A 48,573-nucleotide genomic window follows, 5' to 3' on the forward strand; every position below is an offset into this window, starting at 1 on the left:
CTCGCGCTTGGCAGATTAGTATTTCGCGTTAATCGTGATCAATCGCACAAACGCGTGCCTCTATCAGCCTGCAGTTGGGAGTTAACATGCAAGAGCAACCGAAATTAAAAGATCTGTTGGAGTTTCCTTGCCAATTCACCTACAAGGTGGTGGGCCAGGCAAAACCTGAGCTACCCGATCATGTGCTGACCGTGATCCAGCGTCATGCGCCTGGCGACTACAGCCCAGCCGTCAAACCGAGTGCCAAGGGCAACTATCATTCGGTCTCTATTACTATTAAGGCGACATCTATTGAGCAAGTAGAAACCTTATATAAAGAGCTGGGTGAGATTGAAATTGTCCGCATGGTTCTCTAATTCGAATATCCACACGACTGGCGGCTTTAAATCACGCTGCCAGCCTCTATAATATCGCCACTGACAACAACACGGGAAATGGGTTTGCAGCACCAACTCGTTGTAAGGCACCTTGGCCGTCAACCGTACCTACGCGTCTGGGAGCAGATGCGAGACTTTACCGATCGTCGCGACGAAGACACGCGTGATGAAGTCTGGCTGGTTGAGCATGATCCGGTTTTTACCCAAGGACAAGCGGGAAAAACGGAGCATGTATTGGTCCCTGGCGACATCCCCGTCGTACAATCAGATCGTGGCGGACAGGTGACCTATCATGGGCCAGGCCAGCTCGTCGCCTATTTCCTGATAAACCTCAAACGTAAAAAAGTCGGTGTGCGGGCGCTCGTTAGCCATATTGAAGATCTTGTGGTGAGCACATTAGCACACTTCCACGTTGACGCTTACGCTCGCCCAGATGCGCCCGGTGTTTACGTTAACGATGCAAAAATATGTTCTCTTGGGCTCCGTATCCGTCGCGGGTGCTCATTCCATGGACTGGCACTCAACATCAATATGGACTTATCACCGTTTCAGCGTATTAATCCATGTGGTTACGCTGGTATGGCCATGACGCAACTGAGCGATCAGGTTGGCAAAGTCACGCTCGAGGACGTTCAACCTGTGCTGGTAGACACTTTAACTCAACAGCTGATGTATTCTGAGGTTGAGTTTACAACGGAAAGCAGCGATTTATGAGCAAACCTATTCAGATGGAACGCGGTGTTAAGTACCGCGACGCCGACAAAATGGCGCTTATCCCGGTCAAAAATATGCCGACCGAGCAAAAAGAAGTGCTGCGTAAGCCTGATTGGATGAAGATCAAGCTCCCGGCTGAAACCGCACGCATTAAAGAAATCAAAGACGCGATGCGCAAAAACAACCTTCACTCTGTGTGTGAAGAGGCGTCGTGTCCGAACCTTGCCGAGTGCTTCAGCCACGGCACGGCGACCTTTATGATTCTCGGGGCCATTTGTACCCGTCGTTGTCCTTTTTGTGATGTCGCCCATGGTCGTCCTGTTGCCCCTGATAGCGAAGAGCCAAAGCATCTGGCGCAAACGATCAAAGACATGAAACTGCGCTATGTGGTGATCACCTCAGTTGACCGTGATGATTTGCGTGACGGTGGTGCCCAGCACTTTGTCGATTGTACCCGTGAAATCCGCGCGCTCAATCCAGAGATCCAAATTGAGACATTGGTGCCTGACTTCCGTGGCCGTATGGATCGCGCACTCGATATCTTGCAAAACAATCCACCCGATGTGTTCAACCACAACCTGGAAACTGCGCCGCGGTTGTACCGCAAAGCCCGCCCTGGTGCCAATTATCAGTGGTCACTGGATCTGCTGAAAAAGTTTAAAGAGATGCATCCTGAGGTGCCCACCAAGTCAGGCTTGATGATGGGCTTGGGTGAAACCAAAGAAGAGATCATCGAGGTTCTCAAAGACTTGCGTGCACACGGCGTGACTATGCTTACGCTTGGCCAGTACTTGGCACCGAGCCGCCACCACTTACCGGTTGAGCGTTATGTGCCACCTGAAGAGTTTGACGAGCTGAAAGAGATTGCCCTCGATTTGGGCTTTACGCATGCCGCATGCGGCCCGTTTGTTCGCTCTTCCTACCATGCCGATCTACAGGCGAAAGGCGTGGAAATCAAATAAGCGCCCAAGCTGTTGAGACAAAAAAACCGCTAGCCAGACTAGCGGTTTTTTATTATCGATTATCTTGGGTACTCAGTGACGTGATAAATAGTCCGCACGCCCCACCCATTTATAGGTAGTCAGCTCCTCCAGCCCCATCGGACCACGTGCGTGCAGTTTTTGCGTCGAAACTGCCACTTCTGCCCCAAGCCCAAACTGCGCACCATCGGTGAAGCGCGTTGAGGCGTTGACATACACTGCCGCCGAGCCAGCACCATTAATAAAGGTTTCAGCTGCCTGCAAGTCGTTGGTCAAAATGGCATCGGAGTGACTCGCATTGTGCGTGCGCATGTGCGCGAGCGCTTCATCCACACTATCAACCACCACCACACCAAGCGTTGGCCCCAACCACTCGCTATCAAAATCCCCTATCTGCGCCTCACGCAGTTGCTCGACGCCATCAAGATAAGGCAATGCGCTTGAACCAGCGACAATGTGCAAACCGTGCTGATTAAAGAGGGGGGTCAAACGAGCAAATAGTTGTGCTGCGACGTCTTTGTGCACCAGTAAGGTGTCTAAGGCATTACAGGCTGAGGGGCGATCTGTCTTGGCATTGAGGATCACCTCGGGGGCCCTATCAAGATCGGCACAGTGATCCACATACAAGTGGCTAATGCCAAACCCCCCGATAATCACAGGGATGGTGCTGTTTTGTTTACACATTTTATGTAGTCCAGCCCCACCACGTGGAATGATCATGTCGACATATTCATCAAGGGTCAGTAACTCAGAGACCAGCGCACGATCCGGTTTTTCAATATATTGCACCGAGGCATGTGGCAGACCGGCTTTCTCTAACCCTGCTTGAATAACCTTTACCAATACCTGGTTAGTCGCAAAGGTTTCTTTCCCGCCTCGTAAAATGGCGGCATTGCCCGTTTTTAAGCACAACGCCGCGATATCAATCGTGACATTGGGGCGCGCTTCGTAAATCACTCCAATCACCCCTAGCGGTTCACGGCGCTTTGACAAGGACATACCGTTTTCCAGCAGCTTATGATCAAGCATCTGTCCGACGGGATCAGCCAGCGCAATCACTTGCCTCACATCGCTGGCCATATTGGTTAAACGTTCTGGGGTCAGGGTTAGGCGGTCCAACATCGCAGGATCCATGTCTGCCTCACGGGCGGCGGCGAGATCGCTTTGGTTGGCGGCTAAGATCGCCGTTTGCTGCGCATCAAGCTCATCGGCAATAATGGCGAGTGCTTGGTTTTTGATGGCCGTGGATGTCACAGCCAGTTGGTGTGCAGCCTCTTTGGCCGCTTTACCCATGTTTTGTAAGCTCATTGTGTCCCCGTCTTGCTCTTTTTAATTGTCTACTACCACAAGGTCATCACGGTGCATCGCGACAGGCCCGTATTCATAACCAAGAATATCCGTGATTTGCTGGCTATGCGCGCCAGCAATACGGCGCAAATCACTGGCGGTATAGCGGCAAATACCACGCGCAACGCATTTTCCCTCCACTGAGAGAATACGCACTACCTCGCCGCGTGAGAACGCCCCTTTCACCGCAACGATGCCTTTGCTCAACAAGCTGCTACCTTTTTGCGTCACCGCGGTAATCGCACCTGCATCGACGACGATATCACCCGCTGGTGGGGGCCCGGCAAGGATCCAGCGTTTACGACTCTCTAGCGGGCTTTCTAGAGGCAAAAAGCGTGTGCCAGCGTTATCCCCAACGATGACTTTTTGAATCACTTCAGGCTTACTCCCCGCGGCAATGGTCACTTCAACACCCGCTCGACGGCCAATATCAGCCGCTTGAAGCTTGGTCGCCATCCCGCCGGTGCCAAGGCCCCCTACGCTGCCACCTGCTAATTTGCGTAAGGTTTCATCAATGGTATGGACTTCACGAATCAGCTCGGCATCGGGGTTGGAACGCGGATCGGCCGTAAACAAGCCGGGTTGATCTGTTAACAGCAGGAGTTTGTCGGCATCCGCGAGAATCGCGACCAATGCGGATAAGTTATCGTTATCACCGACTTTGATTTCAGAAGTGGCGACCGCATCGTTCTCATTCACAATCGGAATGATGCCATTATCCAGCAAGGCCTGAAGCATATCACGGGCGTTGAGAAAACGTTCTCGGTGCTCTAGATCGGCCCGGGTAAGCAACATTTGACCGACTTGAAAGCCGTACAAAGCAAACAGGTGCTCCCAGGTTTGTATTAAACGACACTGCCCCACCGCGGCCAGCATTTGCTTGTTAGCCACGGTGTCAGCGAGTACCGGATAGCCTAGGTGCTCTCTGCCTGCGGCAATCGCCGCGGATGACACAATGATCACCTGGTGACCTTGCTGGCGTAAACGCGCGCATTGGCGTACCAGCTCGACCATATGTGCTTGGTCTAAACGCGCAGAGCCGCYCGTTAACACACTGGTGCCGAGTTTTACCACCAACGTTTGAGGAGAGACGCTGGCCGCAAGGTCACCGTCTTGGAATACATCTTGAATTGTCATGGTTGCCTGATCCACAAAAGCGTATGTCTCTCTTTTATCAATCCCTCGTGTATTTAACAAGGGGTGGGATCAGGCAAATGGCGGGTTACTCTGAGCAAGCCAGTTCGGGTTCAGTCAGAGCTTGGCTTGGTGAAAGAGCAAGGTTTAATTCATCTTCTAACAAGGCGCACAACTTGTCATAAAAGTGAGTCAGGGTTTTATCCACTGCTGCTTGCGCTTCACGCGGAATCGACTTGGCGACCCAATCCCCTTTTTTATCATACAAACCAAAGCCATAGCGATATTCAAAGCCTTCAGAGTGCGGAGTGAGTTCTAACCACCAGCCCCAGAATTCACGTGCATCGGGATCTTTTTTAGCATCCACACAGACAGATAGACTATCGAAAAAGTAGCGCTCAGTGTCTGACTTTCCTTCGCGAAAGTAAGGGCCCAATGCAGTAAAACGTGTTTTTAATCGTCCATATGAAAGCGGTAATTGCTCGCTCATCGTGTCCTCCAATGGCACAGTGACGTCCTTGTTCATGGTATATCATGGGCTTAGCCATCAGGTGAACGACAATATCCCGCTTTCAGCGGTGGATCACATCTTCATTTTTATCTGTGCCCTCATCATTCGATTAAAGCACATCCTCGAACCACTTAACGGTTTCAGTCAAAGCGCGGTGATAGCCATCATGTAGCGGGGTATTCGGTAAGGTCATGGCTTTGCCACCGCGACTGTATCTGGCGATCATTTGATTGTCTGACTCCGGACAAACAGGATCATCTTTAAGGCTAAGTGCAAGGATAGGCACCTCTGTGCGCCGCCCGGTGAGTAGCCCTTGATTTTTTAATGACCACGCCTGTAAACGGGTTTTCAATGTGTCGATAGGAATGCGACGCCCTAAGCGTGACCCCAGGGTATCGAGGTACATAGGTGGCATTTTTTTCATTAGGGAAGCGTCTGTCAGCAACGCATGAACAATGCCACCCAGTGACGCACTGGCTTTCACCCGATGCGGCTCGAGAAACGCCATTCTGACTGCCGGGTTAGCACCAAAGCGAATCCCCATGGTGCCCACACGGTGATGATCCACCCAGGGTACATCGACCAATTTATCCAACATCGCGGTGTGCAAACGGCTGGTATCTTCATTGAGATGCCAATGACAGCTATGCCCCACGGACGGCATGTCCAGGGTTAATACCGCTATGTCGGCGGGGGCAAAGTAGTCAACGAACAGGCGCCACAAGTCAGTTTGTAAGCTATCCAAGCTGCCGCTTAAGATAACCACCGGCAAAGTAGCGTCGGTGCGGGGTAAATAGAGGTACCCTTTCAGTGACTTTCCATCGAGTCGCGTCTCCACCGTTTTTACTGTGAACGGCAATTGCGCAATCGCACTCTCGAACGCCTTAAATGCCAAGGTTTCCGACTGCAGCGCCAAGCTGTCCCCTTTCAAGTGAGGGTATGCGGCAATACCAAAGTACGTGCAAGCTTGTAACCATTGCTCCCCCGCTTGTTTGGCTTTTCCCTCATCCATCAAGGCTTGGGCGGCTTTTTGATGCTGCATGCCAACCGCTGTCCATTCATAGTTCCAGTTTCCCGAGCGATAGCCTTCTACCGTATCAAGCATTGAATCGACCGAACGTGAATTATCCGAGCGTGCGATGCGGGCAAAAATCGCTTCCATTTCCAATGGGTCGACCCCTTGCCATGTCCATTGACCACGGCGGCGCATTCGATACCAACTCGACTCACTGTCACCATCAAATGCCGAGTAATCTGACTGTTGGATTTGCTGGACGGCCCCGAACAGGGTCGATGTCTCGGTGGCATGCTTGTGTTTAGCAAACAGCTTGACCGATAGGTTTTGTGATTCGTTGTCCGACACACCCACTCCTAGGCTTTTTATGTAACGTGCTGTTAGTTTAAACCATACACATATCAAGACCATGATTTTCCGCACTAATCAGCCACACCCGTACAAACGCAGCCACAGAAACCAAAAACGCCGCGTGATCACGCGGCGTTTAAAGGTGCGAGCATGAATGACTTACTTGGCGATGGGATCAATATAACTGACCGCCATATCCCAAGGCTGTTCAATCCAAGTGTCTTGGGCAATGTCGACCACATAGTCATCAACCAAAGGCTTCCCAGCCGGCTTGGCACTGACAGTGACAAAACGGGCTTTCGGATATAGCTGGCGGACCATTTCTGCGGTCCCACCGGTATCCACCAGATCATCGACCACGATAAAGCCTTCACCATCACCGGGCGCTTGCTTCACCACACGCATATCACGTTGATGATCATGGTCATAACTTGAGATACACACAGTATCGACATGACGAATACCCAGCTCACGCGCCAGTATGGCAGCAGGCACGAGGCCCCCGCGGCTGACGGCAATAATTCCCTTCCATTGCTCTGCGGGCAGCAACTTCTCCGCCAATTGACGGGTGTACATCTGCATATTGTCCCAAGTGATAATAAACTTATTGCTCATGGTGAAAACCTCGTGGCGACTCTCGCCTTGTTATAACATCAAATGCGGACAGCTGTTTTACACCAAGAAAACGAACTTGAGTAAGAACAACCCCGCCAAAATCCAAATACTGACAGGGACTTCTCGCCCTTTGCCCGCAAAGGTTTTTACGGCACAAAATGCAATAAAGCCAAGCCCGATACCGCTTGCAATCGAGTAAGTGAGCGGCATCAGCAAACAAACAACCACCACGGGTGCCGCTTCAGTGAGATCTCGCCAGTTGATGCCAACCAAGCCCGACATCATCAAAATCGCCACATAAAACAATGCGCCGGCGGTCGCATAAGCCGGCACCATACCAGCAAGCGGCGCAAAAAAGAGCGCGAGCAAAAACAAGATACCGACAACGACCGCCGTTAGGCCTGTGCGCCCGCCCGTGGCGACTCCGGAGACACTCTCAATATAAGAGGTCGTGTTTGACGTGCCTAAAAGCGCCCCGACGGAGGTCGCGGTACTGTCTGCCAGTAAAGCACGATTTAAGCGCGGTAGTTTACCATCTTTGTCGAGCAGTTCCGCGCGCTGTGCCACACCCACTAAGGTTCCTGCGGTATCAAAAAGGTCAACAAACAAAAATGCGAACACAATCGAGACCAGACCCACTTCCAATGCACCGGAAAAGTCTAACTGCATAAAGGTTGGTGCTAAGCTGGGTGGAGCTGACATCACGCCACCATAAGACACATCACCGGCCACCACACCAATCACGGTGACCGCTAAAATGGCGATCATCACCGCCCCTTTCAAGCCACGGTGCACAAGGCCAATGGTCAGGAAGAAACCCAATGCCGCCATTGCAGGTGCGAACGCAGTGACATCACCGAGCGCCACGAGGGTGGCGGGATGATCGACCACAATCCCCGCATTTTGTAAGGCGATGAGCGCTAAGAAAAGGCCAATACCGGCAGAAATCCCGGTTCTTAGGGACATGGGAATAGAGTTAATAATCCATTCTCGCACGCGCAATACACTCAGCAAGATAAAACATAGACCCGAGATAAACACCGCCGCTAGCGCAACCTGCCACGAGTGACCCATCTGCAATACCACCGTATAGGTGAAAAAGGCATTCAAGCCCATACCCGGCGCTTGCGCCACTGGGTAATTGGCTACAATCCCCATCACTAAACAACCGATCGCGGCGGCGAGACAGGTGGCGACAAAGACTGCGCCTTTGTCCATGCCTGTTTCGGCCAAAATCGATGGGTTGACGAATATGATGTACGCCATGGTTAAGAAGGTGGTAAACCCAGCAATCACTTCCGTGCGAAGATCCGTGCCATGGGCTTTGAGTTTAAATAAACGCTCTAACATCGGTTTTTGTCCCAAACTAAACGTGGTGTATCGCGAGATACAAAAGGAAAACGTTTGCGTGCTAAAATTTGGCGCAAATCTTACCGATCGGCGGCGGAAATTTCCAGGATAAAAAGCCCGAAATCACCGTAATTATCGCTGATTAGAACGAATAACTATCAAAACTGTCAATATAGTTGGACAGTGGGCGAGCAAGACAAAAAAAACGCCACACATAGTGCGGCGCCAGAATTAAAGCGTTTGCTTCTGGATCAGAAATGACTCTGTAAGAGCGGGGGAATCGTAAAACTTACTTGCGATACCCGAACGATGCCGGATATGTAAAACCTTGTGTATAGACTGACTGCTGGTTCCAGTAGTAGCTTGATACCATGCCTTCCATTTTTAACCTCTCTCAAGTTTAAACCAATGTTGTTCACATTTATCTCGGTTCCTTGGAGGCGAATACTCGGGTTCACTCCATGAACAACTGGCAAGCTTGGTTGCCAATGTCTAGATAATAGCCCAATGGTAATTTATTTACAAGCATTAAGGTGACCATAGTCACAAAAAATTCATATGTGTAATTTTATTACAATAAAAATGCCTAGTAAAGCCGGCATAAGCGGTTTCTATGGGTGACTGTTGTCAATATAGAGACAGTGATATCCTTGGGTTTGTTTTTCCATTCTAGTGAGGCCTGCTACGAAAAAGGCCATAGATAAAATAAAATGGAGTCTACCGTGTCTGAAATCAGCCAATTATCACCTCGCCCCGTTTGGGCATTCTTCGACCAGATCTGTGCTATTCCTCATCCTTCTTATCATGAGTCGCAACTTGCTCAATTTATTATCGACTGGGCCAAAGGACGCGGCCTAGACGTCCGTCAGGATCAAACGGGTAACCTATTGATTCGTAAGCCAGCAACACCCGGAATGGAAAATCGTAAAGGGGTTGTCCTCCAAGCCCACTTGGATATGGTGCCGCAGAAAAACGAGCACACTGTGCACGATTTCACGCGCGATCCTATTCGCCCTTATGTCGATGGTGACTGGGTGACCGCTGATGGCACGACATTAGGCGCAGATAATGGCATTGGCATGGCTTCATGCCTTGCGGTACTGGACGCTGATGACATCGAACATGGTCCGCTAGAGGTGCTACTCACCATCAATGAAGAAGCCGGGATGGATGGCGCGTTTGGCTTGGAAGCAGGATGGCTAAACGGGGACATCTTGCTCAACACGGATTCGGAGCAAGAAGGGGAAGTGTACATGGGCTGTGCCGGTGGCGTCGACGCCAGTATGCACTTTCCAATAGAGCGTCAGGCAGACGATGAAGGACTTGCACGTTTTACGGTGGGAATCAAAGGGCTAAAAGGCGGCCATTCGGGCGTCGATATTCATACGGGTCGCGCCAATGCCAATAAATTACTGGCCCGTTTGCTCAGTCACCACCTTGGTGAAACAGATACTCGCCTACTTGCATTACGCGGCGGCACCTTGCGCAATGCCATCCCACGAGAGGCGTTTGCCGATATCGCCGTCCCTGCCGATCAGCAGCAAGCACTGGCGGCCGCGATCGATGACTTTGCCATGTTGATGAAAGCGGAGCTCGGCCAGCTTGAACCGCAAATCACTGTCATTCTAGAGCCATGTGACAACCCCGTCGCGCCACTGACACGCGCCGTGCAGTCTCGCTTATTAGCAGCGTTAAATGCAGCACCAAACGGCGTCGTAAGAATGAGTGATGATATACCTGGCGTCGTGGAGACGTCACTGAACTTAGGGGTTATCAACACCGAAGAGGATCGTATCACTGTACTATTTCTGATCCGCTCGTTAATCGATTCGGGCAGAGAAATGATGCAAGGAATGCTACAGTCGTTGGCGAGTCTTGCCAATGTCACGGTCGAGTTCTCAGGGGCATACCCAGGCTGGAAGCCCGATCCTGACTCGCAAATCATGCATATCTTCCGTGACACCTATGAGGGCATTTATCAGCGTAAGCCTGATATCATGGTGATTCATGCCGGTCTTGAATGTGGCTTGTTTAAGAAGCCGTACCCAACGATGGATATGATCTCATTCGGCCCAACCATCAAGTTCCCACATTCGCCCGATGAAAAAGTGCATATCGATAGTGTGGGCCATTACTGGCAGCAAATGCAGGCCATTTTAAAGGCAATCCCCGCTAAATCGGCCTAACCCAGTAAACTCAGTTGGGGGGCAGTGTCGTCCCCCAATCCTACCGATAGCCCAATCAGTCGTATACGTCTTCCCTCGCCACGATAAAACGCCTCATGCAGCAAGGTATCAAACAACGCGCGGTCAAGTGACTCACAGCGGTGGGCCACCGTGGTAGTTTGAAAATCATTAAATTTAATTTTGATCCCCTGCCGACAAATTCGGCCATTGGCATCGGCTTTTTCTAAGCGGGCCAATAACGCTTGATAAAGAAGCTCTATCCAGGGTAAACAAGCCTCGAGCTGGTCAATATCCTCAGATAGGGTACGCTCCACCCCCACGGATTTGCGAACTCGCTCAACTTCAACCTCTCGTGGGTCAATACCGTGCGCCCGCTGCCATAGCACGGCTCCAAATTTCCCCATCCGCTGTATCAAGGCTGTTTGGTCGCAAGCCTGGATATCTGCGCAGGTGAAAAGATTCCATTCGTGCAATTTCGTCAGTGTGACTCGCCCCACACCAGGAATCGACTGCAAAGGGAGGTCACGGACAAAGTCATCGACCTGATCTGGCGCCACGACACAAATACCATCGGGTTTGTTTTTGTCTGACGCGACTTTAGCAACAAACTTCACCGGTGCCACGCCCGCGGAGGCAGTTAACGCTAATTCATGCCGAATGTCTCGCCGGATGGCTTCGGCTATTAAGGTCGCAGAATTTTGATAACATTGCGTTTCAGAGACATCGAGATAGGCTTCGTCAAGGGAAAGCGGTTCTATGGTATCAGTGTAGCGGTGAAAGATAGCATGAAGCTGCTGAGACACTCGGCGGTATTTACCCATGTCGCCGCGCATGACGGTTAGCCCAGGGCATAGTTTGAGGGCTTGGGCCGTCGCCATCGCCGAGCGGATCCCAAATCGGCGCGCCGGATAATTACAAGTGGCGATGACACCTCGTCCATTCGCAGACCCACCAATCGCTAAGGGAATGGTTTGCAACGCAGGGTTATCGCGCATTTCGACGGCCGCATAAAAACAGTCCATATCGATATGGATGATTTTCTTGCTCGCACGGCCGGTTATTGAGCTGGTCATTATGCTGCGTCGCTAAAAAGCCCATCGGTGGCGATCACCACGATGGGCATTGTCCCTAGATTATTTGGTTTTTCTTCCATTCACGCGTTTTTTCTGCGCGGTCTTCTCGCTTTTTCCGCGCATCGCATGGCTCTGGGCAGTCACACTCTTTCTCGATACCGACGGCCCCCAAGCCGCCACAGCTACCACTGATGGTTTTCTGCTGCACAATGTAACCAATCGCCATACCGGCAATGACGAGTACAAAGACAGCAAAGGTGATAAGAAAAACTGACATAATTGCTCACCTACTTTTAGTCGTCACGCTCAGCGAGATAACGCTGAGCGCTAGTTCCACGCCTGATGCGTGTAATAAACGCCAGTGCGTGACGCACTAACGGTTTAGATACGGTTTAAAGGCCTCTGACGCCATTTCTTTATACCCGTCATCGGTTTTGACCACCATAAATGCGGGAATATCCGCTTGGTTGGCCAGCGCCATGGCCTTTTCTGGCCCCAACACCATAAAACCCGTCGCTAAGCCATCCGCGGTCATGCAAGACGGATCAAGCACAGTGACGGACACGAGGTGATGATTAATGGGTCGTCCTGTTTTGGGGTCGATAATGTGCGAATAACGTACACCATCTTGCTCAAAATAGTTACGGTAATCGCCAGACGTGGCGACGGCCATATCACCGGGCTGAATGATCTCTTGCACAGATTGCGCGCCAGCACTGGGTTTTTCAATGGCAATCCGCCACGGGTTTTGATCTTGATTGACACCCTTTAATTGTAACTCACCACCAATCTCAACCAAATAATTATCGAGCCCAAGCGACCCTAGATAATTGGCGACCACATCGACGCCATACCCTTTGGCAATGGTCGATAAGTCGACGTATAAATCAGGATGGGTTTTGGTAAGGGTGTTATCCTCAACCTGTAAATGCGACAACCCAACCCTTTCCATGCGAGAGGCGATGTCTTTGTCGCTCGGAATATTCTCGGGGCGTTTCTCTGGCCCAAAGCTCCATAAGTTCACCAATGGGCCGACGGTGACATCTAACGCCCCTTGAGTGAACGTATTCAGCCGTATCGCCTCTTTTACTACCGTTGCGGTTGCGGGTGATACGTCCATTGGTATATCCGCTTTCTGCTGATTGAACTGGCTTAATTCGGAGTCGGTACGATACGTCGACATCTGATCGTTAACCGTTTCCAAACGCGCATCAATCTCAGCTTGAACCTTATCTTGAGATGGGGTGTTCTCTGTGGCGATATACTTCACCGAGTAGTATGTTCCCATGGTCTCACCGGTCAGATGCACCAACTCAGGGGCACGGTCGCAACCGAGTAATCCCACAATCAGCGCAAATACCCATGCACAGCGTAACCATAACGTCTTCATAGCAGTGTCCTTGGACATCAGTTTCATACGTAAAAATGGCTGGCCCATAGGCCAGCCATTAAGCGGTAAGGTAGACTGTCGGTGTTTACCCGCCGAAATCATCCAACATGATGTTTTCGTCTTCGACACCCAGGTCTTTAAGCAAACCAATCACGGCGGCGTTCATCATCGGCGGCCCACACATGTAGTACTCACAATCTTCTGGCGCTTCATGATCTTTCAAATAGTTTTCATAAAGCACATTGTGAATAAAGCCCGTGTCCCCTTCCCAGTTATCTTCTGGAAGCGGATCCGATAGCGCACAGTGCCACTCAAAGTTATCGTTTTGCTCTTGGAGCATATCGAAATCTTCGACGTAGAACATTTCTCGCTTCGAGCGCGCCCCATACCAGAAGGTGATCTTACGGTCGGTATTCAGACGTTTAAGCTGGTCAAAGATGTGTGAACGCATTGGCGCYATACCGGCACCACCACCCACAAACACCATCTCCGCATCGGTGTCTTTAGCAAAGAACTCACCGAATGGGCCTGAGATTGTGCACTTGTCGCCTGGCTTAAGTGACCAAATATAAGATGACATCTGACCCGGTGGCACATCAGGATTACGTGGTGGTGGTGTTGCCACACGCACGTTCAGCATGATAATGCCTTCTTCTTCTGGGTAGTTAGCCATCGAGTACGCACGAATGATCTCTTCATCCACCTTCGACTCATAGCGGAAAAGATTAAACTTCTCCCAGTCTTCACGGTATTCCTCAGGAATATCAAAATCTGCGTATTTGATGTGATGCGGTGGCGCTTCAATCTGAATATAACCGCCGGCTCGGAAGGGAACCGACTCACCATCAGGGATGCGCAGTTTAAGCTCTTTGATGAAGGTGGCTTCGTTATCGTTGGAGATAACTTCACATTCCCACTTCTTCACACCAAAAATTTCTTCCGGCAGCTCAATTTTCATGTCTTGTTTTATTGCCACCTGACATGAAAGACGCTCACCTTCACGCGCTTCGCCTTTGGTGATGTGGTCAAGCTCGGTTGGCAGAATATCACCACCCCCTTCTTTAATTTTCACGCGACATTGACCGCATGAACCACCGCCACCACAGGCAGACGATACAAACACACCAGCACCGGCCAGTGCGCCAAGCAGCTTGCCACCTGGCTGAGTCACGATCGCTTTTTCAGGATCGTCATTGATATCAATTGTGACGTCTCCGGTTGGTACCAGCTTGGATTTAGCGAATAAAATCACCAATACCAGCGCCAGCACAATCAGAGTAAACATCACTACACCAAGAATAATGTCCATTGACTATTCCTTTTCTCGCAGTTTACCCGGCTTACAGTTGCACACCAGAGAAAGACATAAAGCCCAATGCCATCAGGCCAACGGAGATAAAGGTGATCCCCAATCCCCGCAGTGCTGGCGGCACGTCTGAATACTTCATTTTCTCACGGATACCCGCAAGGGCGACGATGGCTAACATCCAGCCCACCCCAGAGCCGAAGCCGTATACGACTGACTCTGCGAAGTTGTAATCACGCTGTACCATGAATGATACGCCGCCAAAGATGGCACAGTTCACCGTGATCAACGGCAGGAAGATACCTAACGCGTTATAAAGTGGCGGGAAGAAGCGATCTAATGTCATTTCCAAAATCTGAACCAATGCGGCGATAACACCGATAAAGGTCACAAAGTTGAGAAAGCTAAGATCGATCCCTTTCACCAGTGCATCTTCACGTAGGATCAGGTTATAGACCAAATTGTTCACCGGTACCGCGATAGTCAATACCACCACCACGGCGACACCGAGGCCGAACGCTGTTTTTACTTTCTTGGACACCGCCAAAAACGTACACATGCCGAGGAAGAATGCCAGCGCCATGTTCTCAATAAAGATTGAGCGCACCAGCAGGCTCAAATAATGTTCCATGTGCTGTTACTCCTTCGCTTCAACTTGTTCGGGTTTGAAGGTACGCACAATCCAAATCAAAAAGCCGATTAGGAAGAACGCAGATGGGGCCAGCAACATCATACCGTTTGGCTGATACCAACCCCCTTCACTGACCACAGGCAGAATAGACACGCCAAAGACAGAGCCTGAGCCAAGCAGCTCTCGGAAGAAGGCAACCGTCATCAACACGAAGCCATAACCTAATGCGTTACCCAAACCATCGATAAATGACGGCAGCGGCGACGATTTCATCGCATAGGCTTCTGCGCGCCCCATCACGATACAGTTAGTGATGATCAGCCCCACGAAGACCGAAAGCTGCTTAGAGATGTCATAAACAAACGCTTTAAGCGTTTCGTCAACCACAATAACCAATGACGCGATGATCGCCATTTGCACGATGATACGTACGCTATTCGGTATATGGTTGCGGATCAGCGATACGAACAAGTTAGACATCGCGGTAACGAACATCACCGCCAAGGTCATAACAAACGCCGTCTGCATCTGCGTGGTCACCGCGAGTGCCGAACATACACCGAGGACCTGAAGGCCAATCGGGTTATTGTCTAACACCGGCGACAGCAGGTTTTTCTTCAGTTCTTTCGTTTCAGCCATTGCTCAGGCCTCCCTCTCGAACTTTTGCTAAGAATGGACCAAAGCCCAAATCACCTAGCCAGAAATCAAATTGTTTCTCGACACCGTTACTGGTCAAGGTTGCGCCCGATAGCGCGTCAATACCATGCTCGCTATCACTCGGTGCACCACCTTTAACCACCTTTATAGCAGGCTCGCCTTGTTCGTTAAATAGCTTTTTGCCATCCCACTTCGCGCGCCATTTCGGGTTTTCAACTTCGCCACCCAAGCCCGGGGTTTCCCCTTGCTCATAATAGACGATGTCAGCCACCGTATTGCCATCAGACTCGACCGCAACAAATGCATACATCATGCTCCAAAGACCCGAGCCTTTCACTGGCAGGATCAGGCGTTGCAAGTCACCTGAGTCGTTTTTCACCAAGTAGATCTTCGCAATATCGGCACGACGGCCAAAACCAGCGACATTTTCGTCACCACTTAGCTTTTTCGACATCCCAGGGTCTTTAGCGGCTTCACGCTGGTCATAGTCTGCGACGTCTTCGACACTGGCCGCGTCGGGGCCGACAAAGTCGCCTTTCTCTAAGCTAACCAGACGCGGTTCAATGTACTTGTTATAAGCATCATTGATCGCACTCTTACCGCCCGACACCTCAATGCCAGCGACCGAGAGGATGTTCTTCTGTACGTCGAGCTTTGCGTTCATCTGCTGCAAAGGACGTAACGCTACCGCTGCACCGGATACCACGATTGAGCATACCAAGCTCAACGCGATAACAACGATCAGCGTCTTCTTAATACTATCGTTACTACTTGCCATTACGAGCCAGTCTCCGTTTGATGTTGCCCTGAATCACCAAGTTATCGAACAATGGTGCAAACAGGTTAGCGAACAGGATCGCCAGCATCATGCCTTCAGGGTATGCTGGGTTAACCACGCGAATGATCACTGCCATGGCACCGATCAATGCGCCGTACCACCATTTCGCTTTATTGGTAAACGCGGCCGAAACGGGATCCGTTGCCATAAACATCATGCCGAACGCAAAGCCACCTAGAACCAAGTGCCAGTAGAAAGGCATGCTAAACATCGGGTTAGTGTCGGAACCAATCAGGTTAAACAGAGTTGCCGCCACCGCCATACCGACGAATGTACCCAAGATGATACGCCACGAGGCAATGCGCATGTATACCAAGGCCGCGCCACCAATCAAGATAGCAAGGGTTGATACTTCACCGATAGAGCCAGGGATATTACCGATAAAGGCATCCATCCAAGACATCGCTTGCCCGGAGACATTGTGTTGCAACGCGCCTTCACCGCCGGCGTACCATTGGCTCAATGCCGTTGCGCCTGAGTAACCGTCTGCGGCTGTCCACACTAGATTGCCAGAGATCTGCGCTGGATAAGCAAAGAACAAGAACGCACGCCCCGCAAGCGCAGGGTTCAAGAAGTTACGTCCAGTTCCCCCGAAGATCTCTTTTGCAACCACCACACCAAAGGTGATACCCAGTGCAGCCTGCCACAATGGCAAGGTTGGCGGCACGATCAGTGCAAAGAGAATCGAGGTGACGAAGAAACCTTCGTTGACTTCATGCTTACGCACGATGCAGAACAGTACTTCCCAAAAACCACCCACAATAAATACGGTGGCATAAATAGGCAGGAAGTAGGTAGCACCTAAAATGGTTTTGGTTCCCCACCCGGCAGCGGATAGCGGCCCCGCAATCGACTCGGTGAGCCAATAATGCCAGTTACCACTGATCACCTGCGCCAGTTGGTCACCAGAATATAAATCCATCAATCCCATGATGGCTTGGTTACCTGTGTTATACATGCCCCAGAACATCGCGGGGAACACAGCAAACCACACCATGATCATGATGCGTTTCAAATCGATGCTGTCACGCACGTGCGCGCCGGCTTTGGTCACCATACCCGGGGTGTACAAAATGGTGGCAACCGCTTCGTACAGTGCAAACCATTTTTCATGTTTGCCGCCTGGCTCAAAGTGTGGCTCGATTTGCTCTAGAAAATTTTTAAGGCTCATCAGTTACCCTTCCTTCTCAATCTTTTCTAGGCTCTCGCGGAGCATTGGACCGTACTCGTACTTGCCTGGGCAGACAAAAGTACAAAGGGCCAAATCTTCAGGATCTAACTCCAGCGCGCCCAGCTGTTGCATGCTATCTGTATCGCCAGCACAGATATCACGCAGCAGCATTGTTGGCTCGATATCTAGTGGCATTACTCGCTCATAATTACCGATTGGTACCATGGAACGATCACTGCCATTGGTCGAGGTGGTCAAATTGAAAAGTTGGCCTTTGAATAGATGGCCAAGGTAGGCGCGCGTCACTGAGAAGCGGTTTTTACCTGGCGACAACCAACCAAACAGCTCTTTCTCGTTGCCTTCACGCAATACAGACACTTGCAAGTGGAAGCGGCCCAAGTAAGCATGCGGACCAGACGCTTTGGTTCCCGACAGCACTGAGCCAGAAATAACACGGCTTTCACCCGCCATCAGCTCGCCATCAGTCAGCTCGTCAAGGTTTGCGCCTAGCTGCGTGCGTACCAAGCGTGGCTTGTTAACCATCGGGCCTGCCAATGACACCACACGATCAGCGTTGATTTCACCGGTAAGGAACAAGTGGCCAAACGCAATCACATCTTGGTAGTTAAGATGCCACACCTTTTTCTCCATGCTTGCTGAGCGCAAGTGGTGGATATGGGTGCCCACTAAGCCTGCTGGGTGAGGGCCAGCAAAGACATGTTGTTCAACGTTAGATTGCTGACTGGTGGGTAACTCTACATTCGCCTTACAAACAAACACTTGCTTGTCAGTTAAGCGAGAGAGTACATCAAGACCTGCAACGAATGCCTCTTTTTGCTCATCAATGATCACTTTCGGATCCGCGGCGAGCGGATTGGTGTCCATTGCATTCACAAAAATGGCTTCCGGCACGGCATCAATCGCGGGCGAACGGCTGAACGGGCGCGTGCGGAGCGCTGTCCACATCCCCGACTCAACCAATTGGTCCACCACCGCTTGGCGCTCAAGAGAGGCCAGTTGCGACGCTTCATACTTGTTGAATGTGACTTGCTCGTTACCATCGACTTCAATGACGACAGACTGAAGAACACGTTTGGCACCGCGGTTGACTTCAACCACTTTACCGGCTGCGGGAGCAGTAAATACCACACCAGGGTTTTTCTTATCTTCGAAAAGGCCCTGGCCTTTTTTCACCACATCACCCACTCGCACATGCATTGTGGGGCGCATTCCAACGTACTCTTCGCCAAGCAAGGCGACTTTCTTGACAGCTGGGCCATCATTTATCACCTGAGCAGGAGTCCCAGCAATGGGGATATCCAAACCCTTTTTTATTGTAATCATACGCACTTGCACTACATTAACGGGAAAAAGAATTCTGTTATTGCGCAGTTAAAGACACGACTTTCGACTGTATGGTGGCCTGAGGGCGCACCGTCGCAACATCCTGCTAACCATGACGTTACACAAAGGTAGCCTAGGTTAGTCTTTAAGCACGGCATTCTATCACTAACCCCAGTATTGATTCTATGGGTATTGTCACTAGGGCGTGGCAATTATGCATACCTGTACAAACAATGCTCGTTGTAAGCTCACAGTTTTACTGTTGTTTTTTTGCTCGCCTTAAGGTGACGGTCACCGACCCCACGCTGTTCGCGTGGTGCGCCAAGCGCCGCGTTGATACCCACCCCACCAGCGACTTTATGTAAGAATTTGTTGCCATAACGTGAAGAATCAACACGCCTAAGCACATCGGCTCACCCTTATTTTACACCACCCCCGCGGCAGGCTGGCGAGTCTGGCGCATTTGCCTGCTCTTGCCACTCTTCTGGGGTGTAAGTATGGATAGCCAATGCATGAATATCATTGGCAAGCTCGTCCGCCAAGGTGGTATTGATCGCACGATGCCGCTGTATTAAACGCTTACCTGCAAACTCATCTGACACCACGACAACCTTGAAATGGCTCTCTGACCCTTCTGGTACATTGTGCATATCGCTTTCATTGCGAACATCAAGATGAACGGGCGTAAAAGCCTGTGTCAGTTTCTCTGTAATTTGCGTTTGAATTTTCATGGCTTCCCCAACCTAACAAGGGCAAGTTGCCCAGATTTTAGTCGTTATCGATAAAATTGCGAATTCAATAGCCTGATCACGCCATCATTGATGGCATACCCATCGAGTTTGAATTGCAGTTGTGGTGTGAGTGCGACAATATACGCAGTCAGTGACCTCTGACGCAAACACTCCCATGAAAACAGAACTTGTAATCTCAAGCGACGAATCTCCCCTGACACTACACCGCTACCCGCGCCGAAAAAATGAAACGCTTCAAGCCTTTGATGCAGCCGATGAATATATCATTGAGCACGCCAACACCTGGCAACTTGAGGCAGGCAATCGGGTTTTAATTCTCAATGATCAATTTGGCGCGTTGAGTTGTTGGGCATGCTCGCAAGGTTATGACGTCATTCAAATCAGCGATTCTGTGGTGTCACAGCAAGCGACCCTCGCGAACCTTCGCCAAAACCAGCTTTCAGACATTACGCTGCTTAAGAGTACGGAACCACTGCCTAAACAGTTTGATGCGGTGATCATGCGAGTGCCTAAAAGCAGCAAAATGTTGGCATGGCAGCTCCAGCAACTGGCGTCTGTAACGACACCGGCCACACGCATCCTCGCCGGAGACAAGGCAAAAGCGATCCATACCTCTACGCTGAATCAGTTTGAGCACTGGCTTGGGGCAACCACCACCTMGTTGGCAAAGAAAAAAGCACGCTTGATTTTTTCTACCGCTAACGCCCTCCCCCAACAGCCCACCGAGCCACTTAGCTATGTCGATGTGCCTGAGTTTTCCATGTGCTTGGCTAATTGGCCCAATGTGTTTTCCGCCAAAAAGCTGGATATCGCGGCTTACTTAATGCTTCCGCAAATCCCAAGCTCGGACGAAGAAAAAAATATTCTGGATTTAGGTTGTGGGAATGGTGTGCTTGCCCTGCAGGCGGCACGTAACAACCCAAAGGCATACATTTATGCAGTCGACGAGAGCCATATGGCCATCGCCAGTGCCCAACACAACCTTGAAAGCCATGATATTGACTCACAACGTTTCCAATGTGAAGCACGAGATTGCTTGACCGATTTTAACCACACAGATATTGATCTTGTGTTGTGTAACCCGCCCTTTCACCAGCAACAAACCATCACTGATCACATTGCTTGGCAAATGTTTTGTGACGCAAAACGTGTTCTGACTACGAATGGCGCGCTTTTAGTGATTGGCAATCGTCATCTTGGCTATCATACTAAGCTAAAACGTCTTTTTGGTAACGTGACTGTCGTTGCGTCAAATAAAAAATTCGTTATTCTCAAGGCAGTCAACGCCCAATTTTAACAAAAGGATGCTGAACCCCATGAAGAAACTGATTATTGCCGCCGCTGTGTTAGTCCTAGCGGGCTGCTCAACACCTCGCGAGCCACAACTAACCATTGCACCGTCTCCAGCGTCATCCAATCAGCAGCAGGTCAACAACCTTCCTGTGGTGGTAAAGAGTAAGGACTTACGGACAGCTCAGTTCGTTGCGGTGATTGATAGCGGTCGCTCCAATGTTAAGCCGCTGCATGCCACCCAAAACTTGCGCGTTGTCCTTGAAGATACCCTCTCACGCCAGCTTTCAGCACAAGGGTTCCGTGTCGTCGCAAATGGCCCGGGCATGCTCCGCCTCGATATTCTTGACGCCTTAGTTCGTGTTAAGCACACGGTATTCAAGCACGATATGGAAGCGTCAGTGCAACTGCAGCTAGTCGCTGAATCCCCGGATGGTCGCTTTGTAAAACGTTACACCGGCAAATCAACCCAGAGCGGCGTTAGCAGCGCTTCGCCCGACGATATCGAAATGGCATTAAACAACCTGCTAGAAGCTGTCTTGCAAGACATTGCCAACGATGAGCAGCTACTTGATCACATGAAAGCGCACTTTTGATCATGAAAATATGGGCACTTTTAGGGATACTTGCACTGGTGGTGGCGCCAGTGCAAGCCAGGGTGATGGTCGCTGTTGAAACGACCCAGGGAGACTTTGTCTTGCAACTTAACGAGGATAAAGCTCCCAAGACTGTCAGCAATTTTTTACGCTATGTCGATGACGGCAGCTATGTCGGCACTCAATTTCATCGGGTGATCCCACGTTTTGTGGTGCAAGGAGGCGGATTTGATCAAGACCTCAATCGTCGCCCCACGTATGAACCTGTTGATAATGAATCACGTAATGGTCTACGTAACCGTCGTGCTACCATCGCGATGGCCAGAACCCAAGACCCGGACTCTGCCACCCGCCAGTTCTACATCAATGTCAGTGATAATGGTTTCTTAGATGCAACCCCCAATAAGCTGGGGTACACGGTGTTTGGCCGCGTCGTGGAAGGGTTTAATACTATCCTGACCATCACCGAGCAGCCAACCGTTACTATCCCCAGCAAACGGATGCAGGATGTGCCGCAACAACCGATTATTATTACTGCTATCAATCGTGTTTCAACTCCCTAGTCTTTAAGTAGGCCACCTTATTATGCAGTCATCCAAGCTAAAAACGACCTTGGCGGCCTACGCCGACCGTCGCCTGCTCTTTGTTTTTTTAATGGGGTGCTGTAGTGGTTTCCCTTGGGTATTAATTGGCTCCAACTTAAATGGTTGGCTGGCCGATGAGGGGTTATCGCGCACGGCTATTGGCCTTTTTGGCTCAGTGTTCGTGCTTTACGCCGTTAACTTTTTGTGGGCCCCCCTGCTGGATAGGCTTAAGATCCCGGTACTGAATGAAAAGCTTGGCCATCGCCGCAGCTGGATTGTGGTGACACAATCACTGATGCTTGTCGCCACCTTGGCCTTGTCTCGCGTTAACATGCAAGGCCTGCAAGCGATTGATCCCTGGATCACCACCCTTGTCCTTTCGTCATTGATTTTTTCTATCGCCCTCGCGTCGGCCACACAAGACATTGCCATTGATGCCTTCCGTATCGATAACTTCGCCGAGCACGAAACCGAGAAGTTCCCGCTCGCTTCGGCGATGTCGGTCATTGGTTGGTGGACAGGCTATTCTGTGCCTGGCTATATCGGCTTTATCAATGCCGATGCCATCGGGTGGAACCAAGTTTATGTGATTATGGCCGGATTTGTCGGCTTAATGATTCTCGCCACCCTGTATGTCAAAGAGCCTGCCAGTGATCGGGAACAGCGCCAAGACAAGGCCACCAAACATTACCTCAACCAAGGCTACAGCGGCTTCCAAGCCTGGTTTGCCGTGACGGTGGTGGAACCTTTTGCCGAGTTCTTTCGTCGCAACGGGATTAAGGTAGCCCTTACGCTGCTGTTATTTGTGTTTTTGTTTAAACTGGGCGAGGCCTTTCTCGGTCGCATGTCGATCGTGTTTTACAAAGATGTCGGCTTTACCAATGAGCAAATTGGGTATTACTCCAAGCTGGTCGGCTGGGGGCTCACCGTGGTTTACACCTTAATAGGCAGCTACATCAACCTGCGCTTTGGCGTGATTAAAGGGCTGTTTATTGGTGGGGTCGCCATGGCATCCAGCAACCTTATGTTCGCCTGGATTGCCGTGGTCGGCCCCAACGAGCATCTGCTATTAGGGGCCATCCTGGTAGACAACTTTACCTCGGCTTTTGCCACTATTGCGTTTGTCTCCTTTTTAACCTTCTTGACCGGCCGTGCGTTCTCGGCCACTCAATATGCGCTACTCGCGTCTTTGGGGAACTTAGGTCGAACCACAGTTGCATCGTTTAGTGGCATGATGGTCGACTGGCTCGATAGCTGGTCAACATTTTTCGTAATAACCGCATTAATGGTGATCCCAGGACTAGTCATGCTGCTCTACATTGGCAGACAGTTTCGCCAACCGCCGTCACAAAATGATAAGCATGCTAGACACTGCCTAGATTCTCGTCGCGACTAACCCTGACATATCACAGTGGAGTGCAAAATTTTGCGCGCCGCTGTGAGTGTTTTAGTAACAAAGATCACATAAAACTGTCATGCAACCCTTTACAAACCGCCTCTGATCACAGCCTATTTTTGTGTCTATGTTTATTACATTCTTTATCGTGAACTTAATCAATATACTGCCTCTGTCCCATGCGCACTGCGCAACAACAAGACCCAGCAGAGGCAGTCACTATGAAAAAATCCCTACTCGCACTCGCCGTTATCGCCGCTAGCAGCGCATCCGTTGCTAACGCCGCCGATTACTCAGATGACATTTACAAAAATGATCACAAATGGCTTCAGTTTAACGCCATGTATGCCATTAACGAAAAGCCGCAATTTGGTGATGACACCGATAAAGACCATAACTATCTAGAAATGGAGTTTGGCGGCCGTAAAGGCGTGGTCGATCTCTATGGTTATGTGGATATTTTTGACTTGGGTGAAGACGACAGTGATAACAACAATAAAAAAGGTGCAGATAAAACCTTTATGAAGTTGGCACCGCGCTTCTCAATTGATGGCATCACCGGGCAGGATTTGTCATTTGGCCCTGTACAAGAAGTCTACTTCTCGACCCTATTTAACTGGGGAGGTGGTAATGGGAAGCCATTTGATAGTACTAACAACTCGTTCTGGGGTGTCGGTGCTGATGTTGAGCTGCCATGGTTTGGCAAAGTGGGCATGAACCTCTATGGCTTGTATGACATCAATAACAAAGACTGGAATGGCTATCAGTTCTCGACCAACTGGTTTAAACCTTTCCACTTTTTCGACAACGGTAGCTTCCTGTCTTACCAAGGTTATATCGACTACCAATTCGGTGCCGACGATACCTTTAAAGGCAACAACCAAGCGACCCATGGCGGCGCGATGTTTAACGGCCTGTATTGGCACTCAGATAACTACGCCCTCGGTTATGGTCTGAAAGCCTATAATGATGTTTATCTCTTTGAAGATGGTAATGCCAACAACTCTGTAGGTGCTGTCGCCGACAGCTCAGGTATTTCTCACTACCTTAGCGCGACCTACAAATTCTAATCCTATCCAGCGCCGGTCCCTGCCGGCGCTGTGCTCCCCGCCTTATATTGTCTATGATACACTGGCCTTTTCATCGATAGGCAAGTGTCATGCGGATCACCTTGATAGGCGCAGGTGCGATCGGCACCTTATGGGCGGTCAAATTAAGCCAAGCGGGTCATCACGTTCATCTTATCACGCGCGATGGCGCTGATAAGCGGGCGCTGAACCTTGACGATACCTCCCTTACTTTGCCCGCCAACCAACCAGACTTACTGCGTTATAGTGATCTTTGGCTGGTTTGCACCAAAGCCTATGACGTGCAAGCCTCCTTAACCCCGTGCGTTGCTCATCTTGAGCCGGAAACCATGGTGATGTTGATGCATAACGGCATGGGACCTCATCAATGGCTCATTGATACCCTACCTGCCAGCCAGCCGCTGCTGCTTGCGACCACCTCACAAGGCGTGTTTCGCGCGGAAACAGGCGAGTATCGGCACACGGGCAATGGGCCCACAGCGCTCGGGGCAGGTAACCAAGCCGGTGAAGCCTGTCAGTTTCTCGCCGATGTCTTGGATCATGCCCTACCGGCAGTAACCTGGCAGAGCGATATCCTGGAATCGCTGTGGTATAAACTGGCGGTCAATAGTGTCATCAACCCGCTTACCGCCTTACATGGGATAAAAAACGGTGAGTTGCTCAAACGAGACTATGCGCCAATCATTGATGCGCTATGCCAAGAATTAGCCACTGTAATGCGGGCGGAGCGGATACTTGCCTCGGCTACCGAAGTACGTCAACGTGTGGAAACGGTCGCCAAGGCAACCGCAGACAACTACTCTTCAATGAATCGCGATGTATTTTACCGTCGCCCGACCGAGCTGGCGTATATTACGGGCTATGTGCTGCAACGCGCCCAAGCACACCAGATTTCAACCCCACACCACCAGCAGCTACACCAAGCCGTTCAACAAGTGGAGAGATAAGGAATCATCATGAGTGATAAACGCATCCTGATTTGTATGGCCAATGGCACAGAAGAAATGGAAGCCGTGACTGCCATTGATGTGATGAAACGTGCCGGCTTCAATGTCATCGTGGCCAGCGCCGATCCCGAAGGCGATCTCACGCTAACCTGTTCACGTGGCGTCAAGCTAGTTTGCGACGCAGCACTGGCAACAGTCGCCGACCAGCCTTTTGACTGTGTGATCTTACCCGGTGGTATCGAGGGCGCCCAGTGCTTAGGAGAAAGTAACCTGATCACCGAGATCATCAAACAGCAGCAGAGCGACAATGCGTGGGTGGCTGCCATTTGTGCCGCACCGGCGTTAGTGCTACAACGCCACCAGCTATTCCCGCAGTCACACATGAGCTGTCACCCCAGCGTCAGCGATCAGATCCCAGCGCAATGGCTAAGCCGCCGCCGCGTGATGACCGACTATGACCATCGTTTGATTACCAGCCAGGGGCCTGGCTCGGCAATGGAGTTCGCGATCGAAGTCGTTCACGTACTCGGCGGCAAAGCATTGGCTTGGCAAGTGGCGGAGCCGATGATGCCTCTTCCTCAACTGCACTATGAGAAAAAGTTTACAGAAAGCTAGATTTACGCGAGGCTTAAACGCAAACAGGCAGCCAAATGGCTGCCTGTCTTTTTACTTCGGTAAGCCACTCGGCCTATACCCGATACACTTTCACGTTCTCAAAGCCCATATCTTTAAGATACAGCGCTTGCAAACGACTCATTACCCCTCGCTCGCAATAGAGCAAATAGGTTTTCGTTTGGTCAAGGTCGCCAAACTGGGTCGCCAATTTGAAGAAAGGAATGTGCACCACATCAACGCCTTCAATCTCAAGCGGCTTATCTTCTTGCTCTTCTCGACTGCGGATATCCAGCACCACTGCGCCTTTCTCAACCTCCTTAACCAGCTCCGCTTCCGGCGCTTTTTCTTGGCTCAAGGCTTCGATATCACGGATATCCATCACAGTCGCGTTGTCGACCACTTGCTCAAGCAGACGAAAATCAAACTTGGCTTCTTCGTGTTCAAGCTTGGCTTTTTCCGCTTTCACCGTTGGCTTTTTGGAAATCACGCCACAATACTCAGGCATGGTTTTAGCGAAATCTTCTGTGCCAATTTTACGCGCCGTTTGAATAATGTCTTCTTTGTCCCAGTTAATCAGTGGACGCAAGATCAAGCTATCAGTGACGTTATCAATCATGCGCAGATTGGTGAGCGTTTGGCTAGACACCTGCCCCAATGCTTCGCCGGTCACCAGTGCTTGAATACCAAACCGTTTTGCCACCATGGCCGCCGCCCGCATAAACATACGCTTCAACACCACGCCCATTTGCGCGCTATCGATATTTTCCAAGATGCTATTGACGACCGGCTCAAAATCAATCGAAATAAACTTCACTTTGGCCGATGAGCCAAATTTGTTCCAAAGGTAATGAGACACCTGCTGCACACCCGTTTCATGCGATTTACCACCCAGATTAAAGAAGCAGTAGTGCACTTTACTGCCACGTTTAATGTGCAAATAACTGGAAACGCCTGAATCGAACCCGCCAGAGATCAAGCTCAATACATCTTCTTGTGTACCGAGTGGGAAGCCCCCTAAACCTGCGTGACGATGTTTCACCACGTTGAGCTTATCGTGATCGACCTCCATCATCACGGTGACATCCGGTTTTTTCAGTTGCACACTGGCCGACGGCACGGCTTGGTTTAGTCCTCCACCGACATAGCGCTCCAGATCGATAGAGGTAAAGTCATGCTGCCCACGACGCTTAGCGCGCACACAAAAGGTCTTCCCTTCGATTTGGTGACGCACACCGGCCAAAGTAAGCTCATAGATATGGTGTAAATCGTTAAACAGAGTTTGCTCAACCTCAAGCACGGTTTGCACTCCTGGTGTGTTGGTTAACAMATCCAGAACCAGTTGGCGCTCGTTAGGTTGTTTTAACGTCACCTCAATGTGATCCCGACGGTTATATACCGCCGTATTATCAGTCCGACGCTTTAAAATATTACGAATATTGCATTCGAGGATTTTTGTAAAACGCTTTCTGACTGACTCACTTTTGACGATCACCTCAGGGTGAATTTTAACGATAAACTTCATAACCGGTTCGATACAGCTGGGAACAAAGCCGCGGATTATACAATAACCAGGCTGCCGCTGAAACCGGCCATTTTCACGTCTGAAGAAAGAAGAAGTGCTCGGCGATAACTTGTCTTTACCCACAATCAGTTATCGCCGAGAGACAGGACTAAGGTGCGTTTTGTGGCGCATTCTCGCTAGAGATTTCATCCGAGAAGGTGGGTTTTCCTTGTATCACAGCGATTTCCACACGCCGGTTTGACGCACGGTTTTCCGGAGAATTGTTCGGCGCACGCGGCTTGGTATCCGCTAATCCTTCCACTTTCATACGTAAATGGTTAAAACCAGGGACTTTTTCCATCTCCTGCGCCACTGACACCGCACGCTGTGCCGAAAGATCCCAGTTCGAGCGATAAAGCTCCGACTCCAAAGGTGTGCTATCGGTATGCCCTGAGACCTTGATTTCTCCCGGCACATCTTTTACCAACTGCGCAATTTGACGCACCATGGGCCGGAACTTGGGTTGAAGAAACGCAGAGTTTTGTGGGAAAGCGCCCTTTTCTCGGATCCTTATCACCAACTGTTGCCCTAAGTTCTCGACTTCAACCGCCCCCTCATCGATTTCGCGTTGCAACGCTTGCATCAACGCCTTTTGCAGCTGCTCAAGTTGCTGCTGCATTCTCTGCTGCTCCAATTGTGACGCCACTTGGGCACTGGTGCCGCCTTCCTTATCTGACGTGTTGCGTTGCGAGCCGCCGGACCGATCATCCTCGCCCTCTTGAAAATCCAAGGTGCGCTGCGTCATATCAATGGTTTGCTGCATGATCACTTCAATCGGCGTCGGCTCAGGACGACCCGGACGAAACTCTTGCGCGATCACACTGGTTCCTTTAGGAATGTCTTTCACCTCGAGCACATTTTGTACCCCAAAAGCGAACTTCATTGACCCAGCAATTTGCTTAAACTTAAGCACATCCATCTCTGAAAATGACAACAGAAGGACGAAAAAGCACATAAGAAGCGACATCAAGTCCGCAAACGTCCCCATCCACGGCGGTAAGCCGGGAGGCGGGCATTTGCATTCCTCTTCTTCTTGCTGTTGTGCCATGAAGACTCCTTACTTCTCGCTCGCTGAGGCCTACGTCTCAGACCGATTAATTATCGACATCCACCTCACGCTTACCTTCATTGAGGTAGTTTTTCAAAAAGCCATCAATGACACGCGGGTTTTGTCCATCTTGAATCGCGAGTAAGCCGTCCATGATCAAACGCCGATTCAATTTTTCTTGCTCCTTACGCAGCGCCAGCTTGTTGGCGATGGGGGTCGCCACCATGTTCGCCAACATCGCACCGTACATGGTGGTCAACAAGGCGACCGCCATTGCTGGCCCAATCGCCTTTGGGTCATCCATATTCGACAACATGGCGACCAGCCCAATCAAGGTCCCGATCATCCCCATCGCGGGTGCCACGTCCGCCAAGGCATTATAAAAGCCAATGCCATGGTCGTGCCGCTCCTCGGTAAGGTTAATGTCTTTGTGTAATGTGGCACGGACCACATCGGCATCATGACCATCGACGAGCAAGTCCACGCCCTTTTGCATAAACGAGTTGCTCACTTCCATTTCTTCGAGGGCGAGAAATCCGCCTTTACGCGCCGCATCGGCCATTTCAATAATCTTGGCAATCAAGTCCTCTGGGTCATCGGATTTGAACATGAATGCCTTGCCTGCAATTTTAAAACTGCCAAAGAATTGCCCCATGGTGTACTTGGTGAGAACCACAAATAGGCTCCCCCCGAGTACGATCAGCACCGATGGCACGTCAAAATACATGTTCATGGTGCCGCCCAACAGCATCGCCATTATTACGAATGCAAACGAGCCGAGAATGCCGATGAGCGTCGCTATATCCACGTCAGTCTCCCTTAAATTACGTCAAGTCATTGTTTTTCATTTTTTAGGGTATTGGTTATATCGGCAACCAACCCTATAGGTTTAGCGTAAATACGCAGATACCAACAAGGATAACATGCCTTTTACGGTGGTGGCGCCAAGCACACAAAAACACATAGAGTGGTTTGACCGCCTGTGGCCACTGCGTTACCGTCTAGCCTCTCTATTCTAATTTTATGGCATCATGGCTGTGAAGAAACCAGAAAATATGACCTTTGAGGACACGCTCAAAGAGTTAGATACCATTGTCGGCGCGCTCGAATCCGGTGAACTTCCTCTCGACACCGCAATGAAACGTTTTGAGCGCGGCATTGCACTCACCCGTCAAGGGCAGAAAACCCTTGCTGACGCCGAGCAACGCGTCGAGATCTTGCTCTCGCAAGAAGATGATGGGCCACTGACTGAGTTTTCTCCTCAAGACGATGATTAACACTGTTGTACACGATGCGCTGCGCGAAACGCAAACCCGAAGCAATCAACAACTCGAAGCGTGGCTCGATACTTTATCCTCCCAAGATCAACCGCTTATTCAGGCAATGCGCCATGGTTTGCTCTTGGGGGGCAAACGCATTCGTCCCTTTCTAACCTATGCCACAGGACAGCTGTTTGGCGTGTCACTTGCGCAAATTGATACACCGGCTGTCGCAGTAGAGTGTATTCATGCCTACTCGTTAATTCACGACGATCTACCCGCCATGGATAACGACAGCTTGCGACGCGGGCAGCCAACCTGTCATGTTGCCTTCGATGAAGCCACCGCGATTTTGGCCGGTGACGCGCTACAAACACTGGCCTTTACCGTGCTGGCTGAAGGCCCACTCAATCCAGCGGCCGAGCCTTACCGTATAGACATGGTGAAAACCTTGGCCGCGGCCAGCGGGGCAGCAGGTATGTGTTTAGGACAATCACTGGATTTGGCTGCAGAGGGACGTGCCGTTGATCTTGAAGCCCTTAAACGCATTCACCACAATAAAACCGGGGCGCTGATCAAAGGGGCAGTAAAACTCGGCGCCTATGCAGCCGGCGAGGCAGGTGTCGCCCACTTGCATGAGCTTGAGCGTTTTGCTGACGCCATCGGTCTCGCGTTTCAAGTGCAGGACGATATTTTGGACATTACCAGTGATACGCAAACACTCGGGAAACCGCAAGGGTCAGATGTGAACGCGGATAAAAGCACCTACCCAGCACTACTGGGGCTAGCTGGCGCGCAGGAAAAAGCCGAGCAACTTTACCAAGAAGCACTACACGCCTTGGAGGCAATCCCCTACAATACCGAACAACTGGAAGTTTTTGCCCGATATATCATCGAGCGCAACAACTAGCATGATTAATAAAAGCGCCGAACCATTATGACACTGGATATATCAAAATACCCGACTCTCGCTCTTGCTGATACGCCGGAAGAGTTGCGTACCTTACCACGCGATCACCTGCCGCAGCTTTGTGAAGAGTTACGGACCTACTTACTCAACACAGTCAGTCATTCAAGTGGCCATTTCGCGTCTGGACTTGGCACCGTAGAGCTGACGGTGGCGCTGCACTATGTCTATAACACCCCGTTCGATCATTTAGTATGGGATGTGGGCCATCAGGCGTATCCTCACAAGATCCTGACCGGACGACGTGAGCGCATGCAAACGATCCGCAAAAAAGATGGTTTACACCCCTTTCCGTGGCGAGGAGAAAGCCCTTACGATGTGTTATCCGTTGGCCACTCCTCCACATCCATCAGTGCCGCCCTAGGCATGGCCATCAGCGCACAGAAGGAAGGCCATAACCGGCGTGTGGTTAGCGTGATTGGCGATGGGGCGATCACCGCCGGAATGGCGTTTGAAGCCATGAACCATGCCGGCGATGTCAAGCCCGACATGCTCGTGGTACTTAATGACAACGAGATGTCGATTTCTGAAAATGTTGGCGCGATGAATAACCACTTTGCCCAACTCCTCTCTGGCAATGTCTACACCAGTATTCGTGAAGGCGGTAAGAAAGTCTTATCAGGCGCGCCGCCAATCAAAGAGTTGGTGCGTCGCGCGGAAGAACATCTAAAAGGCATGGTTGTCCCAGGCACCATGTTTGAAGAGCTGGGCTTTAACTACATCGGCCCGATTGATGGTCACGACGTCGAAGAGCTGGTCAAAACCCTCAAGAACATGCGCCACTTAAAAGGGCCGCAATTTCTGCACGTGATGACCAAAAAAGGCAAAGGCTATGAGCCGGCGGAGAAAGATCCGATTGGGTATCATGCCGTGCCTAAGTTTGATCCCAGTGTGCACACACTGCCTAAATCCAAGCCAACTAGCCCAACGTTCTCCAATGTGTTCGGTGACTGGCTATGCGATATGGCGGCGCAAGACGACAAACTTCTCGCCATTACCCCTGCAATGCGCGAAGGCTCCGGGATGGTGCGCTTCTCGAAAGCTCACCCAGACAAGTACTTTGATGTCGCCATCGCCGAGCAGCACTCGGTCACGCTGGCCGCTGGCATGGCAATCGGTACTTACCACCCAGTCGTTGCCATTTATTCAACTTTCTTACAGCGCGCGTATGACCAAGTCATCCACGACGTGGCAATTATGAACTTACCAGTGCTGTTTGCCATTGATCGTGGCGGGATTGTTGGCGCGGATGGCCAAACTCACCAAGGGGCTTTTGATTTAAGCTATCTACGCTGTGTTCCCAACTTGGTCGTGATGACGCCAAGTGACGAAAACGAGTGCCGTCAAATGCTGTATACCGGCCATATTCATGATGGGCCAGCGGCGGTGCGCTATCCTCGCGGCAGTGGTATCGGGGCAGAGATTGAACAAACGATGCAAGCGGTGCCACTTGGCAAAGGCGTGATTAAACGGCAGGGAACGCGGATAGCGATGCTGAACTTTGGCACCTTGTTGCCTCACGCATTAGACGCGGCTGAAACGCTAGATGCCACCTTGGTTGATATGCGCTTTGCCAAACCACTGGATGAGGCATTGCTGCTTGAAATGGCCAACACGCACGACTACCTCGTGACGGTAGAGGAAAATGCGATCGCCGGCGGGGCGGGCTCTGGCGTGATTGAAGCCATGATGCGCCATGGGGTTATCAAGCCGGTGCTGCAAATCGGTCTCCCCGATCGCTTTATCTCCCAAGGCACCCAACAAGAAATGCACGCCGAGCTTGAGCTTGATGGTCCTGGCATTAAGGCGCAAATCCAGCGCTATTTGGCTAAGTTAGCTGAGTAGAAGCGCCGCTTTAAACCGCTAGCCAAGCGCTATCGACTGATATAAAGAAACCCGCTGATTAGTGGCGGGTTTCTTTATGCTTCAGCAACTATTGACGCAGTGGCTTAGCCTGCTCACGCACAATTACTTGGTCCCAAAAATCTTATCGCCCGCATCACCCAGTCCAGGCACGATATAGCCTTTGTCATCCAGTTTTTCATCGATAGCCGCGGTATAAAGCTCAATATCAGGATGCGCTTTTTTCAATGCCTCAATCCCTTCCGGGGCAGAGACCAATACCAAGACCTTGATCTGCTGACAGCCCTGCTCTTTAAGCAAGTCGATGGTCGCAATCATCGAGCCACCAGTCGCCAACATCGGGTCCACCACCAAGGCCATGCGCTCATCGATATTGCTCGCCAACTTATGAAAATACGGCACAGGCTCGAGCGTTTCTTCATCGCGATATACGCCGACGACACTGATGCGAGCCCCTGGGACGTGTTCAAGCACCCCATCCATCATGCCCAACCCTGCGCGCAAAATGGGCACCACGGTGACTTTTTTGCCTTTGATTTGATCGACATTAACCGGGCCATCCCAGCCATCAATCGTCACTATTTCTGTATCGAAGTCAGAGGTGGCTTCATAAGTCAGCAGACTGCCCACTTCGGTGGCAAGCTCGCGAAACCGTTTGGTGCTAATATCTCGCTCGCGCATCAAACCGATTTTATGTTTGACTAACGGGTGCCTTACTTCCACGACCTTCATCTTAGACTCCTTACAAAAAACAAATTCTCGGTAGTATACATGAAAGGTTTTTGCTAGCGTAGCCTTAGGGCTTGACATATCGCCCAGATTCTCACCAAACCGTTTACGCAAACGTTTTCCTTTCTCTGAATGCACTGATAGAATAGCGCCGACTTTTGACTTCCAACTCCGGCGAGGAATTGCAGTGAGCGGTAAACAATCATCTCTTAGCTATAAGGACGCTGGCGTCGATATTGACGCGGGTAACGCACTAGTCGACCGCATTAAAGGGGTAGTAAAACAAACGCACCGTCCCGAAGTCATGGGAGGTTTAGGTGGCTTTGGCGCGCTTTGTTCATTGCCCACTAAATACAAAGAACCGGTATTGGTCTCTGGTACAGACGGCGTGGGAACCAAACTACGCTTGGCACTGGATGCCAATAAACACGACACTATCGGCATCGATCTGGTTGCAATGTGCGTTAACGATCTGATCGTACAAGGTGCTGAGCCTCTCTTTTTCCTCGACTACTACGCCACAGGTAAATTAGATGTTGACGTCGCCGCCGACGTGGTGACCGGCATCGCCCAAGGCTGCCAGCAAGCGGGCTGCGCCCTTATCGGTGGTGAGACGGCAGAAATGCCGGGTATGTACAGCGGCGATGATTACGATGTGGCTGGTTTTTGTGTCGGTGTTGCCGAAAAATCGGCCATCATAGATGGGAGCCAAGTCAGCGATGGCGACGCCTTGATTGGCCTTGCGTCGAGTGGCCCGCATTCAAACGGCTACTCACTGATCCGCAAGATCCTCGACGTCAGTCAAGCAAACCTGAGTGACGACTTAGAAGGCCTACCACTCATCGATCACTTGCTCGCCCCGACCCGCATTTACGTTAAATCCGTATTAGCCCTGCTTGAGCAAGCGCCCATCCATGCGATTTCTCATATCACAGGTGGCGGCTTTTGGGAGAACATCCCCCGCGTATTGCCCGATGGAACCAAGGCGGTGATCGACAATACCAGTTGGCAATGGCCGGCAGTGTTTAACTGGTTGCAAGAAAAAGGCAACGTCAGTGACTACGAAATGCTGCGCACCTTTAACTGTGGAGTGGGGCTTGTGATTGCACTCCCTCAGGCTGAAGCTGATAAAGCAATTACTCTGTTAAATCAAGCCGGCGAAACCGCCTGGCAGTTGGGCCATATTGCTCACGCGACGGGCGACGACGCACAGGTGGAGCTGAAAGCATGAAGCGCATTGTCGTATTAATTTCCGGCAGCGGCTCCAATTTGCAAGCATTGATTGATAGCATCCACCAGCAACACGCACAGATTGCCGCGGTAGTCGCTAACAAAGCGAATGCGTATGGTCTGACGCGTGCCGAGCACGCGGGCATACCGGCTCAAGTGGTTGCCAACACCGATTATGCTAGCCGGGAAGAGTATGATGCGGCGCTTATTCGAGCGTTAGATGCCTATCAGCCCGATCTCGTCGTACTGGCCGGCTTTATGCGTATTTTAACCCCAGGTTTCGTTGCCCACTATGCGGGGCGAATGCTCAACATTCACCCCTCACTGCTTCCCAAATACACCGGACTGCACACTCACCAGCGCGCGATTGATGCTGGCGATACCGAGCATGGTACATCGGTGCATTTTGTCACTGAAGAGCTTGACGGTGGGCCAGTGGTACTCCAAGCTCGCGTGCCTATTTTTGAGGACGACGACGCTGAGTCTGTCGCCGCGCGCGTCCAACAACAAGAGCACAGGATCTACCCACTGGTGGTCAAATGGTTTGTCGATGGCCGACTGAAGATGGAAGAGGACAGTGCCTGGCTTGATGGCCAAACGCTTGGACCAGCAGGTTACGCCGCAGAGGCCTAGCCTGCACAGACACTGACAACATAAACTAAGGCGCCTTCGCGCCTTAATTTATGTCCGCTAAGAAACCGATGTGTGATTGTGGCAATACACCTCGCCAAAGTGAAACACACAATATTCCCCTTCAGCCATCTTATGCCAGCACTCGTTGTTGGTAAGGGGCTGCGTAGCAATCACGGTCACCACATCGTTAGGCGTGGTTTGCTCGTGAAAATCGACCGTCATTTCTTGGTCGATCAGGCTGGCTTTGCCAAACGGGGCACGGCGCGTGATCCAGTGGAGGTTATTGGTGCAATAAGCCATAACATAGTCGCCATCGCTAAACAGCATGTTGTAGACACCCAGCGCGCGCAGACGATCACAGCGTGACGCGATAAAGTCAAACACCTCACACATATTGTCTGGCTGTTGCGGGTAGTGCTTGAACAACTCATTCAATAACCAACAAAAGGCTTTTTCACTGTCCGTATCCCCAACAGGTTTAAAGTGCCCAGTATCCAGGCTCTCAAACCCAGATAACTGACCATTGTGAGCAAAGGTCCAATAACGCCCCCAGATCTCACGAGTGAAAGGATGTGTGTTTTCTAAGCTGATCCCACCTCGATTTGCTTGGCGAATATGGCTAACCACCGCACAGCTTTTTATCGGATAACTGGTGACCAGCTCTGCGACCTTAGATTGGCTACTGGGTGCCGGATCTTTAAAGGTGCGAAACCCTTTGCCTTCATAAAAGGTGATCCCCCAGCCATCGCGATGCGGGCCCGTTTTACCGCCGCGCTGAATCAAGCCAGTAAAGCTAAAACAAATATCGGTTGGGACGTTGGCACTCATGCCAAGCAGCTCGCACATTCTTTCATCTACCTCCGCGGAGTTACGCTGCCATTTCCTTTTCCACTAGCTGGATAAGAATATGGATAATTTTGATATGGACTTCCTGAATACGATCCGCATAACCAAAGTGAGGCACACGGATTTCGATATCAGCGAGACCTGCCATTTTGCCGCCGTCTTTTCCCGTGAGCATAATGGTCTTGATGCCTTTTTGTTTGGCAACATCAATAGCATTGAGGATATTCCCCGAATTACCCGATGTGGAGAGCCCAAACAATACGTCGCCTTTCATGCCCACCGCTTCAAGGTAACGCGAGAAAACATACTCGTAGCCAAAGTCATTCGATACGCAAGAAATATGACTTGGATCTGAAATGGCAATCGCTGGATAACCAGGACGATTTTCTCGGTAGCGTCCGGTCAACTCTTCGGCAAAATGCATGGCATCGCAATGCGAGCCACCATTGCCGCAAGAGAGTACCTTGCCACTGGCCTTAAAGCTATCGGCCAGCAGTTTCGCGGCTTTCTCGATTTGCTGAATATTATTGTCATCACTTAAAAACGCTGTTAACACATCGGCAGCTTCTGTTAGCTCACCGCGAATAATATCTTGGTACATGGCACCTTCCCACTGTTAACAAATATCTGATGATGTCGCCTGACAGGCGTGACGTCACATAACTGCCAGTGTACCCGCATCGTTTTACGGCTGTCGACTGCCGCGCCCTCCCGACAAGCGAGCTAGGTCACGTTTGCTTGAATGGCAACCTATCTTGCCAGTTGTCCCCATCCCCAGGTGGTGATTTTCTCACCTTGCAAGCTAGGTCACACCGTATCATTTTACAATTCGTTAATTATTTGCTTACATTGAGTGGTACGACCTCTTACCACAACAGGAAGAGCTAACCCAAACCTAAGGAGATGACGTGATGGCAACAGGGTTATATATCGCCGCCATGCTAATACTGGCCGGTGTACTCGCATACCATCGTGCTAAGCTGCTGGTATCGACTGCCGTGCTCGCAGCCGGACTAGTTGTAGGGACAATCATGGGCAGCGTCGGGGAGATCACTTGGTTGATCTTTGCCGTGATCGCGTTGCCGCTCAATATCGTGACGTTTCGTCGCAACTGGCTCAGCAAGCCAGCATTCAAAGCGTTTAAGGCTGTGATGCCGGAAATGTCAGCGACGGAAAAAGAAGCGATTGATGCGGGGACAGTCTGGTGGGAAGCGGATCTATTCCGTGGCGCGCCGGATTGGAACAAACTGCATGACATTCCCGCCCCGACGCTGAGTGCGGAAGAGCAGGCATTTTTAGATGGACCGGTCAACGAAGTCTGCCGCATGGTGGATGACTACCAAGTCACGCATGAACTCGCTGACCTGCCCGAGGATGTTTGGCAATATTTGAAAGACAACAAATTCTTCGCCATGATCATCAAAAAGCAATATGGTGGCTTGGAATTTTCTGCCTACGCGCAATCCTTGGTGCTGCAAAAACTGTCAGGCGTGTCTGGTGTGCTGTCATCCACTGTGGGGGTCCCTAACTCACTAGGCCCAGGTGAATTGCTCCAGCATTACGGCACTACCGAGCAAAAAGACCATTACCTCCCTCGTTTGGCCCAAGGTAAAGAAATCCCTTGTTTTGCGTTGACCAGCCCAGAAGCCGGTTCGGATGCGGGCTCTATTCCAGACTACGGCGTAGTGACCAAAGGCGTTTGGAACGGTGAAGAAGTACTGGGGATGAAAATCACCTGGAACAAACGCTATATCACGCTTGCACCAGTAGCGACTGTCTTAGGCTTGGCATTTAAGCTACGCGACCCCGATCATTTACTCGGTGATCAAGATGAGCTCGGCATCACTTGCGCATTGATCCCAACCGATATGGAAGGTGTGCAAATTGGTCGCCGCCATTTCCCATTGAACGTACCTTTCCAAAACGGTCCAACGCAAGGCAACGACGTCTTCGTTCCGATGGACTTTATTATTGGCGGGCAAAAAATGGCAGGCCAAGGCTGGCGGATGCTGATGGAGTGCTTGTCAATTGGTCGCGGTATTACCCTGCCATCTAACACCACGGGTGGGCTAAAATCCGCGGCACTGGCTACCGGAGCCTACGCACGCATCCGTCGTCAGTTCAAATTGCCAATTGGTAAAATGGAAGGGATTGAAGAGCCTCTCGCGCGCATTGCAGGCAACGCCTACGTGATGGATGCTGCCAGCGCGCTGACCGTGACAGGGATTGATGCAGGCGAAAAACCTTCTGTTATCTCGGCAATCGTCAAATATCACTGTACCCACCGTAGCCAGCAGAGCGTCATTGATGCGATGGATGTTATTGGTGGTAAAGGCATCTGCTTAGGGCCGAAAAACTATTTGGGCCGGAATTACCAGGGTTCACCGATTGCTATCACCGTGGAAGGTGCGAATATTCTGACCCGCTCAATGATTATCTTTGGCCAGGGGGCGATTCGTTGTCACCCATTTGTCTTAGATGAAATTCGTGCCAGCGAGAATAGCGATCAGCAAGCGGCCCTTGCCGCATTTGATAAAGCCTTGTTTGGCCACGTTGGCTTCGTGTTTAGCAATGTTGCACGTGCTTTCTGGCTCGGCCTCACTGATGGTCGTTTGTCAAAAGCGCCACGCAAAGACGCAACACGCCGCTATTACCAGCAGATGAACCGCTACAGTGCCGCGCTCGCGCTGCTTGCCGATGTCTCGATGGCAGTATTAGGCGGTAACCTCAAGCGCAAAGAGCGCCTGTCTGCGCGCCTTGGCGATGTGCTGAGCCAGCTTTACCTAGCGTCGGCCACCATGAAACGCTATGCCGATGAAGGTTACCAAAAAGAGGATCTGCCTTTGGTTCATTGGGGCATGCAAGACGCCATGTACCAAGCTGAGCAAGCACTGGATGGCTTTATCGCTAACTTCCCCAACAAGGCGATTGCCGGCTTAGTCCGCGCACTGGTATTCCCGCTGGGTAAAGGACGCCGTCAACCTGGCGATCGTCTCGATGGCAAACTGGCCGTCATTTTACAATCACCCAGTGCGACACGTGACCGCCTCGGTCGTGGTCAGTACTTCGAGCCTGGTAATGCGATTGGTAACATCGAAAAAGCGCTGCACGATATTTTGAACGCTGAACCTATTCACAAGAAAGTGTGCGAGGGGATCGGTGAAAAGCTGCCGTTTATGTTCCTTGACCAAGTCGCGGATAAAGGCTTAAGCGCCGGTGTGATCACCGAGCAAGAAGCCGAACTATTGCGAGAAGCCGAGCAAGGCCGACTTGAAACGATCAATGTCGATGACTTTGACCCGTCAGAGCTACCTGCAGCGTCAATCAAGGAGAGCAAGATGCATAACGCGGCTTAACTGTGTTTTCCGCATCGATAGCTTGACGTCAAAAAGAGAGGGCTTCCCTCTCTTTTTTATTTCCCCGAATAGATGAGCTTACTCGCACCACAGTGCTAGTCGTTCTTATCCGGTTTATCCATACCAAGCTCACTTCCTTGATCGTCTCCGTCGCTGTCCAGCGGGGGCGCTTCCAGCTCTTGCGCCGCTTCAGCCAATTTACGCGCCTTGCGTTTTCGCAAGACAAACCAGGTTGCAGCCCCCATCAACATCACCAATAAGTTACCTAAGCCAATGATCAACAGGGAGGTGGTTCGTGCCTCTTCGCGAGCCCGCTGTTGGCGGCGCGCCTCTGCCGCTTCCATCATCGCTTTTTCACGTGCTTCGCGCTCTGCTTCGGCTTGTTCCAGCGCTGCGTAATCGGTGACCGCAAAGGTTTGTTCAGGAAGCGGGAAAACTAAGGGACGTCCCGACAACTGATCCGTCGCATACAAGGTTGTTCGCCACTTATATTGTCCAGGTGTACTGGCATAAGGAATATCGAGCGTAATAGTTTCCTGCTCTTCCTCAGCAGTGGTTTGGTAGACCGTGGTTTTTCCTTCCGTATCGGTGAATTTAGCGTGAACAGATACGCTGCCAGGCTCAATACTGGCCTGCTCGGACTGAACAACCAATTGATGCGGTTCGCCCTCTGCTTGGCTTTGTTTAAACGTGGCCATTAACGGTGTCGGGTAGACTAAGACTTGTTGCTCTAGCGTGCGGAAAAAAATGCCATTGCCCGAGGTCACGCGTGCGCGGTATTTTCCCGGCATCACATTAATCGGCAAAGAAACGGTAAACACACCGTCATTCGGCGTCTCATCGAGCCCAGTACCATCGTCACTAAATTGTCCCAAGGATTTGGGTTGAGGGCGTTGGTCTGGGTTAAGTGATTCAGGATTTTCGATAAATTCGGTAAAATTAACCGTTAAATCGACACGCTCAATAAAATCACGCAAGTTAAGTGGCTTGTCCCCCAGCATGAGCTGTGCAGTAAACTTGACCGCCTCGCCTTGATAAAGACGGCTGGGTAAGTCTTCAACCTGCATACGCAAATCGCTTAAAACACGGACTTTGTTGTCAGGACTCACCCGGCCAATCGCTTGCCATGGCCCTGGCATGGGGTCGGTCACCGACACAATGTCCATATCTGCTTCTTGATGCCAGGATACTTTGTCTGGGTGACGCCATGCATAATATTTGGTGCCGTCCGGACGTACCAACACCACCGGCATGCTTGGCTTTTCTCGATAAATTACGAAGGCCGCACGCTCAATGGTTGGATCAACACGGAAACGATTTTCCAGCAGACGAATTTCTTGCTCGTTAGCGTGTGCTAACAAGGGAAAACAAACACACACCGCCCACCATCGTTTCTTCATGCCTTCTCCTACTGTCGCCAAAGACAGCTACCGTTTTGCTCAATAAAGTCTAAACGCGCTTCATGCGCACTCATTTCATCGGCCGATGCAGGAATAACCTTTAGCGATTTCTGGCGCTTAACGGTTCTTGGAGCCATTGGGCTCGCATTATCCGTCTCCGTTCCCGCATTAAATGACAGGTTGGTTTGTCCCCCCGTCATTAATAGGTAAACGTCAGCGAGGATCTCCGCATCCAACAACGCGCCGTGAAGCGTTCGCCGAGAGTTATCAATACCGTAGCGATCGCACAACACATCCAGGTTATTACGCTTTCCAGGGAAGATTTTCTTCGCCATCGCTAAGGTGTCTGTAATGGTGCAAAGCTCAGTGGTTTGCAGCGAGACACCTAGGTTTTTGAACTCATGATCCATAAACCCCACATCAAAGGGCGCGTTATGAGCGATCAGCTCCGCCCCTTGGATAAAATCAACAAAGGCTTGATGGATTTGCGCGTATTGCGGCTTATCGGCCAAAAAGGCATCGGTGATACCGTGTACCGAAATCGCCTCAGGGTCGATAGCACGAGTGGGCTTGATATAGGCATGAAAGTGCCGCCCCGTGAGCTTACGGTTGATGATCTCTACCGCGCCGATTTCAATAATATTGTGGCCTTGGTAATGCGGCCCCCCTTCGCGGTTCATACCGGTGGTTTCGGTATCAAGCACAACGAGGCGATCGTAATTCGCTTTCATGGCAATAACTATGTCAAACTTGGCTCAGATGAATAGCCAATAGTATCAAAGATGACCAAGCAGGTAGAAATTTTCACAGACGGTTCTTGTCTCGGCAATCCGGGACCGGGCGGCTATGGCGTGGTGATGCGCTACAAACAACATGAAAAAACCTTGAGTGCCGGTTTCACCCTCACCACCAATAATCGCATGGAGCTGATGGCGGCCATTGTCGGCTTAAATGCGCTTAACACGAGCTGTAACGTGACTCTCACCACTGACAGCCAGTACGTTCGACAAGGGATCACCCAATGGATCCATAATTGGAAAAAACGCCAATGGAAGACGGCGGATAAGAAACCGGTGAAAAATGCCGATTTATGGCAACAGCTTGATCAAGCGGCATCTAAGCATCAGATCACGTGGAACTGGGTGAAAGGCCACGCTGGACACCCAGAAAATGAGCGTTGTGACGAACTCGCGCGCGACGCTGCCAACCACCCGACAGAGATCGATGAAGGTTATCAGCCTGCAGACTAAACCTATTTCTAGCCGCCGTTGGGAACAACCCCGCCCAGCGGTGAGACCGCTTGCTTGAGCTTCCAACGAGGCTTAATCGGTTTTAATGGGTAGCTACGCTTACGGGCAATAATCAAATAAATGGAGCCAAGCGCAGGTGTCACCATACTGGCGCTACTCTCTACCCAAGCGTGCCGAGCGCTGGGTCGCTGCGTCGGCCACAGTCCCATCTGGTGCGCCTCAACCACCTCATAATTCATCACAMTCAACCAATCTTTAACGCGAAGAGGTGAAAACATACGTCCTGCCCAAGGGAGCCTTTGATGCTTGCCACGTAGCAGTTTTTTTACGCCCAAAAAGCTTATGGGGTTAACACCCGAGATGATCAAGCAAGCGTCATCAATCATCACACGATCAACCTCCCGCAATAAACGGTGCGGATCATCGCTATAATCAAGTTGGTGCGCTAATACACAGGCATCAAAAGATTTCTCGATAAATGGCAAGGCATAGTGTGTCGCGGTCACATTGCGCATTGGGTTATGTTGGTCGACACACACTTGGTGTTGAATGTTACACTGTTCACTGACTAGCTCGCAGCTTAAGCCGCCCAGTTTCAGCAAGTGGTAGCCAAATAAGGTCGGTAGCCATTCATCCAACCGAGTTTGCAATTGGGTGCGCGCCCAATCACCGTAAGCAACTTGGTCCCACGTATAGGGATAGTCAAACTGATGTTCTATGCGCGCTGGTTTCATTGATTAAGGCTCATTCTATCGCTGGAGAACCCAATGCTTCATGTAAAAAGCATACCTGCATTTAACGATAATTACATATGGCTCATTATTAGTGAAGATAATCGCTGCGCCGTGGTCGATCCGGGTGAAGCAAGTCAGGTTATTGACTACCTTAAAGCGAATTCATTGACTTTATCGTGCATTCTTATCACGCACCACCATTGGGATCACACCAATGGCATTGACGATCTTGTACGTTATGCGCCAAACGCGAAAGTGATCGGCCCGGATGTTCATCCAATACCTCAACGTTCAATGGCGGTCGGTGACGGTGACCAAATTGATGTCTTTGACCATCGCTTTTTGGTCGTCGGTGTCGAGGGCCACACCGACGATCACATTGCGTTTGTCGGCGATGGTAAGCTGTTCTGTGGCGATGCCTTGTTTTCAGCCGGTTGTGGCCGCTTACTCGGTGGCACTGCGGAGCAATCACTTAACTCATTGAAAAAGCTAGCATCGCTACCCATCGAGACCCAAGTGTATTGCGCCCATGAGTATACCGCCGCCAATGTCGCGTTTGCGCTGACTATAGAGCCTGAAAACGACGCATTACACTTGTACCGAGAAGAAGTGAACCGCTTACGCGCCCAAGGTAAGCAAACGCTCCCCAGTACCATTGAGCGAGAAAAGCGTATTAACCCGTTTTTGCGTACCCAAGAGCCGACGGTCATTCAAGCGGTTGCAGGTCGCACTGCAGCCGACGATGAGCTTGCCGTTTTCCGAGCGCTGCGGCAGTGGAAGGACGAATTTTGAGCTGAGTCTCTTGTCATCAATGAGGCCAGCCCCTATCATCATCGGCTATTTTGGACGAAGGTTTTATGCAATGAAGTACCGTTTTGTTATATTGAGCACGCTGTTGCTGAGCGGCTGTCAGTCTATCGGCGACGCTCAAAATGCGGATATCGCCTCCGAGGCACCGCCCGTTGTCGCAAAAGAAACAACGCGCTCGCCTGATAAAGCCTCAGAGACGCCCAAGAAAACCATACCCGCGACGCCTACGGTACTTTCCCCGCAAAAACAAAATGATGTGTGGCAGCGCATCAGTATGCAGCTTTCGCTTCCCGTGCCTGATAATGCCTCGGTGCGCCGTTATCGTAATTGGTACTTAAAGTATCCTAATCACCTTGCCACGGTCGCTGAGCGCGCTACGCCGTTTTTACACCTGATCGTAGAAAAGGTCGAAGCGCGCAACATGCCCTTAGAGTTGGCGTTGCTTCCAGTCGTAGAAAGCTCGTTTGATCAATTTGCTTACTCGCATGGCCGGGCGGCTGGCCTTTGGCAATTTGTCCCAGCAACAGGCCGCCGTTTTGGCCTGGAACAAAATTGGTGGTACGACGGCCGGCGTGATGTGGTGCAATCAACCGATGCGGCACTCGATTACCTCGAGTACTTGCATGGCATGTTTGATGGCAACTGGTTACACGCTATCGCTGCATATAACTCCGGCGAAGGACGCGTGGCTCGCGCTATTCGTCGCAACGAGCAACGCGGAAAGCCCACCGACTTTTGGCATTTGGACCTCCCAAAAGAAACCAGCAGCTATGTGCCTAAGCTAATCGCCCTTGGCGATGTACTGCGCCACCAAGAGCAGTATGGACTCGACGTGCCAGAAATCCCCAATCAGCCAGCACTGACCTTGGTCGATCCTAAGATGCAGATGGATCTGGCGCTCGCGGCTAACTATGCCGGTTTAAGTGTCTCAGAGCTTCAAAGCCTTAACCCTGCGTATAACCATTGGGCAACGTCACCATCAGGCCCCACCCACTTATTATTGCCCAACGACAATGTGGAACGCTTTAATACTGAGTTGGCTAAAAATGACAACCAAGGGCTTCGTGTGGAACGTTATGCGGTGAAGTCAGGTGATAGCCTGAGTGAAATCGCGGCGGAGTACAACACCACCGTCAAGGTATTAAAACGTGCTAACCAACTCCGCTCCTCACGTATTCGCGTGGGTCAGCGCCTGATGATCCCTGTTTCGCTGAAAGATGAATCACAATACACGCTAAGCGCACCACAGCGCCTCGCGGCATTGCAAGCGGCGGAGCGAGATGGCCACAAGCGCACCCACACCGTGCGCCAAGGCGACAGTTTTTGGACAATCGCCCGCCGTTATGACGTTGATTATCGTCAGCTCGCTAAGTGGAACGGCATGAGTCCTCGCGACACCCTCAGCATTGGCCAGACGTTGGTCGTTTGGGATAAAGAGGGAGATGCACGTCGCATCCGCACGATTACCTACAGAATTCGACAAGGTGATTCCTTGAGCAGTATTGCACAACGCTACAATGTATCAGTCGCCGAGCTGGTTAAATGGAACCAGTTACGACAAAGCACATATATCCAACCCGGTCAAAAGCTAACACTGCATATCGACATTTCTCGGAGTAGCGGCTCATGATGCAAGCGTCAGCCAATCCACTGTTTGCCTTAAGAGACATCGTTCTTCGTCCCAGTGCATGCTTTGCTGCATTAAGCCAGCGCCCGGTATGGGGCTGGTTGGCTTATTTGCTTATGTGCCTAAGCGCTATTGCATTTTGGAGTGCTTATTTTGATCACACCAACCTTGCCGCGCTTCAGCAAGCACTCGCGCAACAATTATCGATGCCACCTGCAGACGCTGAAAAGTGGTTACAACGTGAAACACTGCTTGCCTCTGAAGTGCTCGGAGATTGGTTTGGCCGAGCGGCGGTCATTTTTTCCTTGGCACTGTGGTTTCGGTTAGCCACCAAACAAGAAGCCCCTAATTTTGGCTATCGTCATTGGCTCGCGGCCTCTTGCTTTATCTTTTTACCCGCGGTCGTGGGCGATTTGGCAAGCTATACCAATATGACCTTATCATCCGGTTTTATTTTGCCGGCTCATGCGGATTTAAATAGCCTTAATGGCTTACTTAAATTACCACTCGCCTCGCCATGGAGTGCATGGGCAGCAAGCTTGCCATTGCTACTCCCGTGGTACTGGGTATTAAGCATTACGGTTATCGGTACTTGGACACCACTCAATCATGGCAAAGCGATCGTCGTTGCTACCCTGCCTTGGGTTGCCGTTTTTGCCAGTTGGGCCATCGTCATAGCRTTAAGCTAGGAAAATTCAGCGAGGGAAACCCCCTCGCTGCCTCTATCCTGTCACTTTCAGTTGTGCCTCTATCGCTGCGTGATCGGAGGCACCATTATCAATTGCGCTCGCCTTTTCTACCGATAAGCCACGGTAGAAAACATGATCCAACGGCAACCCAAATTTAGTCATTCGCTCATCGGGGTGATAACGCATTTCTTGCAATGACAAACGCGTGACCATCGCTCTTACCGCGTCTAACCGCCGCTGAGACCAAGTATTAAAGTCACCAGCTAAAATAATCGGCCCATCGWCACGCGCCAAAGCTTGCTCCAAAGCGGCCAATTGTTTCTTATAAGCGGCCATTGCATAAGTAAAGTTAATGCTATGAATATTCACCACCGCAAGGCGCTCTCCATTGGAGAGCTTATACTCACTATATAGAGCACTTTTAGGAAGGCGCAGATAAGGCTCGACCGCAGTATACGCACAACTGTGCAAAGGGTTCACTTTGGAAAGGTTCATCACCCCTGCAACAGCATCTTGCATCGCAAACGCATAAGCTTGGTCATAGTGCAATGACGCCTGCGTGATCCAACGTGCTAATTGTGGACCAAAGCTTGCCTCTTGCAACAACATCAAGCGGTGAGGTTGGTGATACTGACTTAACGCAGTGTCCCACTGGGGACGCTGTTGTTTATAAATATTCCATACCAATAATGAAAAACGGCCTTGTTCGTCAAGCGGTAAAGAATGTGTGTAATCAACGCATTGGCGATGTATACCAGACACCGTATGGAGTTGGGTGCTGTCAGGCACGGTGAAGTAGCCATTGACACCAATCACCGCAGCAGGGACGAAAATAGCACTCCCCCATGCCACTACCTTACCAATACGTCTTTTCATTGCTTAGTCACCACCATAGCGCTTGCCAGTGTGAGTATAGGTTGTTATTAGAATGGCCGCTGATTTTGCGATCATGAAGGCTGAAATACAAGTGGTTGCTCTCAGTTATTACTTGCTGCTTACTTCAACTCAGAGATAGGATAGAAGAGAAATAATAACAAGGTGCATTCATGGAGCGACGCCTATGCTTAACAACCTCTTCGTATACGGAACCCTGTGTCCAGAAGGCACAAATCACCACGTGCTTGCGGATGTCCATGGGCAATGGTTTCCCGCGAGTATACAAGCAATACGCACAGACCGTGGTTGGGGATCGGCCTCGGGTTGTCCGGGTATAGAGCTCAGTGATAATCCAAATAATCGGGTAGAGGGCTGGCTTTTGAAAGCAGACGATTTATCTCACTTTCTCCCTCACATTGATGCATTCGAAGGCGCTGGCTACCAACGGGTGATTGTTGAGGTAGAGTACAAAAGCAAAAGCAGTCAACACGCCCAGCATACAACAGCATTCACCTATGAACTTTGTTTTAATCACCAGCCTGATGCGACTGGGCCAAGCCAATTTGTCGCCAAAAACTATTAGAAGAGTCGTTGAATAGATATAAAAAAGCACCGATGCAAGTCGGTGCTTTTTAAGTGGCAGGGCTAGAGGGAGTCGATCGAACTGGCGCTCCAGCCCCCAACACGCGGATGTCGATGTCACGCCAAAAACCATCCATAAGATAGCCTATCGGTAATATTGAAATCAAAAAAAAGCACTGACGGATGTCAGTGCTTTTCAAGTGGCAGGGGTAGAGGGATTCGATCGGACTGGCGACCCAGCGGGCTGGCGACCCAGCCCCTAACACGCGGATTTTGATGTCACAACCACAACTATCCATTAGTTAGTCTATCAGTAGTATTGAGATAAAAAAAAAGCACCGACGAACGTCGATGCTTTTTAGATGGCAGGGGTAGAGGGATTCGAACCCCCAACACGCGGATTTGGAATCCGCTGCTCTGCCAATTGGAGCTATACCCCTATAAATAGTGGCGGAGTGGACGGGACTCGAACCCGCGACCCCCGGCGTGACAGGCCGGTATTCTAACCAACTGAACTACCACTCCGCACCAATTCTGTCTCATCAAAGTCTTACATATCATTGCTTTGATGCTTAAATATTTGCTAACTAAAGCTCAATATTAAGCTCTAATTAAGTTATCTTGTTTGATGCGATGAGGGTGTTGAATCGAGACGCGCAGTGTATGCCAATACATGAGCATCATCGTTATCACAAGCATCGAGCAATCAGCAAGATAAGCGTTTTTGCCTTCAGATTTTTCCAAAAATCTGAAAACAAGAAAGCAAGCCTGGCGATGTCCTACTCTCACATGGGGAGACCCCACACTACCATCGGCGCTGCTTCGTTTCACTACTGAGTTCGGCATGGAGTCAGG

General features: G+C 50.8%; 48 protein-coding genes, 2 tRNA genes and 1 rRNA gene. 22 read left to right on the forward strand and 29 right to left on the reverse strand.

Going from position 1 to position 48,573, the window contains the following annotated elements:
• Positions 1-86 precede the first annotated feature (86 nt).
• From ybeD to lipA, 3 genes are all read left to right on the forward strand, one after another.
• The gene (gene ybeD, locus BZG14_RS00865; protein ID WP_069361128.1) at positions 87-356 is read left to right on the forward strand and encodes a DUF493 family protein YbeD; all 270 of its coding nucleotides are present in this window, start codon (positions 87-89) and stop codon (positions 354-356) included.
• 78 nt (positions 357-434) lie between these two features.
• Positions 435-1,091 carry a lipoyl(octanoyl) transferase LipB gene (gene lipB, locus BZG14_RS00870; RefSeq protein ID WP_069361129.1) on the forward strand — a complete coding sequence of 219 codons (657 nt, stop codon included), beginning with the start codon at positions 435-437 and terminating at the stop codon, positions 1,089-1,091.
• Positions 1,088-2,053: a lipoyl synthase gene (gene lipA, locus BZG14_RS00875; RefSeq protein ID WP_069361130.1), complete on the forward strand. Its 966-nt coding sequence runs from the start codon at positions 1,088-1,090 to the stop codon at positions 2,051-2,053. Before lipB ends, lipA begins: the two co-directional genes overlap by 4 nt.
• A gap of 72 nt (positions 2,054-2,125) precedes the next feature.
• Here the strand turns inward: lipA and BZG14_RS00880 are convergent, their stop codons facing one another.
• From BZG14_RS00880 to BZG14_RS00905, 6 genes are all read right to left on the reverse strand, one after another.
• Positions 2,126-3,379, reverse strand: coding sequence for a glutamate-5-semialdehyde dehydrogenase (locus tag BZG14_RS00880; RefSeq protein WP_077607700.1), 1,254 nt, complete (start codon positions 3,377-3,379; stop codon positions 2,126-2,128).
• Positions 3,380-3,400: 21 nt separating this feature from the next.
• Positions 3,401-4,555 carry a glutamate 5-kinase gene (gene proB, locus BZG14_RS00885; RefSeq protein WP_077607701.1) on the reverse strand — a complete coding sequence of 385 codons (1,155 nt, stop codon included), beginning with the start codon at positions 4,553-4,555 and terminating at the stop codon, positions 3,401-3,403.
• A gap of 85 nt (positions 4,556-4,640) precedes the next feature.
• A complete protein-coding gene (gene crl / locus BZG14_RS00890; protein WP_077456962.1) occupies positions 4,641-5,042 on the reverse strand; it encodes a sigma factor-binding protein Crl in 402 nt (133 codons plus the stop codon).
• Positions 5,043-5,172: 130 nt separating this feature from the next.
• Entirely contained in the window at positions 5,173-6,426 is a 1,254-nt protein-coding gene (gene frsA, locus BZG14_RS00895) for an esterase FrsA (RefSeq protein ID WP_077607702.1), read from the reverse strand.
• Positions 6,427-6,588: 162 nt separating this feature from the next.
• On the reverse strand, positions 6,589-7,044 hold the full coding sequence (gpt, locus tag BZG14_RS00900) for a xanthine phosphoribosyltransferase (RefSeq protein WP_069361135.1): 456 nt from the start codon (positions 7,042-7,044) through the stop codon (positions 6,589-6,591).
• Between the two features lie 57 nt (positions 7,045-7,101).
• The gene (locus tag BZG14_RS00905) at positions 7,102-8,394 is read right to left on the reverse strand and encodes an NCS2 family permease (RefSeq protein ID WP_077456966.1); all 1,293 of its coding nucleotides are present in this window, start codon (positions 8,392-8,394) and stop codon (positions 7,102-7,104) included.
• 710 nt (positions 8,395-9,104) lie between these two features.
• On the opposite strand from BZG14_RS00905, the gene BZG14_RS00910 reads away from it, so the two are divergent.
• On the forward strand, positions 9,105-10,580 hold the full coding sequence (locus BZG14_RS00910; RefSeq protein ID WP_077607703.1) for an aminoacyl-histidine dipeptidase: 1,476 nt from the start codon (positions 9,105-9,107) through the stop codon (positions 10,578-10,580).
• Here BZG14_RS00910 and dinB read toward each other — a convergent pair.
• The 10 genes from dinB to bolA all read right to left on the reverse strand — a co-directional run bounded on the left by dinB (position 10,577) and on the right by bolA (position 19,721).
• Positions 10,577-11,653, reverse strand: coding sequence for a DNA polymerase IV (gene dinB / locus BZG14_RS00915; protein WP_077607704.1), 1,077 nt, complete (start codon positions 11,651-11,653; stop codon positions 10,577-10,579). The genes BZG14_RS00910 and dinB overlap by 4 nt on opposite strands.
• A 55-nt stretch (positions 11,654-11,708) precedes the next feature.
• Positions 11,709-11,930 (reverse strand): (Na+)-NQR maturation NqrM, encoded by a 222-nt coding sequence (nqrM, locus tag BZG14_RS00920; RefSeq protein ID WP_046073749.1) that lies wholly within the window; start codon positions 11,928-11,930, stop codon positions 11,709-11,711.
• A gap of 96 nt (positions 11,931-12,026) precedes the next feature.
• Positions 12,027-13,043, reverse strand: a complete 1,017-nt coding sequence (locus tag BZG14_RS00925) for an FAD:protein FMN transferase (protein ID WP_069361183.1) — start codon at positions 13,041-13,043, stop codon at positions 12,027-12,029.
• Positions 13,044-13,128: 85 nt separating this feature from the next.
• A complete protein-coding gene (gene nqrF / locus BZG14_RS00930) occupies positions 13,129-14,352 on the reverse strand; it encodes an NADH:ubiquinone reductase (Na(+)-transporting) subunit F (protein ID WP_077607705.1) in 1,224 nt (407 codons plus the stop codon).
• A gap of 31 nt (positions 14,353-14,383) precedes the next feature.
• Positions 14,384-14,980, reverse strand: a complete 597-nt coding sequence (gene nqrE / locus BZG14_RS00935) for an NADH:ubiquinone reductase (Na(+)-transporting) subunit E (RefSeq protein ID WP_077607706.1) — start codon at positions 14,978-14,980, stop codon at positions 14,384-14,386.
• Positions 14,981-14,986: 6 nt separating this feature from the next.
• Complete coding sequence (locus BZG14_RS00940) at positions 14,987-15,619, reverse strand: NADH:ubiquinone reductase (Na(+)-transporting) subunit D (protein WP_069361141.1); 633 nt, start codon at positions 15,617-15,619, stop codon at positions 14,987-14,989.
• On the reverse strand, positions 15,612-16,415 hold the full coding sequence (locus tag BZG14_RS00945; protein WP_077607707.1) for a Na(+)-translocating NADH-quinone reductase subunit C: 804 nt from the start codon (positions 16,413-16,415) through the stop codon (positions 15,612-15,614). The genes BZG14_RS00940 and BZG14_RS00945 overlap by 8 nt, the downstream gene beginning before the upstream one ends.
• A complete protein-coding gene (locus BZG14_RS00950; protein WP_077607708.1) occupies positions 16,405-17,646 on the reverse strand; it encodes an NADH:ubiquinone reductase (Na(+)-transporting) subunit B in 1,242 nt (413 codons plus the stop codon). Before BZG14_RS00950 ends, BZG14_RS00945 begins: the two co-directional genes overlap by 11 nt.
• A 3-nt stretch (positions 17,647-17,649) precedes the next feature.
• On the reverse strand, positions 17,650-18,990 hold the full coding sequence (locus BZG14_RS00955) for a Na(+)-translocating NADH-quinone reductase subunit A (protein WP_077607709.1): 1,341 nt from the start codon (positions 18,988-18,990) through the stop codon (positions 17,650-17,652).
• Between the two features lie 419 nt (positions 18,991-19,409).
• Positions 19,410-19,721, reverse strand: a complete 312-nt coding sequence (gene bolA, locus BZG14_RS00960) for a transcriptional regulator BolA (protein ID WP_077607710.1) — start codon at positions 19,719-19,721, stop codon at positions 19,410-19,412.
• A 175-nt stretch (positions 19,722-19,896) separates the two neighbouring features.
• Between bolA and BZG14_RS00965 the strand changes: the two genes are divergently transcribed.
• The 7 genes from BZG14_RS00965 to BZG14_RS00995 all read left to right on the forward strand — a co-directional run bounded on the left by BZG14_RS00965 (position 19,897) and on the right by BZG14_RS00995 (position 26,258).
• Positions 19,897-21,039 (forward strand): methyltransferase, encoded by a 1,143-nt coding sequence (locus tag BZG14_RS00965; RefSeq protein ID WP_077607711.1) that lies wholly within the window; start codon positions 19,897-19,899, stop codon positions 21,037-21,039.
• 19 nt (positions 21,040-21,058) lie between these two features.
• The gene (locus BZG14_RS00970) at positions 21,059-21,628 is read left to right on the forward strand and encodes a YajG family lipoprotein (RefSeq protein WP_069361147.1); all 570 of its coding nucleotides are present in this window, start codon (positions 21,059-21,061) and stop codon (positions 21,626-21,628) included.
• A 2-nt stretch (positions 21,629-21,630) separates the two neighbouring features.
• The gene (locus BZG14_RS00975; protein WP_077607712.1) at positions 21,631-22,191 is read left to right on the forward strand and encodes a peptidylprolyl isomerase; all 561 of its coding nucleotides are present in this window, start codon (positions 21,631-21,633) and stop codon (positions 22,189-22,191) included.
• A gap of 22 nt (positions 22,192-22,213) precedes the next feature.
• The gene (locus tag BZG14_RS00980; protein ID WP_077607713.1) at positions 22,214-23,608 is read left to right on the forward strand and encodes an AmpG family muropeptide MFS transporter; all 1,395 of its coding nucleotides are present in this window, start codon (positions 22,214-22,216) and stop codon (positions 23,606-23,608) included.
• A gap of 221 nt (positions 23,609-23,829) precedes the next feature.
• A complete protein-coding gene (locus tag BZG14_RS00985) occupies positions 23,830-24,678 on the forward strand; it encodes a nucleoside-specific channel-forming Tsx family protein (protein WP_077607714.1) in 849 nt (282 codons plus the stop codon).
• Positions 24,679-24,767: 89 nt separating this feature from the next.
• Entirely contained in the window at positions 24,768-25,643 is an 876-nt protein-coding gene (locus BZG14_RS00990; RefSeq protein ID WP_077607715.1) for a 2-dehydropantoate 2-reductase, read from the forward strand.
• Positions 25,644-25,652: 9 nt separating this feature from the next.
• Positions 25,653-26,258 (forward strand): DJ-1 family glyoxalase III, encoded by a 606-nt coding sequence (locus tag BZG14_RS00995; protein WP_077607716.1) that lies wholly within the window; start codon positions 25,653-25,655, stop codon positions 26,256-26,258.
• 73 nt (positions 26,259-26,331) lie between these two features.
• On the opposite strand, the gene thiI is transcribed toward BZG14_RS00995, so the two are convergent.
• The 3 genes from thiI to pomA form a co-directional block, all read right to left on the reverse strand.
• The gene (thiI, locus tag BZG14_RS01000; protein WP_077607717.1) at positions 26,332-27,780 is read right to left on the reverse strand and encodes a tRNA uracil 4-sulfurtransferase ThiI; all 1,449 of its coding nucleotides are present in this window, start codon (positions 27,778-27,780) and stop codon (positions 26,332-26,334) included.
• A gap of 148 nt (positions 27,781-27,928) precedes the next feature.
• Positions 27,929-28,867 (reverse strand): flagellar motor protein MotB, encoded by a 939-nt coding sequence (locus BZG14_RS01005; protein ID WP_077485493.1) that lies wholly within the window; start codon positions 28,865-28,867, stop codon positions 27,929-27,931.
• A gap of 46 nt (positions 28,868-28,913) precedes the next feature.
• Positions 28,914-29,675: a flagellar motor protein PomA gene (gene pomA, locus BZG14_RS01010; RefSeq protein ID WP_077485496.1), complete on the reverse strand. Its 762-nt coding sequence runs from the start codon at positions 29,673-29,675 to the stop codon at positions 28,914-28,916.
• Between the two features lie 223 nt (positions 29,676-29,898).
• On the opposite strand from pomA, the gene xseB reads away from it, so the two are divergent.
• The 3 genes from xseB to dxs are packed head-to-tail and all read left to right on the forward strand — an operon-like array spanning position 29,899 to position 32,938.
• The gene (gene xseB / locus BZG14_RS01015) at positions 29,899-30,144 is read left to right on the forward strand and encodes an exodeoxyribonuclease VII small subunit (protein ID WP_069361156.1); all 246 of its coding nucleotides are present in this window, start codon (positions 29,899-29,901) and stop codon (positions 30,142-30,144) included.
• Complete coding sequence (gene ispA / locus BZG14_RS01020; protein WP_077456992.1) at positions 30,137-31,036, forward strand: (2E,6E)-farnesyl diphosphate synthase; 900 nt, start codon at positions 30,137-30,139, stop codon at positions 31,034-31,036. The genes xseB and ispA overlap by 8 nt, the downstream gene beginning before the upstream one ends.
• A gap of 27 nt (positions 31,037-31,063) precedes the next feature.
• Positions 31,064-32,938, forward strand: coding sequence for a 1-deoxy-D-xylulose-5-phosphate synthase (dxs, locus tag BZG14_RS01025; RefSeq protein ID WP_077607718.1), 1,875 nt, complete (start codon positions 31,064-31,066; stop codon positions 32,936-32,938).
• 123 nt (positions 32,939-33,061) lie between these two features.
• Here the strand turns inward: dxs and upp are convergent, their stop codons facing one another.
• Positions 33,062-33,688 carry a uracil phosphoribosyltransferase gene (upp, locus tag BZG14_RS01030; protein ID WP_069361159.1) on the reverse strand — a complete coding sequence of 209 codons (627 nt, stop codon included), beginning with the start codon at positions 33,686-33,688 and terminating at the stop codon, positions 33,062-33,064.
• Positions 33,689-33,872: 184 nt separating this feature from the next.
• On the opposite strand from upp, the gene purM reads away from it, so the two are divergent.
• Positions 33,873-34,916 carry a phosphoribosylformylglycinamidine cyclo-ligase gene (purM, locus tag BZG14_RS01035; protein ID WP_077607719.1) on the forward strand — a complete coding sequence of 348 codons (1,044 nt, stop codon included), beginning with the start codon at positions 33,873-33,875 and terminating at the stop codon, positions 34,914-34,916.
• Positions 34,913-35,548, forward strand: coding sequence for a phosphoribosylglycinamide formyltransferase (purN, locus tag BZG14_RS01040; protein ID WP_077607720.1), 636 nt, complete (start codon positions 34,913-34,915; stop codon positions 35,546-35,548). Before purM ends, purN begins: the two co-directional genes overlap by 4 nt.
• A gap of 57 nt (positions 35,549-35,605) precedes the next feature.
• On the opposite strand, the gene BZG14_RS01045 is transcribed toward purN, so the two are convergent.
• Both BZG14_RS01045 and lpcA read right to left on the reverse strand, forming a co-directional pair.
• Positions 35,606-36,394 (reverse strand): class II glutamine amidotransferase, encoded by a 789-nt coding sequence (locus tag BZG14_RS01045; protein WP_077485511.1) that lies wholly within the window; start codon positions 36,392-36,394, stop codon positions 35,606-35,608.
• Between the two features lie 22 nt (positions 36,395-36,416).
• Positions 36,417-36,995, reverse strand: a complete 579-nt coding sequence (gene lpcA, locus BZG14_RS01050) for a D-sedoheptulose 7-phosphate isomerase (RefSeq protein ID WP_069361163.1) — start codon at positions 36,993-36,995, stop codon at positions 36,417-36,419.
• A 310-nt stretch (positions 36,996-37,305) separates the two neighbouring features.
• Here lpcA and fadE point away from each other — a divergent pair, with 310 nt between their 5' ends.
• Positions 37,306-39,750, forward strand: coding sequence for an acyl-CoA dehydrogenase FadE (gene fadE, locus BZG14_RS01055; protein WP_077607721.1), 2,445 nt, complete (start codon positions 37,306-37,308; stop codon positions 39,748-39,750).
• A 95-nt stretch (positions 39,751-39,845) separates the two neighbouring features.
• Here fadE and BZG14_RS01060 read toward each other — a convergent pair whose 3' ends face one another.
• Together BZG14_RS01060 and dnaQ are read right to left on the reverse strand one after the other, a co-directional pair.
• On the reverse strand, positions 39,846-41,150 hold the full coding sequence (locus tag BZG14_RS01060; RefSeq protein ID WP_077485520.1) for a TIGR03503 family protein: 1,305 nt from the start codon (positions 41,148-41,150) through the stop codon (positions 39,846-39,848).
• 8 nt (positions 41,151-41,158) lie between these two features.
• Positions 41,159-41,881, reverse strand: a complete 723-nt coding sequence (gene dnaQ, locus BZG14_RS01065) for a DNA polymerase III subunit epsilon (RefSeq protein WP_069361166.1) — start codon at positions 41,879-41,881, stop codon at positions 41,159-41,161.
• A 51-nt stretch (positions 41,882-41,932) separates the two neighbouring features.
• Between dnaQ and rnhA the strand changes: the two genes are divergently transcribed.
• The gene (gene rnhA / locus BZG14_RS01070; RefSeq protein WP_069361167.1) at positions 41,933-42,400 is read left to right on the forward strand and encodes a ribonuclease HI; all 468 of its coding nucleotides are present in this window, start codon (positions 41,933-41,935) and stop codon (positions 42,398-42,400) included.
• Between the two features lie 8 nt (positions 42,401-42,408).
• Here the strand turns inward: rnhA and BZG14_RS01075 are convergent, their stop codons facing one another.
• Positions 42,409-43,134 (reverse strand): methyltransferase domain-containing protein, encoded by a 726-nt coding sequence (locus BZG14_RS01075; protein ID WP_077607722.1) that lies wholly within the window; start codon positions 43,132-43,134, stop codon positions 42,409-42,411.
• A gap of 33 nt (positions 43,135-43,167) precedes the next feature.
• Between BZG14_RS01075 and gloB the strand changes: the two genes are divergently transcribed.
• The 3 genes from gloB (at position 43,168) to BZG14_RS01090 (ending at position 46,260) form a co-directional block, all read left to right on the forward strand.
• Entirely contained in the window at positions 43,168-43,926 is a 759-nt protein-coding gene (gene gloB, locus BZG14_RS01080; RefSeq protein ID WP_077607723.1) for a hydroxyacylglutathione hydrolase, read from the forward strand.
• A 70-nt stretch (positions 43,927-43,996) separates the two neighbouring features.
• The gene (locus tag BZG14_RS01085) at positions 43,997-45,574 is read left to right on the forward strand and encodes a LysM peptidoglycan-binding domain-containing protein (RefSeq protein WP_108743498.1); all 1,578 of its coding nucleotides are present in this window, start codon (positions 43,997-43,999) and stop codon (positions 45,572-45,574) included.
• On the forward strand, positions 45,571-46,260 hold the full coding sequence (locus BZG14_RS01090) for a YIP1 family protein (protein ID WP_327292089.1): 690 nt from the start codon (positions 45,571-45,573) through the stop codon (positions 46,258-46,260). Before BZG14_RS01085 ends, BZG14_RS01090 begins: the two co-directional genes overlap by 4 nt.
• A 33-nt stretch (positions 46,261-46,293) precedes the next feature.
• Here BZG14_RS01090 and BZG14_RS01095 read toward each other — a convergent pair whose 3' ends face one another.
• On the reverse strand, positions 46,294-47,136 hold the full coding sequence (locus tag BZG14_RS01095; protein ID WP_077607724.1) for an endonuclease/exonuclease/phosphatase family protein: 843 nt from the start codon (positions 47,134-47,136) through the stop codon (positions 46,294-46,296).
• A 184-nt stretch (positions 47,137-47,320) separates the two neighbouring features.
• Between BZG14_RS01095 and BZG14_RS01100 the strand changes: the two genes are divergently transcribed.
• Positions 47,321-47,719 (forward strand): gamma-glutamylcyclotransferase family protein, encoded by a 399-nt coding sequence (locus BZG14_RS01100; protein WP_077485525.1) that lies wholly within the window; start codon positions 47,321-47,323, stop codon positions 47,717-47,719.
• Between the two features lie 362 nt (positions 47,720-48,081).
• Here BZG14_RS01100 and BZG14_RS01105 read toward each other — a convergent pair.
• From BZG14_RS01105 to rrf, 3 genes are all read right to left on the reverse strand, one after another.
• A tRNA-Trp gene (locus tag BZG14_RS01105) sits at positions 48,082-48,158 on the reverse strand.
• 8 nt (positions 48,159-48,166) lie between these two features.
• Positions 48,167-48,243, reverse strand: a tRNA-Asp gene (locus BZG14_RS01110).
• A gap of 241 nt (positions 48,244-48,484) precedes the next feature.
• Positions 48,485-48,573, reverse strand: a 5S ribosomal RNA gene (gene rrf / locus BZG14_RS16045); the annotation flags it as partial.

Origin of the sequence: Salinivibrio sp. IB282 (assembly GCF_001995685.1) — a bacterium.
In the GTDB taxonomy this organism is placed as follows: Bacteria; Pseudomonadota; Gammaproteobacteria; order Enterobacterales; family Vibrionaceae; genus Salinivibrio; species Salinivibrio kushneri.

Bases quoted from the DNA above. Each gene is read 5' to 3' on its own strand.
- BZG14_RS00880 (WP_077607700.1), bottom strand. From the start codon at position 3,379: ATGAGCTTACAAAACATGGGTAAAGCGGCCAAAGAGGCTGCACACCAA.
- dxs (WP_077607718.1), top strand. From the start codon at position 31,064: ATGACACTGGATATATCAAAATACCCGACTCTCGCTCTTGCTGATACG.
- BZG14_RS00990 (WP_077607715.1), top strand. From the start codon at position 24,768: ATGCGGATCACCTTGATAGGCGCAGGTGCGATCGGCACCTTATGGGCG.
- dnaQ (WP_069361166.1), bottom strand. From the start codon at position 41,881: ATGAAAGCGAATTACGATCGCCTCGTTGTGCTTGATACCGAAACCACC.
- crl (WP_077456962.1), bottom strand. From the start codon at position 5,042: ATGAGCGAGCAATTACCGCTTTCATATGGACGATTAAAAACACGTTTT.
- BZG14_RS01060 (WP_077485520.1), bottom strand. From the start codon at position 41,150: ATGAAGAAACGATGGTGGGCGGTGTGTGTTTGTTTTCCCTTGTTAGCA.
- BZG14_RS00980 (WP_077607713.1), top strand. From the start codon at position 22,214: ATGCAGTCATCCAAGCTAAAAACGACCTTGGCGGCCTACGCCGACCGT.
- upp (WP_069361159.1), bottom strand. From the start codon at position 33,688: ATGAAGGTCGTGGAAGTAAGGCACCCGTTAGTCAAACATAAAATCGGT.
- gpt (WP_069361135.1), bottom strand. From the start codon at position 7,044: ATGAGCAATAAGTTTATTATCACTTGGGACAATATGCAGATGTACACC.
- BZG14_RS01005 (WP_077485493.1), bottom strand. From the start codon at position 28,867: ATGGCACAACAGCAAGAAGAAGAGGAATGCAAATGCCCGCCTCCCGGC.
- gloB (WP_077607723.1), top strand. From the start codon at position 43,168: ATGCTTCATGTAAAAAGCATACCTGCATTTAACGATAATTACATATGG.
- BZG14_RS00970 (WP_069361147.1), top strand. From the start codon at position 21,059: ATGAAGAAACTGATTATTGCCGCCGCTGTGTTAGTCCTAGCGGGCTGC.
- BZG14_RS00945 (WP_077607707.1), bottom strand. From the start codon at position 16,415: ATGGCAAGTAGTAACGATAGTATTAAGAAGACGCTGATCGTTGTTATC.
- ispA (WP_077456992.1), top strand. From the start codon at position 30,137: ATGATTAACACTGTTGTACACGATGCGCTGCGCGAAACGCAAACCCGA.
- BZG14_RS00950 (WP_077607708.1), bottom strand. From the start codon at position 17,646: ATGAGCCTTAAAAATTTTCTAGAGCAAATCGAGCCACACTTTGAGCCA.
- BZG14_RS01085 (WP_108743498.1), top strand. From the start codon at position 43,997: ATGAAGTACCGTTTTGTTATATTGAGCACGCTGTTGCTGAGCGGCTGT.
- BZG14_RS01100 (WP_077485525.1), top strand. From the start codon at position 47,321: ATGCTTAACAACCTCTTCGTATACGGAACCCTGTGTCCAGAAGGCACA.
- BZG14_RS00955 (WP_077607709.1), bottom strand. From the start codon at position 18,990: ATGATTACAATAAAAAAGGGTTTGGATATCCCCATTGCTGGGACTCCT.
- BZG14_RS00975 (WP_077607712.1), top strand. From the start codon at position 21,631: ATGAAAATATGGGCACTTTTAGGGATACTTGCACTGGTGGTGGCGCCA.
- lpcA (WP_069361163.1), bottom strand. From the start codon at position 36,995: ATGTACCAAGATATTATTCGCGGTGAGCTAACAGAAGCTGCCGATGTG.
- BZG14_RS00905 (WP_077456966.1), bottom strand. From the start codon at position 8,394: ATGTTAGAGCGTTTATTTAAACTCAAAGCCCATGGCACGGATCTTCGC.
- BZG14_RS00995 (WP_077607716.1), top strand. From the start codon at position 25,653: ATGAGTGATAAACGCATCCTGATTTGTATGGCCAATGGCACAGAAGAA.
- BZG14_RS01045 (WP_077485511.1), bottom strand. From the start codon at position 36,394: ATGTGCGAGCTGCTTGGCATGAGTGCCAACGTCCCAACCGATATTTGT.
- lipA (WP_069361130.1), top strand. From the start codon at position 1,088: ATGAGCAAACCTATTCAGATGGAACGCGGTGTTAAGTACCGCGACGCC.
- bolA (WP_077607710.1), bottom strand. From the start codon at position 19,721: ATGAAAATTCAAACGCAAATTACAGAGAAACTGACACAGGCTTTTACG.
- xseB (WP_069361156.1), top strand. From the start codon at position 29,899: ATGGCTGTGAAGAAACCAGAAAATATGACCTTTGAGGACACGCTCAAA.
- BZG14_RS00925 (WP_069361183.1), bottom strand. From the start codon at position 13,043: ATGAAGACGTTATGGTTACGCTGTGCATGGGTATTTGCGCTGATTGTG.
- fadE (WP_077607721.1), top strand. From the start codon at position 37,306: ATGGCAACAGGGTTATATATCGCCGCCATGCTAATACTGGCCGGTGTA.
- purN (WP_077607720.1), top strand. From the start codon at position 34,913: ATGAAGCGCATTGTCGTATTAATTTCCGGCAGCGGCTCCAATTTGCAA.
- BZG14_RS00940 (WP_069361141.1), bottom strand. From the start codon at position 15,619: ATGGCTGAAACGAAAGAACTGAAGAAAAACCTGCTGTCGCCGGTGTTA.
- dinB (WP_077607704.1), bottom strand. From the start codon at position 11,653: ATGACCAGCTCAATAACCGGCCGTGCGAGCAAGAAAATCATCCATATC.
- nqrE (WP_077607706.1), bottom strand. From the start codon at position 14,980: ATGGAACATTATTTGAGCCTGCTGGTGCGCTCAATCTTTATTGAGAAC.
- BZG14_RS00985 (WP_077607714.1), top strand. From the start codon at position 23,830: ATGAAAAAATCCCTACTCGCACTCGCCGTTATCGCCGCTAGCAGCGCA.
- nqrM (WP_046073749.1), bottom strand. From the start codon at position 11,930: ATGTCAGTTTTTCTTATCACCTTTGCTGTCTTTGTACTCGTCATTGCC.
- BZG14_RS00910 (WP_077607703.1), top strand. From the start codon at position 9,105: ATGGAGTCTACCGTGTCTGAAATCAGCCAATTATCACCTCGCCCCGTT.
- rnhA (WP_069361167.1), top strand. From the start codon at position 41,933: ATGACCAAGCAGGTAGAAATTTTCACAGACGGTTCTTGTCTCGGCAAT.
- lipB (WP_069361129.1), top strand. From the start codon at position 435: ATGGGTTTGCAGCACCAACTCGTTGTAAGGCACCTTGGCCGTCAACCG.
- ybeD (WP_069361128.1), top strand. From the start codon at position 87: ATGCAAGAGCAACCGAAATTAAAAGATCTGTTGGAGTTTCCTTGCCAA.